Source organism: Streptomyces sp. NPDC043870, assembly GCF_056435785.1.
This window is the reverse complement of sequence record NZ_JBWKDT010000010.1, coordinates 113,691-171,361: the sequence shown is the minus strand read 5'-3', so window position 1 is coordinate 171,361 and position 57,671 is coordinate 113,691. Positions and strand designations below refer to the sequence as shown.

General features: G+C 71.8%; 34 protein-coding genes (2 of these 34 cut by a window edge). 6 read left to right on the top strand and 28 right to left on the bottom strand.

The features are described 5' to 3' along the window. Nucleotides 1-50 carry the 5' portion of a hypothetical protein gene (locus AC0699_RS15855; RefSeq protein WP_478660205.1) on the bottom strand. The gene continues 166 nt to the left of window position 1, outside the view, so only the first 50 of its 216 coding nucleotides appear in the window; its start codon is at nt 48-50; its stop codon lies beyond the left edge, outside the window. Between the two features lie 600 nt (nt 51-650). Here AC0699_RS15855 and AC0699_RS15850 point away from each other — a divergent pair. After that, nucleotides 651-3,689, top strand: coding sequence for an AfsR/SARP family transcriptional regulator (locus AC0699_RS15850; RefSeq protein ID WP_478660203.1), 3,039 nt, complete (start codon nt 651-653; stop codon nt 3,687-3,689). A 28-nt stretch (nt 3,690-3,717) separates the two neighbouring features. On the opposite strand, the gene AC0699_RS15845 is transcribed toward AC0699_RS15850, so the two are convergent. Beyond that, the gene (locus AC0699_RS15845) at nt 3,718-3,906 is read right to left on the bottom strand and encodes a hypothetical protein (RefSeq protein WP_478660201.1); all 189 of its coding nucleotides are present in this window, start codon (nt 3,904-3,906) and stop codon (nt 3,718-3,720) included. 215 nt (nt 3,907-4,121) lie between these two features. Here AC0699_RS15845 and AC0699_RS15840 point away from each other — a divergent pair, with 215 nt between their 5' ends. Next, the gene (locus AC0699_RS15840; RefSeq protein WP_478660199.1) at nt 4,122-6,023 is read left to right on the top strand and encodes an AfsR/SARP family transcriptional regulator; all 1,902 of its coding nucleotides are present in this window, start codon (nt 4,122-4,124) and stop codon (nt 6,021-6,023) included. 102 nt (nt 6,024-6,125) lie between these two features. Here the strand turns inward: AC0699_RS15840 and AC0699_RS15835 are convergent, their stop codons facing one another. The 16 genes from AC0699_RS15835 to AC0699_RS15760 all read right to left on the bottom strand — a co-directional run bounded on the left by AC0699_RS15835 (nt 6,126) and on the right by AC0699_RS15760 (nt 38,271). Beyond that, nucleotides 6,126-6,890, bottom strand: coding sequence for a thioesterase II family protein (locus tag AC0699_RS15835; RefSeq protein WP_478660197.1), 765 nt, complete (start codon nt 6,888-6,890; stop codon nt 6,126-6,128). Continuing rightward, entirely contained in the window at nt 6,880-8,046 is a 1,167-nt protein-coding gene (locus tag AC0699_RS15830; RefSeq protein WP_478660195.1) for a M20/M25/M40 family metallo-hydrolase, read from the bottom strand. The genes AC0699_RS15835 and AC0699_RS15830 overlap by 11 nt, the downstream gene beginning before the upstream one ends. Nucleotides 8,047-8,051: 5 nt before the next feature. Then, nucleotides 8,052-9,464: a condensation domain-containing protein gene (locus tag AC0699_RS15825; RefSeq protein WP_478660193.1), complete on the bottom strand. Its 1,413-nt coding sequence runs from the start codon at nt 9,462-9,464 to the stop codon at nt 8,052-8,054. Then, nucleotides 9,461-9,739, bottom strand: a complete 279-nt coding sequence (locus tag AC0699_RS15820; protein ID WP_478660191.1) for an acyl carrier protein — start codon at nt 9,737-9,739, stop codon at nt 9,461-9,463. The genes AC0699_RS15825 and AC0699_RS15820 overlap by 4 nt, the downstream gene beginning before the upstream one ends. A gap of 23 nt (nt 9,740-9,762) precedes the next feature. Continuing rightward, nucleotides 9,763-10,875, bottom strand: a complete 1,113-nt coding sequence (locus tag AC0699_RS15815) for a hypothetical protein (RefSeq protein WP_478660189.1) — start codon at nt 10,873-10,875, stop codon at nt 9,763-9,765. Continuing rightward, nucleotides 10,872-11,021, bottom strand: coding sequence for a hypothetical protein (locus tag AC0699_RS15810; RefSeq protein WP_478660187.1), 150 nt, complete (start codon nt 11,019-11,021; stop codon nt 10,872-10,874). Before AC0699_RS15810 ends, AC0699_RS15815 begins: the two co-directional genes overlap by 4 nt. Further along, a complete protein-coding gene (locus AC0699_RS15805) occupies nt 11,018-12,616 on the bottom strand; it encodes an acyl-CoA dehydrogenase family protein (RefSeq protein WP_478660185.1) in 1,599 nt (532 codons plus the stop codon). The genes AC0699_RS15810 and AC0699_RS15805 overlap by 4 nt, the downstream gene beginning before the upstream one ends. Further along, complete coding sequence (locus tag AC0699_RS15800; RefSeq protein ID WP_478660183.1) at nt 12,613-14,346, bottom strand: fatty acyl-AMP ligase; 1,734 nt, start codon at nt 14,344-14,346, stop codon at nt 12,613-12,615. The genes AC0699_RS15805 and AC0699_RS15800 overlap by 4 nt, the downstream gene beginning before the upstream one ends. Nucleotides 14,347-14,671: 325 nt before the next feature. Continuing rightward, complete coding sequence (locus AC0699_RS15795) at nt 14,672-15,412, bottom strand: DUF4097 family beta strand repeat-containing protein (RefSeq protein ID WP_478660181.1); 741 nt, start codon at nt 15,410-15,412, stop codon at nt 14,672-14,674. An 11-nt stretch (nt 15,413-15,423) separates the two neighbouring features. Beyond that, nucleotides 15,424-17,553 (bottom strand): MMPL family transporter, encoded by a 2,130-nt coding sequence (locus AC0699_RS15790; protein ID WP_478660179.1) that lies wholly within the window; start codon nt 17,551-17,553, stop codon nt 15,424-15,426. 108 nt (nt 17,554-17,661) lie between these two features. Continuing rightward, nucleotides 17,662-17,919 (bottom strand): hypothetical protein, encoded by a 258-nt coding sequence (locus AC0699_RS15785; RefSeq protein WP_478660177.1) that lies wholly within the window; start codon nt 17,917-17,919, stop codon nt 17,662-17,664. Nucleotides 17,920-17,922: 3 nt separating this feature from the next. Next, nucleotides 17,923-18,255 (bottom strand): ArsR/SmtB family transcription factor, encoded by a 333-nt coding sequence (locus AC0699_RS15780; RefSeq protein WP_478660175.1) that lies wholly within the window; start codon nt 18,253-18,255, stop codon nt 17,923-17,925. 142 nt (nt 18,256-18,397) lie between these two features. Then, on the bottom strand, nt 18,398-19,663 hold the full coding sequence (locus AC0699_RS15775; protein WP_478660173.1) for an MFS transporter: 1,266 nt from the start codon (nt 19,661-19,663) through the stop codon (nt 18,398-18,400). Beyond that, a complete protein-coding gene (locus AC0699_RS15770; protein ID WP_478660171.1) occupies nt 19,660-33,117 on the bottom strand; it encodes a non-ribosomal peptide synthetase in 13,458 nt (4,485 codons plus the stop codon). The genes AC0699_RS15775 and AC0699_RS15770 overlap by 4 nt, the downstream gene beginning before the upstream one ends. After that, entirely contained in the window at nt 33,114-38,033 is a 4,920-nt protein-coding gene (locus AC0699_RS15765) for an amino acid adenylation domain-containing protein (protein ID WP_478660169.1), read from the bottom strand. The genes AC0699_RS15770 and AC0699_RS15765 overlap by 4 nt, the downstream gene beginning before the upstream one ends. Nucleotides 38,034-38,052: 19 nt before the next feature. Further along, nucleotides 38,053-38,271: an MbtH family protein gene (locus tag AC0699_RS15760; protein WP_478660167.1), complete on the bottom strand. Its 219-nt coding sequence runs from the start codon at nt 38,269-38,271 to the stop codon at nt 38,053-38,055. 373 nt (nt 38,272-38,644) lie between these two features. On the opposite strand from AC0699_RS15760, the gene AC0699_RS15755 reads away from it, so the two are divergent. Both AC0699_RS15755 and AC0699_RS15750 read left to right on the top strand, forming a co-directional pair. After that, nucleotides 38,645-39,226 (top strand): LOG family protein, encoded by a 582-nt coding sequence (locus tag AC0699_RS15755; protein ID WP_478660165.1) that lies wholly within the window; start codon nt 38,645-38,647, stop codon nt 39,224-39,226. A 114-nt stretch (nt 39,227-39,340) separates the two neighbouring features. Then, a complete protein-coding gene (locus AC0699_RS15750; protein WP_478660163.1) occupies nt 39,341-40,945 on the top strand; it encodes a tryptophan halogenase family protein in 1,605 nt (534 codons plus the stop codon). Nucleotides 40,946-41,128: 183 nt separating this feature from the next. Here the strand turns inward: AC0699_RS15750 and AC0699_RS15745 are convergent, their stop codons facing one another. The 4 genes from AC0699_RS15745 to AC0699_RS15730 form a co-directional block, all read right to left on the bottom strand. Next, the gene (locus AC0699_RS15745; protein WP_478660162.1) at nt 41,129-42,574 is read right to left on the bottom strand and encodes an aldehyde dehydrogenase family protein; all 1,446 of its coding nucleotides are present in this window, start codon (nt 42,572-42,574) and stop codon (nt 41,129-41,131) included. Between the two features lie 129 nt (nt 42,575-42,703). After that, nucleotides 42,704-43,681 (bottom strand): EamA family transporter, encoded by a 978-nt coding sequence (locus tag AC0699_RS15740; protein WP_478660160.1) that lies wholly within the window; start codon nt 43,679-43,681, stop codon nt 42,704-42,706. A 237-nt stretch (nt 43,682-43,918) separates the two neighbouring features. Then, on the bottom strand, nt 43,919-45,514 hold the full coding sequence (locus AC0699_RS15735) for a PucR family transcriptional regulator (RefSeq protein ID WP_478660158.1): 1,596 nt from the start codon (nt 45,512-45,514) through the stop codon (nt 43,919-43,921). A 277-nt stretch (nt 45,515-45,791) separates the two neighbouring features. Further along, complete coding sequence (locus AC0699_RS15730) at nt 45,792-47,894, bottom strand: type IV secretory system conjugative DNA transfer family protein (RefSeq protein WP_478660156.1); 2,103 nt, start codon at nt 47,892-47,894, stop codon at nt 45,792-45,794. Nucleotides 47,895-48,286: 392 nt separating this feature from the next. Between AC0699_RS15730 and gabT the strand changes: the two genes are divergently transcribed. Beyond that, nucleotides 48,287-49,621, top strand: coding sequence for a 4-aminobutyrate--2-oxoglutarate transaminase (gabT, locus tag AC0699_RS15725; RefSeq protein WP_478660154.1), 1,335 nt, complete (start codon nt 48,287-48,289; stop codon nt 49,619-49,621). Nucleotides 49,622-49,744: 123 nt separating this feature from the next. Further along, nucleotides 49,745-50,563, top strand: coding sequence for a phosphatase PAP2 family protein (locus tag AC0699_RS15720; RefSeq protein WP_478660152.1), 819 nt, complete (start codon nt 49,745-49,747; stop codon nt 50,561-50,563). Here AC0699_RS15720 and AC0699_RS15715 read toward each other — a convergent pair. The 6 genes from AC0699_RS15715 to AC0699_RS15690 all read right to left on the bottom strand — a co-directional run. Continuing rightward, nucleotides 50,502-52,304 (bottom strand): chitinase, encoded by a 1,803-nt coding sequence (locus tag AC0699_RS15715; RefSeq protein ID WP_478660150.1) that lies wholly within the window; start codon nt 52,302-52,304, stop codon nt 50,502-50,504. The genes AC0699_RS15720 and AC0699_RS15715 overlap by 62 nt on opposite strands. A 281-nt stretch (nt 52,305-52,585) precedes the next feature. Continuing rightward, on the bottom strand, nt 52,586-54,001 hold the full coding sequence (locus AC0699_RS15710) for an NAD(P)/FAD-dependent oxidoreductase (RefSeq protein WP_478660148.1): 1,416 nt from the start codon (nt 53,999-54,001) through the stop codon (nt 52,586-52,588). 72 nt (nt 54,002-54,073) lie between these two features. Then, complete coding sequence (locus AC0699_RS15705) at nt 54,074-54,871, bottom strand: ABC transporter permease (protein WP_478660146.1); 798 nt, start codon at nt 54,869-54,871, stop codon at nt 54,074-54,076. Next, nucleotides 54,871-55,800, bottom strand: a complete 930-nt coding sequence (locus AC0699_RS15700) for an ABC transporter permease (RefSeq protein WP_478660144.1) — start codon at nt 55,798-55,800, stop codon at nt 54,871-54,873. The genes AC0699_RS15705 and AC0699_RS15700 overlap by 1 nt, the downstream gene beginning before the upstream one ends. Further along, nucleotides 55,797-56,960 (bottom strand): ABC transporter ATP-binding protein, encoded by a 1,164-nt coding sequence (locus AC0699_RS15695; protein WP_478660142.1) that lies wholly within the window; start codon nt 56,958-56,960, stop codon nt 55,797-55,799. Before AC0699_RS15695 ends, AC0699_RS15700 begins: the two co-directional genes overlap by 4 nt. Nucleotides 56,961-56,998: 38 nt before the next feature. Continuing rightward, nucleotides 56,999-57,671, bottom strand: the 3' portion of a protein-coding gene (locus AC0699_RS15690) for an ABC transporter substrate-binding protein (RefSeq protein WP_478660140.1). The gene runs 575 nt beyond the window's last position; the window shows 673 of its 1,248 coding nt (coding positions 576-1,248); its start codon lies beyond the right edge, outside the window; its stop codon occupies nt 56,999-57,001.

Sequence of the window (57,671 nt, the reverse complement as noted above, 5' to 3'; positions counted from 1 at the left end):
TCGATGCGACGACCGATGGAACCGCAGCGCCCGGCCAGATGCCTGATCATTACTTTTCGCGGGTCAGAGCCGCATCGGCCCGCTTCGCACCGGACCTCCGGTGTCCGGATCACCTCTCGTTGGCCTCGCGCCGCTTGCAGCACGAGGGCGAGGCGCGCCGCACTCGCCCTCGCTCTCGAAGTACACAGCGGCCGGCTCCAGTACGCGGTTGCGAAGTAGCCGTACCCTCGCCGGGCCCTGCGAGGCGCGTCCTGTGTCACGAGCACCCGCAGCAACAGGGGCGTAAGTGAGCGGCCGGGGCCTTGCATGACCGTGTGATGCCAGGTCGGCCAGGGTACGGCACGGCCGAATGACGTCGCTCGAACGACGCGCCGTTGTATTTGAGTTGAACGGCAGGACGACCGACTGCCAGCCTGCACGTGTGCAATGCAGCACACCACACTGACTGCACCTGCCGCTGGACAAGCGGACCACAGAGCCGCAGAGCAGCTCCGCGTGCCCCGGCACACGTGCGCCTGGGCGCCTCGCCTCGAGTCCGGCAAGAGCGGATTGGCTGAAACCCATCGGCGATTTGGGTCCTGTGCGCATGCCTGCACAGAATGGACGCCGTGATCATGGATCACGGTGAGGGGCGGGAGGAACACGGGGCTGTGAGCAAGATCGTATTCAGGCTGCTCGGAACGCTGGACGTCCAGATCGGTGGGCAGACCCTTACGCTCGGCAGCTCACGCCAACGGACCGTGCTGACCACACTGCTCCTCGCACGCAACCGAGTGGTTTCGGTGGACCGTCTCATCGCCACGGTCTGGCAGGGGCGCGAACCCGCCACCGCGCGCAACCAGATCGCCATCCTCGTCGGAGCGCTGCGCAAGCTCTTCAAGGACGCTGCGGGCGTCGACGACCTGATCGTCACCTCGCACCCGGGCTACATCATGATGCTCGGCCAACACCGCCTGGACATCGCCGAGTTCGAGGAGCGGGCGAGTCGGGCCCGGGACGCCGCGCGGCGCGGCCAGCTCGTTGAAGCGAGTCGGTACATCGAGGAGGCCGTGAGTCTGTGGCGGGGCCGGGTGCTGGAGGGCACAGCCGGCGAGCCGGCGGAAAGCGCCGCCACCCGTCTGGAAGGGCTGAGGCTCGACCTGCTGGAGGAGCGGGCCGGGCTGCAGCTGCAGCTCGGACGGCACCGCGCGCTGATCGGCGAACTGACCGCGCTGGTGCGCGAACATCCGCTGCGAGAGCAGGCGCGCAGCTGGCTGATGCTGGCGGAGTACCGCTCGGGACACCGGGCCCGCGCGCTGGAGATCTTCCGGGAAGGCCGCGAGATCCTGGTGGAGGAGCTCGGCTTGGAGCCGGGCCCGGTGCTGCAGTCGATGCACGATCTGGTGCTCCGGGACTCCCCGGACCTGGCGCCGCCACCCAGTCTTCCCGCTCCTGCCGTGATCACCACGGTTCCTGCGCAGCTGCCGGCCAACGTCGCGGCCTTCTCCGGTCGCGAGGAGGAGCTCTGCCGGCTCGACCGTCTGCTGGACGAGGGTTATGGCGCCCGGCCGCTGGCCGTGGGCTCCATCTCCGGTGTCAGCGGTGTCGGTAAGACGGCCCTCGCGGTGCATTGGGCCAACCAGGTCGCCTCCCGCTTCCCGGACGGCCAGCTCTTCATCGACCTGCGCGGCTACCACGAGACCGACGAACCGGTACTGCCCGGGGCGGCGCTGGACCGGCTGCTGCACTCGCTCGGGGTGCCGGGCGCGCGCATCCCGGCCGACCTCGACGAGCGGGCGGCCCTCTACCGCAGCGTCCTCAGCGCCAAGCGGATGCTGATCCTGCTGGACGACGCCCGGTCGTTCGAGCAGATACGCCTCCTGCTGCCCGGGGCCGGCCGGTGCTGCGTACTGATCACGAGCAGGGATCCGATCGATGACCTGACCGGAGACTTCGCCATGCGACGGATCGGCCTGCCGGTCCTGGAGCAGGACGCGGCCACCGCTCTGCTCGCCCAAGTGGCCGGGCCCGACCGGTTCACCGCCGATCCGGAGGCCGCGGCCCGTCTCAGCGAACTCTGCGACCGGCTCCCGCTCGCCCTGCGCATCGCGGGAGCCCGGCTGGCGGCACGCCCGCACTGGTCGCTGCGTTCCCTGGTGGAGCGACTGGAGTGCGAACGGCGCCGGCTCGACGAACTCAGCCCCGGCCAGGGCGGTATCCGGGCCGGGCTGCGGCTCAGCTACCGGGACCTGCCTCCTGCGGCGGCGCGGATGTTCCGCTGCCTGGGTCTGCTCAAGGTGCCGGACTTCGCCCCCTGGGTGGGCGCCGCTCTCCTGGACACCGAGCTGTGGGAGGCCGAGGACCTCATCGAGCAGCTCGTCGACGCGCAGCTGCTGGAGGTCGTCCAGGGACGGGCCGGTTCCGCGCCCCGGTACCGCTTCCACGACCTGCCCCGCCTGTACGCCTGTGAGCTGGCCCTCGCCGAGGACAGCGAGGACGAGCGCAACACCGCACTGGGCGGGGCCTTCGGTGGCTGGCTCGCGCTGGCCGACGAGGCCCACCGCCGGGCGGAGGGCGGAGGGAACGTGCCGCGCACCGGATTGGATGTCTGCAAGGAGCTGCCTGCGTCACTGGTGGATGACCTCCTGCGGGAGCCCATGGAGTGGTTCGAGACCGAGCGCCGCGCCATCGTCGCCGTTGTCGCGCAGGCGGCGCAGAGTGAGGCCGGCAGCGGCTTGGCGCTGTACAGCTGGTCGCTCACGGCGTGTGCTACGCCGGTCTTCGAGACCCGCCACTACCTGGATGACTGGCGCTGCTGCGCCGAACAGTCCCTCGTGGCCGCCCGGCGCGCGGGCGCCACCGCGGGCGAGGCGGCCATGCTTCGCTCGCTGGGCTCACTGGCCATCAACGAGCGCCGCTACGAACGCGCCCAGGACCGGCTGATGCCCGCACTGGAGCTGTTCCGGCAGGCAGGTGACGTGTACGGGGGCGCCCAGGTGCTCCGCTTGCTGGCGATCTGCGCGCACTTTCGCAGCGACCTCGCCCGTGCCGCAGCGTTTGTCGAGGAGGCCATGGAGGTCTTCCTCCACATCGGGGACGTGCGCGGTGCGGCGCACGCCATGGGCCTGTTCGCGCAGATCGAGGTGGAGCGCGGCAACCTTGCCAAAGGGATCGAGCTCAGCGAGCGCGCGGTGGCCACGAGCCGGGAGGGCCGTCTGTGGCGGGCCGAGGCGCAGAGTGTGCACTGGCTCGCGGAGGTGCTGCTGCGCAGCGGTCAGCCGCGCCGGGCGGCCGCCGCCAGCCGCCGGGTCGTGCGGCTGACTCAGGAGGGCGGGGACCGCGTGGGGGAGACCTACGCGCTGCGTGCCCTGGGCGACGCCCTGTGGCGGACTGGTGAGCTCGCGGAGGCGCGGTCTGTGCTGGACCGGGCCCGGGAGATCGCGGACGAACTCTCGGACGACTTCCTGTTCGCCCGGATCGAGGCGGACCTCGGGTGCCTGGACGCGGTGGCGGGTACGCCCGGCGGCGCGCAGCGGATCGGCGGGGCCCTGAAGACGTTCGCCGCGCTGGGGGCGAAGGTGTGGCAGGACCGTACGGAGCGCCTGCTCCGCGCCGTGGAGGCCGCGGAGCCGGGCGTTCCGGTACCGGCCGCGGCGCTGGCCGCCCTGCTGGAGGAGCCGGGGTGTCACAGCGCCCCACGGGGCGGATGACGCCTCGGCGCAGCGGCCGGTGCGGGAATCAGTTCCAGGGATAGTCGTCGTCGGATTTGGTGATGTCCGCCTGGGCCGACGCGGACAACACGACGGTCGCTGCCGGGGTGCCCTGCGACGCCGTCACGATCTGCGCGACGGCCGCGCCGAGGAACACGGCCATGCCGATGAAGAAACCGGTCATGGTGATCCCTGTGGTGCTGCTGCTTCCGCTCATCAGAATTCCCCCTCGTGCGTGGTGAGCCGTGGGCGGTGGTCAGTCCGCCGGCATCGGATCGCGTCCCGTCTGCTTGTGGAGGTGAGGTTAGGCAGCGGTTCTATGACGCCCCTATTTTTCTTTTCAGTCGATGAAATCGATACAAAATCAGTCGAACACAGGGATTGGTCAACATCGGTAGGTTGAGCAAGGACCATGAAGCTGAACGGGGAACCATGGATTTTCGCTTGCTTGGCCCGGTCGAGGTATGGCGCAACGACCTGCGCGTCGACCTCTCGGGCACGAAGATGCACACACTGCTGGCGGCGCTGCTGCTGGCCAGGGGGAAGGTGGTGCCGGACGCACGGCTCAGTGCGCTCCTTTGGGGGATGAACCCGCCGACCACCATGAAGGCGCAGATCTACACGCATGTCTCGCGCCTGCGCAAGTTGCTCGAACCGGAGACCTCCATCCACCGGCGGTCTCCCGGATATGTTCTGGAAACGGGCGAGTACCTCGTCGACATGGTGGAGTACGACCGACTCGACCGCCTCGGCAGACAGGCCCTTCGGGAGAGACGCTTCGAGGAGGCGGGAACGCTGCTGCGCAGCGCGCTGGAACTGTGGCGCGGGCCCGTGCTCGCCAATGTCACGGAATTCCTGGTGGCGGAGGAGGGACCGCTGTGGGACGAGGGGCGGGCAGCCACTCTGGAAAACCGGGTGGAGGCGGATCTCGCCCTGGGCAGACACCAGCAGGTCATCGCTGAACTCACCCGCTTAGTCGCCGATTTCCCGCTGCGTGAGCGGCTGCGCGCCCAGCTGATGACCGCGCTCTACCGGTGCGGCCGGCAGGCCGACGCCCTCCACGTCTTCCACGTCGGCCGTTCCGTGCTCGCCGAGGAGCTGGGGGTGGATCCGGGCAGCGAACTCACGCACACCCACCAGGCCGTGCTCCGCGGCAGCCTGGACTACCACGGTGCTGACGCCGAACGGGCGACCCCCGGTGCCGGCGAGCGCCCGACCGCGGCTGTCGCGCCGCCGTCGGGCCCCACGGCCTTCGGTACGGGCACGGGCGCCGCGCTGTTCGCGGCACCGGAGCAGGTGCCCGCGATGCTGCCGCCGGACACGGCCGCCTTCGTCGGCCGGGACCGTGAACTGGCGACGATGGCGGCGCTGCTGAAGACGGCGGACGGTTCCGGCGGTGCCCCCGCGGGCGGGCGCCGTCTGCTGATCACCGGCATGGCGGGCGTGGGCAAGACCGCTCTCGCCGTCCATGCCGCGCATGCCGTCCGGGAGCGGTTCCCCGACGGCCAGCTCTACGCGAACCTGGTGGGATCCGACGGCCGGCCCGAGCACCCGAGCGGGGTGCTCGTACGGCTGCTGAGGTCGCTCGGCCACGAGCCGCCCCCGACCGTCCGGCACGATCTCGACGAACTGGTCCGGCTCTACCGAACCCACACCGCCGGGCAGCGGCTGCTCGTCCTGCTGGACAACGGCGTGGACTGCGCTCAGCTGGCGCCGCTGCTGCCCGCCAGCCCGCACGCCGCCGTCCTGGTCACCGGGCACGCACATCTGGCCGTGGCCGTGGGCCCGGAGACCCTGGCGCTCGAGCCGATGTCCGACCGCGAGTCGCACGCCGTGCTCCGGACGGCAGTCGGTGCCGCACGGGTGGCGACCGAACCGCAGGCAGCCGCCGAGATCGTCGCCCACTGTGCCGGGCTGCCGCTCGCGCTGAGGATCGCGGGGGCACGGCTCGCGTCCCGACCGCACTGGTCGCTGGCGCAGCTGGCCCGGCGGTTCGCCGAGCCGGCCGGCGGGCTGCGCGAACTGCGCTTCGGCGACCTGGACCTGGAGCGTTCGCTGCGGACATGGCTGGCCCGTACCGGCGGCGAGAGCGAGGAGCTGCTGGCCCGTCTGTCCGTCCTGGGTGAGCGGCCGTTCACGGCGTCGGCGGCCGCCACGGTGCTGGGCCTGTCCACCGCGGACGTCGAGGACGTGCTGGAGGAACTGGCCGACGGCGCGCTGCTGGAGACGGTCGAGGCGGGCGAGTACCGCTTCCACCGGCTGGTTCTGCTGTACGCGCAGCGCCGGTCGGTGCACCGGCCGCAGCCCGTGATGCCCTCGCTCGTGGCGGCGTAGCCCTGCTGTACGCACACTGCGTGGCCCGACGGCTCACCACCGTCGGGCCCCGCTCGGCACGATGCCACCACTCCGCGCACGACCGCGCACGACCGCGGGCGGTCAGCGCGTCAGCGCCGCTGCCACCACGGAGAGCACGGCCTGCTGCCGCTCTCGCAGATAGAAGTGGCCGCCGTCGAACACCTCCACCGTGAACTCCTCGCCGCACACGTCCGCCCAGGCCTCCAGGTCCTCGGCCGGCACGGCCGCATCCTGCCGTCCGCCCAGGGCGGTGACTGGCACGGCCAGCCGCGGCCGGGGCCGGTACCGGTACGTCCCGCACAGTTCGAGATCCGCACGTATCACCGGCAGCAGGATCTCCAGCAGCTCCGGGTGGGCCAGCAGTTCGGCCTGCGTCCCCTCCAGTTCGGCGAGGAACTCCCGTAGGCCCGCGTCGTCGCGCAGATGGACCTCCCGGGTCCGCCGCGGCAGCTGAGGTGCGCGGTAGGACGAGACGAAGACGTGGACGGGCGGGCGGCCTCGCGCGATGAGCGCGTGCGCCAGCTCGAAGGCGAGCAGCGCACCCATGCTGTGTCCGAACAAGGCGTATTCGTCACGTACCCCGGAGTGCGCGGCCACTGCGTCGGCCAGCCGCGCGACGAGCGTCGCCGCCGACCGCACCGGCGGTTCCCCGAACCGGTCCTCGCGGCCCGGCAGCTGGACGGGCACGGCCCGGACGTACGGGGCGAGGGCGCCGGACCAGGTACGGTACGCCGTCGCCCCGCCGCCGGCGTGCGGCAGGCACAGCAGCGGGAGGCCGGCTGCGGGAGCGCCGGCCACCGCCGGGAACCACGGGTCGCCGTACGTCTCCGGCCGGTCAACGAGCATCGGCGTCCCGGTTCCCGTACTCGATCACCGACTGGAGCAGGGCCTGGCAGCCACGCACCAGTTGGGCGTCCGGGGTGTCCTCCTTGGGCGAGTGGCTGACGCCGCCCGTGCTCGGCACGAAGAGCATGGCCGTGGGCACGTGCTGGGCCAGCACGCTCGCGTCGTGGCCCGCGTAGCTGAGCAGCCTGCCCAGACGGCCGCCGGTGATACGGCAGGCCCGCTCAACGGTGTCGCAGAGTGCCGGGTCGAACTCGGTGATCTGCTTGGCCGAGATCCGCTCCACCGAGACGGTGCAGTTCTCGTCGGCGGCCGTCCAGCGGGCGAGAGTCTCCAGCTCGCGGGTGGCCTCGGCGAGCGCGTGGCGCGAGCCCGACCGCCACTCGACGACCAGGCGCGCCTCGCCGGGCACGACGTTGGGGGCACCCGGCACGAGCTCGATGAAGCCGATGTTCATGACCATGTCCTGGTCGATGCCCAGGACCACCGGCTGCACGCGGCTCGCGAACTTCATGGCGGCGCGGCCGGCGTCGGCGCGGTCGGCCATGGGCGTCGTACCGGCGTGGTTGGTCTCGCCGAGGAAGGTCACCGTGAAGCGCTGGACGCCCACGATGCCCTCGACCACGGCGAGTTCGGTGCCGGCAGCCTCCATGCGCGGACCCTGCTCGATGTGGAGTTCCAGGAACGCGGCGATGTCGCGGATGCCCTCGCCGGAGCAGAACGCGCTCGACCCGGTCAGGCCGCCGGTCGAGTCCGGGCGGGCGCCCTCCTCGTCGAAGAAGCCGACGATCTGCAGCGACCGCGCCGCTGGGTGCCCGGCCTCGTGCAGCGCCCGCAAGGTCTCCAGCGCGGCGACGGCACCGTACGCGCCGTCGAGCCGCCCACCCGCCGGGACGGTGTCGGTGTGCGAACCGATGAGCAGATACGGGCCGCTGCCGCCCGGTGCCGTACCGAAGACGTTCCCGATGGCGTCGACGCGCGGGACGAGGCCGGCATCGGCGATGCGCCGGGCGAACCAGGCCCGGCCCTCCGCGTCGGCCGCCGATCCCGCCACGCGGTCGACGCCGCCGTCCGGCCGGCCCCCGATCGAGGCGAAGTGCGCGAGATCGTCGAGGAAACGCTCCTCAACGACGATGACGGGTTCGAGGGTCGTGGGCATGGACATCAGCGAACACCCCCTTGGGGCGTGAGGACGGTTCCGGCACCGGAGCCGAGGGCCAGAAGCCGGGCCCGCTCGGCCGCGTCGACCATGGAGACGTCCGCGACGCGGCGTTCCGGGTCGGCGACCGCGGCCTCGGTGAACCGATGGAAGTGGCGGGCGAACCGCTCGACGGCGGTCCGCTCGAAGAGCCCGGTGTGATAGCGGAAGGAGATCCGCAACGACGCGGTGCTCTGGAGGAATTCGACCGACAGGTCGCACTGGCCCTCCTGCTGCGGCACGTCGAAGGCGCGGACGCGCAGCCCGCCGACCTCCAGCTCGCGCCCGGCAGCCTCACCCGCGGCCAGCAGGTCGGCCAGGGGATCGAGCCGGTTGGTCGTCACCATCGTGGCGGCGACCTGTGTGATCGGCGGCCGGCTCGGGTCGTGCGGCAGACCGAGCGCCTTGGGCAACAGCGCGAAGGGGTAGCCGACGCGGCCCATGCCCTGCCTGATCTGGTCGTCGAGCGAGCGGAACAGCCCGGAGAAGGTGGTCGACCGGTCGAAGTGCGCGGTCAGGGCGAGCGAGTTGACGAAGTAGCCGACCAGGTTGCGGGCCTTGTGACCGGCCCGGGTGGTCGTGGGCCAGCCGACGAGGAAGTCGTCCTGTCCGCTGTGCCGGTGCAGGGTGCACTGGAAGGCGGCCAGCAGCAGGACGAACGGCGTGACGCCCGCGCCGAAGGCGGCCTCGCGCAGCCGGGTGGTGAACTCGTCCGGCAGCCGCAGCTCGTACGTGGCGCCCTCGAAGGTCTGCCGGGGCGGCCGGGGCCGGTCCGTGGGCAGCTCCAGCACGTGGGGTGCCTGTGCGCACACGCGGCGCCAGTACTCCTCCAGTTCGGCCCGCCGTGGCGAGGCCAGCAGCTCACGCTCGGCGGCCACATGGTCGTTCCAGGTGAGCCGCAGCGGTCCGGCGGACGAGGTGCCGCCCGCACCGTACGCGTCGAGCACGTCGCGCAGGACGATGCCCTGCGAGTACGCGTCGGTCGCGATGTGGTGCGCGGTCAGCAGCAGGACTGCGTCGTCGTCGGTGCGCCGGACCAGGTCGGCCCGGAAGGCCGCCCGGTCCAGGTCGAACGGCTCCGTGCTGAGCGACCGTACGAGGGCGTGCAGCTCGGCGTCGTCGACCGGACCGGCCTCCCGCACGCGCAGGTCCGGCGCGGCGGAGGCGGTGACCACGCGCCGCAGCTCCCCGTCCTCCTCCCGGAACGACGAGCGCAGCATGTCGTGCCGCCCGGCCGTGGCGGCCAGGGCGCGCCGCAGGGTGCCGAGCTCCAGCGGCGTGCGGATCCGCACGGCCGCGGCCACGTTGTACGCCGAGCTGTCCGGCGCCATCCGGTGCAGGAACCAGAGCGCCTGCTGGCCGACCGACACGCCCGTCATCGGCGGCCCAGTACGTCGTGCAGGTGCGCGGTGAGCGCCGTGACGCTGGGATGGTCCCATGCGACGGTCGGCTCGACCTCCAGCTCGAAACGGTCCTCGATGTCGCCGCACATCGTCATGGCGTAGACCGAGTCCAGGCCCATATCGACGAACTTCATGTCGGGGGAAACGCTCTCGGCGGGCACTTCGAGGTAGAAGGCGACGCGCTCGATGAGCCAGTCGCGGATCTCGTCGTCGGTGGCGGTGGCGGTGGTGCTGCCGACGGTGTCTGTCATGGGTGGTGTGCTCCTCATCGTGCTCATGTACGGGGAAGCGCGGTGCAGGCCAGGTCGAACGTGAACCCGGCGTCCGCGCGGGCCAGCAGTTCGTCCAGGACCCGCCCGCGGGTGGTGTCGTCCAGCGGCTGCGGACGGTGGCCGAACCGGGTGCCCAGCCGCTGCCGCACCGCGTCCACGAGGCCGTCCGGCACGGGCAGTTCGCATGGCAGGCGCGTGGGAGCCGCGGTGTCCGGCAGGGAAGCAAGGTGGAGCAGCGCGGGCAGGTCCCGCAGCTGCTTCTGGAAGATGCCGTGCGGCCCCTCGCGCAGGTACGAGCGCGCGCCGAGCAGTACCGTCAGCTCGTGACCGGCCTGCCGGATGACGTCGTTGATCAGGCCGGAGACGCCGGGCAGGCCGGTGAGGCCGTCACAGATCAGCACGTCGAGGAAGACCCCGGCCAGCAGGTTCCCCGAGTGCGGGATGTCCACGACCCGGCGCCCGTAGAGCATCCGGTGACGGGCGAAGTCGAGCGCGACGCGCAACTGGCTGTCGAGCGCCCCCACGGCCATGCTGGACAGCAGCGAGGGGATCTCCGGTCCGTGACGGTCCAGGACCCCCGAGCCGGGCAGCGGGCAGCCGTGGAAGGTGTACTCCGCCACCGCGCAGCCTTCAAGGGCGATCAGTTCCCGCGCGGGACCGCGCTGTACGTGCGCGGAGGGCAGCGCGGTCAGGTCGAGCAGCAGCCGGGCGGGCGTGCCGTCCTCGGTCCGCAGCCCGAGCACCGCGTAGCCGTGCGGGTCCGGGCCGAGCACGTGGGCGCGCCCGCTGAGTGCGCCCCCGGCCAGGCGCAGCCCTGAGTCGGCCGCGACGGCGAACGGGGCGGCGTGCGGCGGACGCGGCAGACCGTGGGCCGCGGCGAGGCCGGGCACTCCCAGCCGGGCGGCGAGCGCCGTGTCCCGGCGGAAGACCGTGCGGCCGAGCGCCACCAGTTGGTCCCGGCCCGATCGCTCCCCCAGCAAGGGCCCGTGCAGGACGTCGTCCGCGGCCGTGAACGGTTCACGCCTCTCGTCCGCCGCCAGGATGGCGTCGAAGCCGAGCGGGTTGGCCGGATCGAGCGGATCGCCGAGGCGCTTCTCGGCGAGTACTGCGGTCATCGGGGTGCCTCCTCGGGCCGGTGGACGGGGAGCTGCTCGGTGGCTTCTTCCGGTGTGGCCGGCGGGAGCCCGAGACGGGCGAGCAGAGGTTCCGGATCCACCACCGGTCTCGTGATCAGGTGGGTCACGGCGGTCGTCGCGGTCATGGCGTCGCCTCTGCGCCGTCGCGGCGCCGCAGCAGCTCGGGCAGGAGCGAGTCCGTGCCCGGTGCCTCGACCGGGTGGCCGAGGCGGGCCAGCAGCCGGGCCAGACAGACCTCCAGCCAGCCGGTGTCGGGCCACCGGTCGCGGTTGTGCGTCCACAGCTGCGCGCACGCGCAGGCGGCGAACAGCACGGTGTAGCGCTCGGCGAGGTCGAAGGCCTCCGGCCTGGTGTCCCGGGCCGAGGGGCGGATCCGCACCATCTCCGCATGCACGTCCTCGGAGATTCGGCGCAGCTCCTCGACGTACGGCACCGCGTCGTCCAGTGGCGCCTGGGTGAGCGTGCAACCGCCGAGCGACATCAGGCTCAGCCGGTCCCGGTCGAAGGCCGGGGGCGCGGATCCGAGCGTGGTGGCCGCTGCCAGTCCGGCCGCGTCGAAGGCCCCGCGCCGCCGGCCGCGCACGAGCAGCGTGAACTGGTTGACCAGTGCCAGCAGGTTGACCACGGAGTTGCCGTCGAAGATGCCGACGATGCGGTGGTCGCGGGCCACCTTCTGGAAGGCGCCGTCGGCCGTGTAGGCCTCGGCCCCCACCACTGTGGCCAGGCGCTCGATCATCGCGTCCACGGTCGCGGGCAGGAAGTGCTTCACGGCGGCGGACACGACGCTCAGTTCACCGGTGAGGGCGTGCAGCGAGCGGGCCGCGACCAGCGACACCGCCTCGACGGTGAGGAGGTCGGCGTAGGCGTCGGCCAGGACCGCCGCCACCGCCGGGTCCTCCTCGGGCCCGCCCTTCCCCAGCGCGAGCTGCAATGCGTGGTCGGCCGAGCCGAGCGAGAGCGCGGCACAGAGCGTACGGGTGAGCTGGAGGCTCTTGAGTACGATCTCGGCGCCTTCGCCGGGAGCCCCGATCATGGCTCCGGCGGGCACGGACGCGCCGGTGAACGCGATGCCGCTGATGTCGGTGCCGCGGATGCCGTGGGTACGGACGGCGGGCAGCGTGCGGTAGGTGTCCTCGGGCAGGTCGCGCTTGTCGACGGTGAACAGGCTGAACCCGCGGCTGCCGCCACCGGCGTCGGTGCGGGCCAGCACGCACAGCCGGCGCCCCCGCGTCGCGTTGTTGATCAGCCATTTCTCACCGTCGAGCCGGTACCGGCCCGGTACGGGCGCGGCCGTCACCTCGCCCGCGAGGATGTCGCTGCCGTGGTCGCGCTCGGTCAGGCCGAAGGAGTGCACGGTCCCGGCCATGACCTCCTTGGCTGCGAGAGCGGCCTGATCCGGGGTGCCGGCCACCCAGGTGCACACCGCCCCGAGGTAGGTCGCGGCATGCCCGATGGCGGTGGTGAGGTCGCGGGCGGCGACGCGGCGCACGATCTGGAGCAGTTCCTCGTAGCTGCGCAGGCGTCCGCCGTACTCCTCGGGCACGTAGTGCGCGAGGAGCCCGTGTGCGTTGAGCTCGGCGACGATCTCGTCGGGGAACTCCTCGGCGCGGTCGAGCTCCAGGACGCGGGAGGCGCAGAAGAGGCGGTCCGGGTCGGCGGGGTCACCCAGAGCGCGCTCGAACGCGTCCGCCAGGGCGACCGGGTCGTAGGGGAGGGTCATGCCGCAGGCACCTCGGCGCGGTAGCGGTCGCGGACCGGACCGTCCAGCTCCTCGTGCCGGGACTCCAGCTCGCCGTCCATGAAGAGCTTGCGCATCAGGGAGCGCTGGATCTTGCCGCTGGTGGTCTTGCGGATCCTGCCCGGGCGCACGAGCACGACGTTGGCGACGCGTGTCTTCAAGTACTCGCCCACCAGGCCGCGCACCAGCGCGGCCAGTGCGGCCAGGTCCCCGTCCTTGGCCGCGCGGACCTCCTGGACCACGACCAGTTCCTCCTCCGGCGCGGGCACCGTGAACACGCTGGCCGCGAGGCCGGCGAACGCCTCGTGCCCCGCGGTGACCTCGCGCTCGACGTCGTGCGGGTACACATTGCGGCCGTTGAGGATGATCATTTCCTTGATGCGGCCGGTGATGTGGAGCTCGTCCCCGTGGAGCACGCCCAGGTCGCCGGTGCGCAGGAAGCCGTCCTCGCCCTCGGCGTTGCGGGCGTGGAAGATCCGCTCGGTCGCCTCGGCGTTGTTCCAGTAGCCGCGGGCGACGCTCTCGCCGCGCAGCCAGATCTCGCCGACGTGGCCGTCGGGCAGCGTCCGCATGCTCTCCGGGTCGACGATCCGTATGTCGAAGCCCGTCACCCGGCCGCTGCTGACCAGCCTCAGGCCGCCGGGGGCCGGCTCGAAGACGTGCTTCTCCAGGGCGGCCGGGTCGACGGAGGTGACGACGGGGGCACGTTCGACGGGCGTGCCGACCACGAACAGGGTGGTCTCCGCCATGCCGTAGCAGGGCAGCAGCGCCTCCCGCCTGAACCCGGCCGGCGCGAACCTCTCGGCGAACCGGTCCAGGGTGGCGGCGCTGACGGGCTCGGCGCCGTTGCAGGCCAACGTCCAGCGGGACAGGTCGAGCCCGGCGATCTGGGCGTCGGTGAGCCGGCGGGCGGCCAGGTCGTACGCGAAGTTGGGCGCGCTGCTGACCTGGACGCCGTGGTTGGAGATGGTCTGGAGCCACAGGTGCGGCCGCTTGAGGAATTCCATCGGTGACATCACGTACGCCGTGGTGCCCACGAACAGCGGCTCCAGCAGCAGCCCGATCAGCCCCATGTCGTGGTACATGGGCAGCCAACTGCACGTGCGGGTGGAGCTGTTCAGCCCCATCCGGTCCCGGATCAGGGTGAGGTTGGCCAGCAGCGCGGCGTGGGAGACCATCACGCCCTTGGGATCGCTGGTGGAGCCCGAGGTGTACTGGAGGAAGGCGAGCGCCTCCCCCTCCGGGCGGCACCAGGCGGCCAGTTCGGCCGGCTCGGCGGTGAGCGCGTCCGAGGCGAGCACGGTGGCGGTCAGGCCCTCCCGGTCACGCCACTCGGTGACGTCGGCCAGGGTGGCCGCGTCGGTCAGGACCGCCGTCGCCGCGGTGTCGAGGGCGACGCCGGTGGTACGGCTCCGGCGCCCACGCGTGCCCTCGGGCAGCGGGCAGGGAACGGCGACCACACCGGCGTACATGCAGCCCAGCAGCGCGGCGGCGAAGGCGGTGCCCGTCGGGTACAGCAGCAGGGCCCGGTCGCCGTGGGCGCAGTGCTCGGCGAGCCGCACCGCGACCGTGCGGGCCGCCGCGTCGAGTTCCGCGTAGGTCATTGCTTCCTCGACGAGCCCGCTGGCGCGGTACCGGATGTGCACCAGCGCCTCACGGTCGGGGACCGTGCGGGCGTGGCCTGCGAGGGTGTCGATGAAATCGGCGGGCATGGCTGGGGCGTCCTCTCTGCGGGGCTTGCTCCGCGCTTGCCACGGGGGCGTGCGGGATGGTCCCCTGTGCCGAGGAGGTACGTACGCACATCAGGCACGCCTGTCGGCGTGGTGGTACACCTCCGAGGGCCGCCGAGTGGCCGCTCGGCGGCCCCGAACTCTCCAGGGCCGGGGCTGATGGTGGATTGCCCCTCCATGCTGCGAGTGACTTCTATACGGCGCCCATGCCGTTCCTACGAAGAGCGTCCGGACATGCAGCCGCCCCGCACCGGGCGACGGGGGACACCAGGTGCGGGGCGGCGGTTCTTGGGGGGAGGCGCGTCGCTCAGGAGGCGGAGATCTCCACGTCGCCGGAGGAGGCCTTGGCCGTGAGCGTGGACTTCGCGGCCGGGTCGCTGGGGACCTTCACCTCGCGCTTGCCGGAGGTGGTGGTCACGTCGACCTTGTACGGGCCGCCCGGGACCTTCAGCGTCATGCTGCCGGAGCCGGTGTCCGTGGCGACCGAGGAGGGCGCCGTGGTGAAGTCCAGCCGGGTGCTGCCGGAGTCGGTGCGGACCTCGGCGCTGGGGCCGGCCAGCGCGGTGCCGGTGACGGCGCCGGAGGAGGTCTCGACCTTGAGCGGACCGGCGATCCTCTCGGCCTTCACCTCGCCGGAGCTGGTCGTGACCTCGGCGGCCGCGACACCGGTGACGCTGATCGTTCCGCTGCTGTTCTCCAGCTTGACCTTGGCGGAGGCCGGGACCTTCAGCTCGTAGTCGACGTAGCAGTTGTCGCAGCCGTTGGTGAAGGTCAGTACTCCTGCGGTGACCTGCTGCGTGGGCCTGGGCTCCGCGGCGTCGCGGTAGTGCACGGTGCGGTGGACGGTCACACCGGGGCCGGTGCCGGGCGTGATGCGGATGGATCCGCGCCGGGCATCGGTCACCTCGACCGAGGTGACGGCCTCGGAGACCGTGGCGTCGGCGGTGGTGCTCTTCATCTCGCCGTCCGTGTCGGAACATCCGGTCAGGAGGAGGCCGCCGGCGGAGAGGGCGGCGAGCAGCAGGGCGTGGCGTCGGTCGATGGTCATGGCGTTGCTCCTCATACTCGGACAGGGTCCCCCGCAGGAGCCTGCGCCTTGTCGCTATCGTTCTTATTTACGTGCAGGTCAGGGGCGTCGTCGCGGCGCCGGGCCAGCTTGTTGGGCCACCAGAAGCGGCGGCCGATGTCCGTGGCGAGGCCGGGCACGAGGACCGTGATCACCAGCAGGACCTCCAGCACGACGCCCAGGCCGACCATGACGCCGATCTCGGCCATCGCGACCAGCGGCAGCACCGCGAGGACGGCGAAGGTGGCGGCGAGGACGGTGCCGGCGCTGACGACGACGCCGCCGGTGGAGGAGAAGGCCCGCTGCACGCCCTCGCGCGGGGTGCCGTACGCGGCCTCCTCACGCATCCGGTCGACCAGGAAGATCGTGTAGTCGACGCCCAGGGCGACCAGGAAGATGAATCCGTAGAGGACCAGCGAGGTGTCCACGGCCGGCCAGTCGAAGACGTGGCGGAAGAGCAGCCAACTGGTGCCCAGGGTGGCGAAGTACGAGACCACGACGGCGCCGACCAGGATCAGCGGGGCCACCAGCGAGCGCAGCAGCACGATCAGGACCAGCACGGTGACCACCAGGGCCAGCGGGATGATGACCTTGCGGTCGTGGTCCTGGGCGCGGGCCACGTCGAGGGTCGCCGCGGTGTTGCCGCCCACCAGCACGTGGGCGTCGGGGATCTCGGCCGCGGCCCTGCGCATGCGGTCGATGGTGTGCTGCGCCTCGGGGCTGTTGGAGGCGTCCTTCAGGATCACGGAGAGGGAGGCGAGCTTTCCGTCGGTGGACAGGCGCGGCTTCTGGATCGCGGCCGTGCCCTCGACCCGGAGCACCTTCGCGGCGCCTGCGGCGTCCTCGGCGTCGACGATCACCCGTGCGGGCCGGGCCGCGCCGCCTGGGTAGTGCTCGGCGAGCAGTTCCTGGCCGGCCACGGAGCCGGTTTCGGTGCGGTAGATGTGCTTGAAGTCGAGGCCGGTCTGGACGCCCATGCTGCCCAGGCCCAGGGCGCCGAGCACCAGGAGCGCGGCGACCCAGGAGACGCGGGGGCGGGCGGTGACGCCGGCGCCGATGCGTGACCACAGGGTGGGCTTGGCGGCGAGGGGGGCGTTGTGGCGGGGTACGAGGGGCCAGAAGACCCAGCGGCCGAAGAGGACCAGCAGCGCGGGCAGCAGGGTGAGGGTGGCGAACAGGGCGCAGCTGATGCCGACGGCGGCGACCGGGCCCAGCGCACGGTTGGACTTGAGTTCGGCGGCGAGCAGGCACAGCAGGGCCAGGCAGACGGTCGCGGCGGAGGCCACGATGGTGGCGGACGACTTGCGCAGGGCCGCCTGCATGGCCTCGTGGCGGTCCTCGTGGGTGCGCAACTCCTCGCGGTAACGGGAGAGCAGCAGCAGCGCGTAGTCGGTGCCCGCGCCGAAGACGAGGACCAGGAGGATGGCGGCGCCCTGGCTGTTGACGACCATGCCGGCGTGGGCGGCCAGCAGGTAGACGACGGCCTTGGCGAGTTCGGCGGTCACACCGGCGACGATCAGGGGCAGGATCCACAGCACCGGGCTGCGGTAGATGATGAGCAGGAGCAGGGCGACGACGCCGGCGGCGACGTACAGAAGGGTCGTCTCGACACCGCCGAACGCGTCCGTGGAGTCGAGCTTGTCGCCGGCGGCGCCGGTCAGCCGGGCCTCCAGGCCGTCGGGGAGGTCCTCCTCTGCCTGGGCGCGGACCTCCTTGATCTCCTTGGGCTTCGCGTCACCGTCCATGATCACCGCGAGGCTGAGCGCCTTGCCGTCCTGCGCGGGGATCGGAGCGGGGACGGGGCGGCCGGTGAGCTCGGAGATCCGGGCCCGGTCCGCGTTCACCTTGGCGAGGTCGGGGCCGGTGAGCTTGGCGTCCCTGGCGTACACCACGACGCCCGAGAGGTCGTCACCGCCTTTGAAGCGATCGGCGAGTTCGGCGACGGCAGTGGACTGGGCCCCCGAAGGCAGGGCTTGGGTGAACTCGTTCTTCTGGGCGCCGGTCAGCTTGCCGGCCAGGGGCACGGCGACGGCGGCAAGGATGAGCCAGGCGGCGAGGACGAGCCATTTCGACCTGCGGCCGCACGGCATGAGCGCGGAGAGCACTCGTTCGCGAAGGGACACGGGAATCTCATTCCGTGGAGGGGATGACGCACATCAGGACTTCACTTGTGGCGCGGGGAGTGGTCCGTACCTCGGGTGGCCGCCCGGTGGTCCGGAACTCCCGTGCGGTCATTCGACTTCGCGCATCATCTTCTCCATGGAGTCGAGGCGGACCTTGATGTCGTTGATCTCGCCGACCAGCTGTCCCTGCCGCTCGCTGATCTGCTCCAGCAGCTCGCGGTAGCCGTCCTTGCTGGCGGCTGCGCGCGACTGGTAGATCTTCACGGCCGCGAGGGCCGCCGCGACGAGCACCACGGCGATCACGGTCAGCAGCGTCTTGTCGCCTGAGCCCGTCCAGGAGCTCGCTGCGTAACTCGTCGCGTACATCGTCTACTTACCAGCTTTCTCGTTGTCTTCGGTGAGGGTCGGAACGAGGGCGGCGATGGTCGCCGGACCCAGTTCGAAACCGAACGGCGCGACCTCGAAGTACTTCATCGCCTTGCCGTTCTCCGACACTTCCAGGGCTCCGGTGATCAGCCCTGCGGCCTCCAGACGCTGCAGATGCATGTGCAGGAGGGGCCTGCTCATGCCCATGTCGCGCGCCAGCTGACTGACGTAGTTCCGTCCGTCCGCCAGCGCCGCCACGATCCGCAGACGGTGCGGATTCGCAAGCGCCGAGAGCATCCTCAGCAGTTGGTCACCTGTCATTGTCTCGTGACTCATGGCCACATCCTCTAACACGTGTAAGAAGATTCTTACACGTGCCCGACTGATCGTCAACACAAAGGCCCGCACGACGCGTTGCGTCGTGCGGGCCTTCCTCGCCGCCGCGAGAACTACCTGCTCATCGCCTCTTCAAGGCTGCTCAGGAGAGCTTCAGACGGCGTACGGACGGACTCGCCGCCGCGGTCAGAGCCAGCAGACACATCGCCCCGCCCAGGCCCAGGACCGACCAGCGCGCCCCGAAGTGGTCGAGCAGGAAGCCCCCGCCCAGAGCGCCGATGGGCACCGTGCCGTACGCCACGAGCGTCGCCACGCTCAGCAGCCGGCCCTGCATCCCGTCCGGCGTGACCTTCTGCTGGTACACCGCCGCCGCCACGTTCCACAGCGCACCCGCGTAGCCCATGCCCGCGAACAGCACGCCGAGGACCACCGTGTCGCGTACGTAGGCGACTTGGGGCATCAGCAGCGCCCACGCCGCGTTGCAGCCGATGACCACGGCGGGCAGCGACAGCCTGCGCATCCACCAGGAGGCGGTAACCGCCCCGAGGGTGCCTCCGACCCCCGACAGGGCGAAGATCACTCCGATCGTGAAGCCGACCTCCCCGTCGGAGCCACCGCCCTCCCGCACGATGTACTGCAGGGCCAGGCTGAGCCCGGCGAACAGCATGTTGGTGCCCGCGATCAGTCCCGCGAGGACCCGTACGAAGGGCTGCCGCCAGGCCCACGCGAGGCCCTCCTTGAGCTCGGCGAAGAAGCCCTTGAGCCCGCCGGACGGCTTGGCTTCGCGCTCTTCCTGGAACGTGGTCCTGATCGCCAGCAACGTGCACAGCGACACCACGCTGGAGACGACCGTGCACACGAAGGGGGCCCAGCGGACCAGTCCGAACAGCAGGCTGCCGACCGGCTGCCCGAGCAGGCCCGCGGCGCGCTCGCGGGCCTCGTTCCGCGACAGCGCCGCGGACAGGTCCTCGGCCCGCACCACATGGCGTACGGCGGCCCGCTCCGAGATCCGGTAGAGGATCGTCAGGCTGGACTCGACGAAGGCCACGGCCGACACGTGTGCCAGCCAGAAGTGCCCGGTGAACAGCGCGGCGACCAGCGAGCCGATCGCCACCAGCCGGCCGATGTCGCAAGCGATCATCAGACGGCGCCGGTCCAGCCGGTCCACCAGCCCCCCGGCGACGAGCTGGAGGACGTACGGCAGGTTGGCGCAGAAGGCCACCACACCCGCGTCACGGGCCGAACCGGTATAGGCCAGCACCAGCATCGGATAGGCGATGACGCTGATCCGCGAGCCGATGAAGGAGATGCCCGCACCGGTCCAGAGCAACCGGAAATCCCGGTTCCCGCGCAGCGCCGGCGGCTGCGGGCGCTGCGCGGGTTCCTGCGTGGCCGTCTGGCCGCTCACCCTTCCATCACTTCCCGGACCAGCTCCGCGAGCCTGGCGGCGGCGGGCGCCCCGAGGACGTCCTCGTGGCTGCCCGGCACCCGCGTCACCCGCAGTCCGCCGCCCGCCAGTTCGCCCCAGCGGGCCAGGTACTTCTCGTACGGGTGTCCGCAGGAGACCGAGTGGGTCCCCGCCGCGCACTCGTCGGTCACCACCACGTGGACCGGCGAGACGGTCGGCGGATAGCGGTACTCGCCCGTCGCCCTGGTCAGCGCCCGCCACGTCTCCAGATGCCCGGCGAGGTCCGCGAGGGCCTCCTCGTCCAGCTGTCCGGGAAGCACCCGCGCCGCGTCCGGCGCCGGCTCCAGGTCGGCGAGCGGGTCGATCAGCAGCAGCCGCGGCACGGCCACCCCCCGCTCCGCCAGCAGCCGGGCCATCTCCCAGGCGAGCGTCGCCCCGGAGGACCAGCCCAGCAGCGTGAGCGGTCCCCCGGGCCGCACGGCGAGCAGTTCGGCGACGTAGCGCGCCGCCATCTCCCCTACGGTGCCTGTCCGGCGGCACTCGAAGGCCGCGACCGGCCGCTCGCCCTCCAGCGCCTCGGCCAACGGCAGGAACCAGTGCGCGCTGCCGCCCTCGGTGTGGGGCACGACCAACGGCATGCCTTCGGTAGTGGCGTTGAGCCACACCAGGGAGCGGTCCCCCTCGGCCGCGGGGGCCGTCTCCAGCCGTGCCGCGAGAGCCGCGACTGTACGGCACTCCAGGATGTCCGTCGGGGTGATCGAGAAGCCCTTCTTCCTGGCCAGCGCGACGATCCGCAGCATCAGCAGCGAGTGGCCGCCCAGGTCGTGGAAGTCATGCTCCACTCCGACCTCGGGCACTCCCAGCGCCGTCGCCCAGATCTCGGCCAGTTCCCGCTCGGCCGCGGTGCGCGGGGCGACGACCTCCCGCGCCGGACCGGCCTCGTCCGGCACGACCAACGCCTTGCGGTCGACCTTGCCGTTCTGGTTGAGCGGCACCTTCTCCAGGGCGACGAACACCGACGGGACCATGTACGCGGGCAGCCTGCGGGCGCAGTGCGCCGCGAGCTCCACCGCTTCGGGAAGCTCGCCGGCGACCGGCACGCACCAGGCCACCAGGGTGTCCCGGTGGACGCCGACGATCACGTCCCGGACCATCTCGTGGGCGGCGAGCACGGACTGGACCTCACCCGGTTCGATGCGGTAGCCGCGAATCTTGATCTGGTCGTCGGCCCGGCCCAGGAAGTCGACGTTGCCGTCCGGCAGCACCCGGCCGATGTCCCCGGTCCGGTAGAGCCGGGACCCGGGCGGACCGAACGGGTCGGGCACGAAGGACGTCGCCGTACGGGCCGGCAGCCCGGCGTACCCGCGGGCGAGCCCGTCGCCGCCGATGTAGATCTCGCCGTTGGCGCCCACGGGCAGCGGCTGCATGAACCGGTCCAGCACGTACATCGTGGTGTTGGGGACCGGGAGCCCGATCGGCACCACCTCGCCCGCACGTGGTCCGTCGATGTCGTACGTGCTGTTGGCGACCGAGATCTCCGTCGGCCCGTACTCGTTGAGCAGCAACGGTCCGGCGCCCTCGCCGACCAGGTCGTACCAGCGGTCGACGATCCGGCCGGGGAACGAATCCGCTCCCACGGCCAGCAGCGCCGCGAGCGAGCGAGCGGTGTCCGCGTCCAGCTGGTGGGCGAGCAGGTCGAGATGGCCCGGCGTCATCTTGATGAAGCTGAACGGGCCCGCCTGGGACAGGAGCCGGCCCAGATCCTCCATCGCGAAGCCCTCGGGCAGCAGTGTGACCGGCTCACCCTTCATCAGCGGCGCGTAGATGTTCGGCACCACCATGTCGAAGGCGATGGACGAGAACAGCGGGGCGCCGCCCGTGCCGTGAGCGCCGTACCCCTCAACGGCCCACCACAGGTAGGTGGCCAGACCCCGGTGCGGGATCTGCACGCCCTTGGGGCGGCCGGTGGAGCCGGACGTGTAGATGATGTAGGCCAGCGTCTCCGGGTCCGTCGGACGCCCGTCCGACGGAGCCGTGGAGGGTCTGCCCGCGCCGGCGGCGACCAGCGTCCGTCCGGTGAACCCCGCCGTGACGGCGGTGTGCTTCTGCTCGGTGAGCACCACCCGTGCACCCGAGTCGGCCAGCATGTAGCCGATCCGGTCGGCGGGCAGCGCCGGGTCCAGCGGCACGTACGCGCCGCCGGCCTTCCAGATGCCGAGGAACGCGGCGATGAGCTCCGGGCCCCGGTCGAGCAGCACGCCGACCGTGGATTCCGGGCCGACGCCCAGCTCCCGCAGGTGGTGTGCGATGCGGTTGGCCCACTCGTCCAGGTCGCGGAAGGACAATCGGTCCTCGCCACCCGAGGCGATCACGGCGATCGCGTCGGGGGACGTGCGGGCCCGCTCCTCGATCACCTCGTGGACGCAGCCGTCCGGGCGCTGGGCGGTGCGGCTGTTCCACTCCACCAGCTGCCGCTCGCGCTCACCGGCGGGCAGGTACGTGGCGCCCGCGTCCCCCTCGGGGTCGGCGGCCATGGCCTCCAGGACCGCACGGTACATCCCCCCGATCCGCTCGGCGTTGGCGCGGCTCAGGGCGGCGGTGTCGGTGGACAGGACGATGTGTGCGTCGGCCGTGGTGACGGTGAGCGCGGACTCGTTCGTGGACTCGCCGGTGATCTCGGCCATGTCCACCAGGCCCGTCTCCAGCTCCTGGAAGTCCAGGTAGTTGAAGAGCACGTCGATCATCCGGCCGCCGCCCAGGGCGCGCTGGATGGCGGGGAGCGGGTGCCGGCGGTGCGGCCACAGGTCGACCTCGCGGGCGAAGACCTGACCGACCAGCTCCGTCCACGTCCGCGCAGTGCGGTCGAAGGGGAAGGGCACCGAGTTCAGGTACATGCCGTAGACGCGCTCGGCGCCTGCGGACTCGGGCCGCGCGTCGCACACCAGGCCGCCGAAGAACGCTTCTTCGTCGGTGAGTTGGCTCATCACCTTCAGGTGCGCCGCGTGGAGCACGCTCTTGATCGACGCCCGCGCACCCGCGGCGAGGCTCCGCAGCCGCTCCTCCAGGTCCCGGTAGGCCACCCTCACCCGGAACGGGGTGTCCGGGCCGGCCTCCTCGCCCCAGCCGGCAGGCAGGGCGAGCTTGGGTAGGCCGGCCGCCGTCCGCTCCCAGTAGGCGCGGTCCTCTCCGTCCGCGAGCGACTCCTGTTCGGCCGCCACGAAGTCGGCGAAGCGGACGGCGGGGCGCTCGTACGGCAGGGGATCCAGGCCGTCGCGCAGCCGCTCGTACACGCCGATCAGCTCGGTGAGCAAAGAGTGGTGGCTCCAGCCCTCCAGGATGGCGTGGCAGTGGGTGGCGGTCAGCCACCAGTCGCCGTCGCCGCCGATGTGGACGGCCAGCCGCAGCAGCGGAGCCTTCGCCAGCTCGAACAGTTCCCGCCGCTCACGGGCCGTGAACTCCCGCACGGCGGCGACCCGGTCCGCCTCCGTGAGGCCGCGCAGGTCCTCCACGGTGACGGGCAGGACAGCGCTCTTGTGGACCAGTTGGAGCGGCACGGTGTACGCGTACAGGTCGATCGATGTCCGCAGCACGTCGTGCCGGGCCGTGAGGATCCGCGCGGCCTCCCGCAGGGCGTCCTCCGAGAAGGGCCTGCCGTCCCGGATCCGGAAGGAGCTGACGTTGTGGTAGTTCCGTTCGCCGCCCTCGCCCGAGAGCATCTCGACGAGCATGCCGAGCTGGATCTGGGACAGGGGGTAGGCGTCGGCGAGATCGCCGGGCAGCGCCGCCCGGTCCTCGGCGGGGACCAGGGCGAACGGCTCGGTGAACCGCTCGGCTCCGGCGGTTTCCGTCCGCCCCTCCAGGGAGGCCGCGAGACCGGCGACCGTGCGGTGCGCGAACACGTCCTGCACGGAGACGTCGAAGCCCTCCCGGCGCAGGGCGCCGACCAGCGAGACGGCCTTGATCGAGTCGCCGCCGAGGTCGAAGAAACCGTCCTCGGCCCCGACCCGCTCCAGACCGAGCACGTCGCCCCAGACTGCGGCGATCCGCTCCTCGGTGGCCGAGCGCGGAGTGATGTACTCCTCGTCCGCGGGGCCCCAGGACGGGGCGGGCAGCTGCGCCCGGTCGACCTTGCCGTTGGCGGTCAGCGGGATCCGGTCCAGCGTGACGGTCGCCGCGGGCAGCATGTACGAGGGCAGCCGCTCGGAGAGGTGCTCGCGCAGCTCGGCCGCGGCCGGGGCGGCTCCGGGGGCCGCCACCACATATCCGATCAGCTCCTTGCCGCCGCCCTCGGCCGCGCGGGCGACCACCACGGCCTGCCGGATCCGCGGGTGTGCGGTGAGCGCCGCCTCGATCTCGCCGGGCTCGATGCGGTAGCCGCGGACCTTGACCTGGTCGTCGGTGCGGCCCAGGAAGTCGACGCCGCCGTCAGGCAGTACCCGGGCCAGGTCGCCGGTGCGGTAGAGGCGCGAGCCCGGCGCACCGTACGGGTTGGGCGCGAAACGCTCGGCCGTCAGGCCTGGGCGGCCCAGGTAGCCGCGGGCCAGGCCGTCGCCGCCGATGTACAGCTCTCCGATGACGCCCGCCGGCACCGGCTCCATGAACCGGTCCAGCACGTGCAGCGTGGTGTTCGGGAGGGGCCGGCCGATGGGCAGTTGCTCACCGGTCTCGGAGCCGTCGGCGAAGTGCACCGCGTTGCCTACGGTGGCCTCGGTCGGCCCGTACTCGTTGACCAGCTTCACCGGGCGGCCACCGCGGCACAGCCGCCGCCAGCGGGAGGCGAGGGCCGTCGGGAAGGCCTCGCCGCCCACGACCGTCATCCCGGCGATCTCGGCCGCCTGGCGCGGGCCGAGCTGCTGCGTCAGCACGTCGAGCAGCGCGGGCGCCGCCTTGATGAAGCTGAACGGCCCGTTCTCCAGGAGCAGCAGACCCAGGTCCTCCACGGGGTAGTCCGCGGGGAACACCGTGACGGCCTGGCCCGTCATGAGCGGCGCCCACAGGATGGGGACGACCATGTCGAAGGCGGTGGAGGACAGCAGCGGGGCACCGCCGGTACCGCAGGCGGCGTACTCCTCGACCGCCCAGCACAGGTAGTTGGCCAGTCCCCGGTGGGTGATCTGGACGCCCTTGGGGCGCCCGGTGGAACCGGAGGTGTAGATGACGTACGCGATCAGGTCGGGGTCGGCGGCCCGCTCGGGCGCCGTGGCCGGCCGGGCCGCGACTGCCTCCGCGTCCCGGCCGAGCACGACGGTCCGCACATCGCGGGCCGCCACCCCGTCCTGGCGGTCGGTGATCACCACGGACGATCCGGAGTCGGTCAGCATGTAGCCGATCCGCTCGTCCGGCAGGGCCGGGTCCAGCGGGAGGTACGCGCCGCCCGCCTTCCACACGGCGAGGAACGACACCAGCAGTTCGGGCCCGCGTGCCAGGAGCACACCGACCGTCGAGTCCGGTCCGACTCCGAGCCCGCGCAGGTGGTGTGCGAGACGGTTGGCCCGTTCGTCCAGCTCCCGGTAGGAGAGCCGCGCGTCGCCCTCGGTGCCGATGACGGCGACGGCGTCGGGCGTCCGACGGGCCTGCCGCTCGATCGCCTCGACGACGGTGCCCTCCGGGCGGGTGACGGTCGCGCCGGCGGAGTGCGCCGACAGCAGCTCGTGCTCCGCCGCCGGCAGGTACGCCGCCGTGGCGTCGCCCTCCGGGTCGGTGGCCATGGCTTCCAGGACCAGGCGGTACATCCGGGCGATCCGCTCGGCATTGGCCCGGCTCAGGGTGCGGGTGGAGGTGGCGAGCGTGAAGCTGCCACCGGCCGTGGTGACCGCCAGGCCGAACTCCGTGCCGCCCTCGGCGAGGGCCTCGGTGGTGTCCACCAGCTCCGTCTCGAAGGCGTGGAAGTCCAGGTACGTGAAGTGGACGTCCACCAGGTGGGTCGTGCCCAGGGCCCGCTGGATGGCGGGCAGCGGGTGCCGGCGGTGCGGCCACAGCTCGATCTCACGGGCGAAGACCTGCTGCGCGAGCTCCGACCAGGTGTGGGCGGTGCGGTCGAACGCGAACGGGACGGTGTTGAGGTACATGCCGTAGACGCGGTCGGCGCCGAGTGCCTCTGGCCGGGCGTCGCACGCCAGACCCGTGAAGAAGCCGTCCTCCTCGGTGATCATGCTCATCACCTTCAGGTGGGCCGCGTGCAGCACGCTCTTGAACGAGGTGCGGGACCGGGCCGCAAGCGCCCGGAGCTCCTCCTCCAGGTCGCGGTAGGGCACCTCGACGCGGAACGGCGTGCCGGGCCCGTCGGAGTCCGCGCCTTCGCCCCACCCCTCGGGCAGGGTGAACTTGGGCCGGCCTGCCATGGCGCCCTTCCAGTACGCCCGGTCCTCATCGGAGAGCAACGACTTCTGCTCGGCCGCGATGAAGTCGGCGTAGCGGACCTCGGGACGCTCGTACGCCCCGGGCTCCGCGCCGTCGCGCAGCCGGCCGTACGCGCCGACCAGCTCGGTCAGCAGCCCGTGGTGGCTCCAGCCGTCCAGCACGGCGTGGCACTCGGCGACCGTCAGCCACCAGTTGTCGTCACCGGTGATGTGGACGGTCAGCCGCAGCAGCGGGGCCGTGTCGATGTCGATCGGCGACCGCCGTTCCTGCGCGGTGGACTCGGCGACGGCCGCGGTGACGGCGGCCTCGGACCATCCACGCAGATCGTGCACGGTCAGCGGGATCTCCGCAGTCGGGTGCACCAGCTGGAGCGGCACCGAGTAGGTCGTCAGGTCCAGCGAGGTGCGCACGATCTCGTGGCGTTCGGCGACGAGCCGCGCGGCCCCGCGCAGGGCGTCCGCCGAGAACGGGACCCCGTCGCGGATCCGGAGGGCCTCGACGTTGTGGTACACCCCCTCGCCTTCGCCGGTCAGCATCTCGACGACCATGCCGAGCTGGACCTGTGAGAGCGGATAGGCGTCGGTCAGCCCGGCCGGCAGCACCGCCCGGTCCGCCGGGGGCACCAGCGCGAACGGTTCGGTGGGCGCCTCGGGTTCGGCCGGGGCGGGCCGGCCGGTCAGGTGGGCGCTGAGCCCGGCGACCGTACGGTGCGCGAACACGTCGCGCGCCGAAACGTCGTAGCCGGCCGCGCGCAACGAGCCGACCAGCCCGATCGCCTTGATCGAGTCGCCGCCGAGATCGAAGAAGCCGTCCTCGGCCCCGACCCGCTCCACGCCGAGCAGCTCGGACCAGATCGCGGCGATGCGCTGCTCGTCGGCCGTCCGCGGGGCCACGTAGGCGCGCTCGGCGGGCCGGGCGGTGGGAGCGGGCAGCGCCCGGCGGTCCACCTTGCCCGCGGTGTTCAGCGGCAGGGCGTCCAGCTCCACGTACACGCCCGGGACCATGTAGGCGGGCAGGACCAGCCCGAGCCGCTGTGGGAGCGCCTCGGTGCTGCCGACGACGTAGGCGACGAGCGTACGGTCGCCGTCGCCCTCGTCGTGAGCGACGACCGCCGCGTCCCGTACCTGGTCCAGCGCGATCAGCTGGGACTCGATCTCGCCCAGTTCGATCCGGTGGCCGCGCACCTTGACCTGGTGGTCGGTGCGGCCCAGGAACTCCAGGTCGCCGTCCGGGCGGACCCGGACCAGGTCGCCGGTGCGGTAGAGCCGTTCGCCACCGGCCGCGGGGTGCGAGACGAACCGCTCAGCCGTCAGGTCCGGGCGGCCGAGGTAGCCGCGCGCCACACCGGCCCCGCCGATGGCGAGCTCGCCGACGACGCCGACGGGCACCCGCCGACCGCGGGCGTCGAGCACGTACACGCTCGTGTTGGCGATCGGCCGGCCGATCAGGACGTCGACGACGTCCCGGGGGACCTCCCAGGCCAGCGACCAGATGGTCGTCTCGGTCGGGCCGTACACGTTGACCAGGCGGTGCACCCTGGCGCGCAGGTCGCGGGCGAGCGACGCGGGCAGCGCCTCGCCGCCCGCGAGGGCGGTCACACCCCGCTCGTCGAAACCGGCCTCCAGGAGCATCTTCCAGCCTGAGGGGGTGGCTTGGACATGGCTCACGCGCTGGCCGCGGATGAGGGCCAGCAGCGCCTCGCCGTCCTTCGTCTCACTGTCGCCGGCCAGCACGACACGGGCGCCGGCGGTCAGCGGCAGGAACAGCTCCAGCCCCGAGATGTCGAAGGAGAGCGAGGTGGAGGCCAGCCAGGTTTCGGCGCCGACCAGCCCGTCCATCGCGGCGAGCAGGTTCGTCAGCGCACCGTGCGTGACGGCGACGCCCTTGGGACGGCCCGTGGAGCCCGACGTGTAGAGGACGTACGCCAGCCGGTTGGGGTCGGACGGCTCCGGCGCGAGCGCCGGTCCGGCGAGGGCGTCGGACAGCAGCACCGGCTGCGCCACCCGGCCCGCGTGCGCCGGCTCGGTGACGACCATGAGCGCACCGGCGTCGGCGAGGGCGTAGCCGATCCGCTCGTCCGGCAGGGACGGGTCGAGCGGGAGGTAGGCGGCGCCCGCCTTCCAGATGCCCAGCAGCACCGCGAGCAGATCCGGCGTGCGGGAGAGCAGGACGCCCACCACCGACTCCGGGCCCGCCCCGAGGCCGCGCAGGTGCCCGGCGACCCGGTCCGACCGCTCGTCCAGCTCCCGGTACGTCAGGGACGTGCCGGCGCCGGTGACCGCGACGGTCTCGGGTCGCAGCCGGGCCTGCACGCGCACCAGTTCGTGCGCGCCGGAGTCGTGGCGCTCGGCCGCCGTTTCGTTGAGCGTGTCGAGCAGCTCGCGTTCGCCGTCGAGGAGCGGCACCTGCGAGGCGTCGCCGTCCGGGTCGTCCAGCATGAGCTGCAGGACGGTGCGGTACAGCGCCGTCAGCCGGTCCGCGTTCGCCTTGCTGATCACGTGCGTGTTGACGGTGATCGAGAAGTGCTTCGCCTGGGTGGTGACCCGCAGCGAGAACTCGTTGGGGCTGATGTCGATCGTCTTGATGTAGTCGACCAGCTCGGTGTCGACCACGTGGAAGTCGATGAAGTTGAAGTAGACGTCGATCAGCCGCTCGCCGCCCGCCGCCCGCTGAATCGCCGGGATGGGGTGGCGCCGGTGCGGCCAGATCTCGATCTCCTGGGCGAAGACCTGCTGGACCAGCTCCGTCCACGTCCGCGCGCTGCGGTCGAAGGGGAACGGCACGGTGTTGAGGTACATGCCGTGGACGCGGTCGGCGCCCTGCGCCTCGGGCCGGGTGTCGCAGACCAGGCCCGAGAAGAACTCCTCCTCCTCGGTGATCATGCTCATCACCTTGAGGTGGACCGCGTGCAGCACGCTCTTGAGGGACACGCGTGCCTGTGCGGCGAACGCCTTGATCTCGTCGAGCACGTCGTAGAACGGGACGCCGGTGCGGTAGGTCTCGCGGGGCGCGGTCAGCTCCCCGTGCCAACCGGCGGGCAGTCGCAGCGCCGGCCGCCCGGAGACGATGCCCGACCAGTACTCCCGGTCCTCCTGCGAGGACAGCGACTTCTGCTCGGCGGCGATGAAGTCGGCGTACCGGACCGCCGGTTGCTCCACCGGCTCGGGCTGCTCGCCCTCGCGCAGCGTGCGGAAGAGGTGCAGCACCTCCATGAGCAACTGGTGGTAGCTCCAGCCCTCCAGGACCGGGTGGCACTCGGTGATCGAGAACCACCAGGTGCGGTCGTCGGTGAGGTGCGCGGTGAGGCGCAGCAGCGACGGCTTGGTGAGGTCGAACATCCGCTCGCGCTCCTCGGCCATCCACTGCCGGATCGCCGGGTCCTGCTCCTCCTCCGGGAGTCCGCGCAGGTCGTGGACGGCGGAGGGGACGTGGGCCGTGGCGTGCACCAGCTGGATCGGCTGCGAGTAGGCGGAGAGTTCGAAGGAGGTACGGAGGTTCTCGTGGCGCTCGGCGACGATCTGCGCGGCCCGGTGGAACGCGTCGGACGAGAACGCGGCATCGTCGGTGATCTTCATGGTGGTGACGTTGTGGTAGTTCCGCTCGCCGTTGTCGGCGAGCATCTCGACCACCATGCCCAGCTGCACACCCGACATCGGATACGCGTCGACGATGCCCTCCGGCAGCCGGGCCCGGTCACGCTCGGAGATCAGCGAGAACGGCTCGACCGGCGGCTCCTCGCCCACCAGGGCGGGCTGCCCGGACAGATGTGCGCACAGCGCCGCCACCGTCCGGAACTCGAAGATGTCACGGACCGCGACGTCGAACCCGGCCGCGCGCAGCGCACCGGTCAGCGCCACCGCGCGCACCGAGTCGCCGCCGAGGTCGAAGAAGCCGTCCTCGACACCCAGCTGCTCCAGGCCCAGCACATCGCGCCAGACGGCCGCCACGCGCTCCTCGTCCGCGGTGCGCGGTGCGACGAAGCGGGTGCCGACCGCGAGGGCGGAGCCGCCGGGCGCGGGCAGGGCGCGCTTGTCGAGCTTGCCGTTGACGGTCAGCGGCAGCCGCTCCAGGGCGACGAAGGCGGCGGGGACCATGTACGGAGGCAGGGTGCGACCGAGCTGGCCACGCAGGTGCGACGGATCCACGTCACGACCGTCGGCCGGGATGACGTACGCCACGAGGCGCTTGTCGCCGGGGGTGTCCTCGCGGACGACCACCACGCCGTCCTGGACACCGTCCGCGGCGATCAGCTGGTTCTCGATCTCGCCCAGCTCGATCCGGTAGCCGCGGATCTTGACCTGGTCGTCGATGCGGCCGACGAACTCCAACCGCCCGTCGGCCATCCGGCGCGCCGTGTCACCACTGCGGTACATGCGCGAGCCGGGCGGGCCGAACGGGTCCGGCACGAAGCGCTGCGCGGTCAGGTCCGGCCGGCCGAGGTAGCCGCGGGCCACACCCGGACCGGCCACGTGGATCTCGCCGGGCACGCCGGTGGGGGCCAGGTTGCCGTCCTGGTCGAGCAAGTAGATCCGCAGATCGCTCAGTGGTGCGCCGATCCGGTTGCCCGCCTCCGGGGCGAGGTCCGCCTCGGTGACCCGGTGGAAGGTCGAGTGCACCGTGGTCTCGGTGATGCCGTACATGTTCAGCAGCGCCGGCGGCTCCAGCCCCAGCCGGTCGGTCCACGGCCGCAGCTCGGGCGTCTCCAGCTTCTCGCCCGCGAACACGACCGCACGCAGCGCGAGCCGCTCCAGACGAGGATCGCCCTCGCCGGCCGCGGCGACCAGCGAACGGAACGCGGTCGGCGTCTGGTTGAGCACGGTCACCTGGTGCTCGACGAGCAGGTCCAGGAAGTCCTCCGGGGAGCGGGCGGTTTCGAAGGGCACCACGACGAGCTTGCCGCCGTACAGCAGGCACCCCCACATCTCCCACACGGAAACGTCGAAGGCGTAGGAGTGGAACAGCGGCCACACGTCGGTCTCCGCGAACCCGTAGTGCCGCTCGGCGGAGGCGAGCAGCCGGGCCACGTTGGCGTGACTGAGGACGACGCCCTTGGGGCGGCCGGTCGAGCCCGACGTGTAGATCGTGTAGATCAGGTTGTCGGGCGTGGCGAGCGGCTCCGGATCGCCCTCGGGGAAGACGCTCAGCTCCTCGCGGTCCAGGACGACCACCGTGCCCTCGTGGACCGCGGCGATCTTCTCCTCGTGGACGTCCTGGGTGAGGACGATCCGCGCGGAGGCGTCCTCGAGGACGAAGCCCAGCCGGTCGGCCGGTGCGGCCGGGTCGAGCGGCAGGTAGCCCGCACCGGACTTGAGGATGCCGAGGAGGGCGGGCACCAGGTGGGCCCCGCGCTCCAGGCAGAGCCCGACCAGGGCCTCGGGACCCGCGCCCAGGGCGCGCAACCGGTGCGCGATGCGGTTGGCGCGAGCGTTGAGCTCGGCGTAGGTCAGCTCGACGCCCTCGGCGACCACGGCGACCGCGTCCGGAGTGCGGCGGACCCGCGCTTCGAACAATTCGTGCACGGTGCGGTCGACACCGTGGTCGAAGAGGTCGCCGCGGACGACCGGTCCCGCGGGGGTCAGGGCCGCGGCCTCGGTCTCGTCGAGGACCTCCAGCGCGGAGAGGCGTGCTCCCGGCGACTCGGCCACCGAACACAGCAACCGGGCGAAGTGGCGGCCGAAACGCTCCACGGTCGGGGCGTCGAAGAGGGCTGTCGGGTAGAGGAACTCGCCGTCCAGCGAGCCGTCCGGACGCTCGGTCATCAGCAGGGTCAGGTCGAACCGGGACGACTTGACGCTGATGGGGAACTCGCTCATGGTCAGGCCGGGCAGCGTGGCCTCGAAGGAGCCGCTGCTGCGCAGCCCGAGCATCACCTGGAACAGCGGGCTGCGCGACAGGTCGCGCTCCGGCGCCACCTCCTTGACCAGGTGCTCGAACGGCACCTCCTGGTGGACCAGGGCGTCGGAGACCGTCTCCCGCACGGTGGCGAGCAGGTCACGGAAGACGGGGTCGCCCTCCCATCTGCTGCGCAGCACCAGCGTGTTGACGAAGAAGCCCACGAGGTTGGCGACCTCGGGGCGGCCGCGGCCCGCGACGGGCGAGCCGACGCTGATGTCGCGCTCGCCCGTGTAGCGGTGCAGCAGCACGTTGAACGCCGCGAGCAGTACGGCGTAGAGGGTCGCGTCCTGCTCCCGGCCGATCTGCCGCAGCTTCCCCGCGAGCTCCGCGTCCACCCGGAAGGGCAGCATCTCTCCGGACCAGTCCCGGTGCGCCGGGCGCGGCCGGTCGGTGGGCAGCTCCAGCGGGGCCACGCCTGTCAGCCGCTCGCGCCAGTGCGCCAGCGCGTCCTGGTAGCTGCGGCGCTCGGTGAGGGTGCCGCGCTCCCAGGCCGCGTAGTCGGCGTACTGGACGGCCAGCGGAGGCAGCGGGGAGGGACGGCCCTCGATCCGGGCCTGGTAGAGGCTGCGCAGCTCGCGCAGCAGCACGTCGATGGACCAGCCGTCGAGCGCGATGTGGTGGCAGGCGACGACCAGCACGTGGTCGTCGTCGGCCAGCTTCACCAGCCGCAGCCGGGCCGGCCAGTCGCGCTCCAGCGTGAACGGTCGAAGGGTCTCCTCGACCGCGAACGCGTGGGCCCTGGCCTCGCGGTCGGACTCGGGCACATCCGTGAGGTCGACCAGCTCGTAGTCGCCGGGGCCGGCCGGGTCGATGAGCTGAACGGGCTCGCCGCCGACCGTGCCGTACCGGGTGCGCAGCACCTCGTGCCGCTCCAGCACCTCGACCCAGGCAAGGCGCCACGCCTCCTCGTCCAGGGCGCCGCGCATGCGCAGCGCCAGCGGCACCAGGTACTCGGTGGTGTCCGGGTCGAGCCGGTCGAGAAGCCACAGCCGGCGCTGCCCGTACGACAGCTGCAGCGGCTTGTCGCGGTCGGCGCGCGGTATCCCGTTGCGGCGGCCGCGGCCACCGCCCGCCAGGCGCCGGCGCAGCAACTCCTCGCGGAGCGCGGCGACGTCCGCGGTGGCGCCGCCGGCCGGCTCCACGGCCCCTCCGCCGGCCGCCCCGGTTCCGGCAGGCGGGTTGGTCTGACCGGTGCTCATGACTCGTACCCCTTCAGCTGTGTCGCGTCCGCCACCAGTTCGGCGTCGGACATGGCGGCGATGTCGGCTCTGATCTGCTCCTCGACGGCGGCCGCCTGTTCGGCGACGGTCGGCCCCTGGAACACCGCGCGGACGGGCAGGTCCACGTCGAACTCGTCCTGGATGCGGGAGATGAGCCGGACCGCCAGGAGGGAATTGCCTCCCACCTGGAAGAAATTGGCGTGGATGCCGGCGTCGACGCCGAGCAGCGCCGTCCAGATCTCGTTGATCCGGGTCTCCACCGGATCGCGCGGGGCCTGGTGACCCGCGGCGACGACGGAGGACAGGTCGGGGGCGGGCAGGGCGCGCCGGTCGACCTTCCCGTTGCGGTTGAGCGGCACCGTGTCGATCGCCATGAACACCAGCGGCACCATGTAGTCCGGCAGCCGCTGCGCGCAGTGCGCGGCGAGCGCAGCGGCGGCCAGCGGCCCGCCCTCGGCCGGCACGCAGTACGCGACCAGGCGCTTGTCCCCCGCGGCGGACTCGTCGACGACGACGACCGCCTCCCGGACTCCCGGGTGCGCGACGAGGACCGCGGCGATCTCGCCGGTCTCGATGCGGTAGCCGCGGATCTTGACCTGTCCGTCGATGCGGCCGAGGAAGTCGACCGCGCCATCGGGCAGGAGCCGGGCCAGGTCACCGGTGCGGTAGAGCCGGGAGCCCGGCTCGCCGTACGGGTTGGGCACGAAGCGCTCCGCCGTCAGGGCCGGGCGGTCCACGTACCCGTGGGCCAGCCCCGCCCCGGCGACGTACAGCTCACCGGTGACGCCCACCGGCAGCTGGCGCAACTCCGCGTCCAGCACATGCGTGGTGACACCGGGCAGCGGGCGGCCGATCGGCACGATCTCACCGTGCTGTTCGCCGGTCACCGGATGGATGGTGGAGCCGACGGACGCCTCGGTCGGCCCGTACTCGTTGATCAGCCGTCCGTCGCCCAGGATCCCCCGCCAGTGCTCCGCGAGCCGCGTCGGAAGGCCCTCGCCCGCGACGACCAGCACGGAGGCCAGCGACGCGGCCTGCTCGGTGCTGAGCTGGTGGGTGAGGAGCTCCAGGTGGCCCGGCGTGAGCTTGATGAAGCTGAACGGCCCGGTCTCGGCCAGGGTCCGGCCAAGGTCGGTCACCGGCAGGTCGCGGGGCAGCAGGTGCACGGTCTGCCCGCACAGCAGTGGCGCGTAGAGGTTCGGCACCACCAGGTCGAAGGCGGTCGACGAGAACACCGGCGCGCCCGTCGAGCCGTGCGAGGCCAAGTCCCGCACCGCCCAGCGCAGATGCCCGGCCAGGCCGCGGTGCGGCACCTGGACACCCTTGGGACGCCCCGTCGAACCGGACGTGTAGATCACGTACGCGGTGGCGTCCGGGTCGGCCGTCACGTCCGGCGGCGCCGCGTCCTCCTCCGCCTCCTCGTGCGCGAGGACCAGCGGCCCCTGCCACACCTCACCGAGCACGGCCGCGAACGACGGCTCCGACACCACCGCCGCGGCCCCGGAGTCGGTGAGCATGTACGCGATCCGGTCGGACGGGAACTCCGGGTCGACCGGCACATAGGCCGCCCCCGCCTTCCAAGTGCCGAGGAACGCGGCGAGCACGTCGGGGCCGCGCCCCAGCAGCACGCCCACCGCGTCGCCCGGTCCGACCCCGAGAACCGACAGTCTGCGCGCGTAGCGTGCGGCCTGCTCGTCCAGCTCGCGATAGGTCGTGCGAAGCGCCCCGAAGGACACCGCGACCGCGTCGGGCGTCGCCGCCGCCTGTTCCTCGAACATGCGCAGGGTGTGGGAGACCGGCCAGTCGGCGTCGGTGACGTTCCACCGGGCCAGCTGTGCGCGCTCGGCCTGCGAGAGCAGCTCCAGCTCCCCGGTGCGGTGCTGCGGGTCGGCCCCGGCCTGGGCGAGGATGCGCACGAAGTGCTCGGCGAGCCGCTCCACGGTCGGCGCGTCGAACAGAGCCGTCGCGTATTCCAGGCCACCGGTGTACGAGCCGTCCTCGCGGCGCCGCAGGAACAGCGTCAGGTCGGTCTTGGCGACCCCCCAGGCCTCCCGCACGACCTCCGCCTCGGTACCGCCGGACAGCCCGCCGGTCAGCTCCTCGTCGTGCAGGTCGAACGCCGCCTGGTAGAGCGGTGTGCGCGACAGGTCGCGCTCCTGCTCCAGTGCCTGCACCACCCGCTCGAACGGGACGTCCTGGTGCGCGAAGGCGAACAGGCTCGCCGCCCGGGTGCGCGCCACGGCCTCGGCGAAGGTCTCCTGCGGACCGCCCTCGGCCCGCAGCACCAGGGAGTTGAGGAAGAAGCCCGCCACCTCGGCGGTCTCGGGACGCAGCCGTCCCGCCACCGGCGTGCCGATCGCCAGGTCCCACTGGCCCGAGTGCCGGGCGAGCAGCACGGAATACGCGGCCGCCAGCGTCATGAACGGGGTCGCGCCCTGCTCCCGGCCCGCGGCCAGCACCACGGTGGCCACCTCCGCGGGCACCGTGAAGGTGACCACGGCGCCCCGGCCGTCGCGCAGCGCGGGCCTCGGCCGGTCGGTCGGCAGCTGGAGCGGTTGGCAGCCGTCGAGTGCCGAGCGCCACGCGGCGAGGCCGGCGGCGAGCCGCTCATCGGTCAGCTCGCGACGCTGCCACACGGCGTGGTCGGCGTACTGGAGCGCCGGAGCGGGCAGTTCCTCACCCGCGTACAGGGCCCGGAAATCACGCTCCAGCACGACGGCCGACCAGCCGTCGCACGCCACGTGGTGCAGGGTCAGCAGCAGGACATCGCCGTCTTCGCCGCGGATCAGCAGCGCCCGCCACACCGGCCCCTCGGTCAGGTCGAAGCCCCGGCCGATCTCGGCCCGTGCCTCGGCCGCCAGATCATCGGTCGCCGCCTCGCGCAGCTCGCAGACGGCCTCTGCGGCGATCACCTGCCGCGGCTCGCCGCCGACCGCCGGGTAGCGGGTGCGCAGGATCTCGTGCCGGGCGGCGAGCGCCCGCAACGCGTCGCGGACGGCACCGAGGTCGGCCCGCCCGGGCAGCCGGACGAAGAGCGGCACGGTGAACTCGGCGCTTCCCGGCGACAGTCGGTCCAGGAACCACAGGCGCTCCTGGCCGAACGACAGCGGCAGCTCGCCCGTGCGGTCCGTCGGCGTGACCGGCGGCAGTGCGGTGCCTGCCGTGTCCAGCAGGCGTGCCTGCGCCTCGACCGTGGACGCGCCGTACAGGTCCTGGATGCGGATCGAGGCGGCACCGCCGGGCTCGGCGCCCAGCCGCTCGGCGAGCCGGACCAGCAGCAGCGAGTAGCCGCCGAGCTGGAAGAAGTCGTCGTGGGCGCCGACCCGTTCGAGGCCGAGCAGCTCGGCCCACACGCGCGCGACCGTCTCCTCGGCCGACGTGCGCGGGGCGACGTACGAGCCACCGTCCGCGTCGAACACCGGGGCCGGCAGCGCCGAGCGGTCGATCTTGCCGCTGGCGAGCAGCGGGAACGTGTCCACCGGCACGAAGACGGAGGGGACGAAGGGCGCCGGCAGCCGGTCGCGCAGATAGCTGCGCAGCTCCGCCGGGCCGGGGGTGCCGCGCACATGCGCGGCGAGCCGGACCGTGCCGTCCGAGCCGCGGACGGTCGAGACGACCGCACCCGACACCTCGGGGTGGGTGGTCAGGGCCGCCTCGACCTCGCCCGGCTCGATGCGCACCCCGTCGACCTTGACCTGCTGGTCCAGGCGGCCCAGGTACTCCAGTTGGCCGTCCTCGCGCCAGCGCACGCGGTCGCCGGTGCGGTACAGACGGCTCCCCGGCTCACCGTACGGGTCGGGGACGAAGCGCTCCGCGGTCTGGGCCGGGCGCCCGAGGTAGCCACGGGCGACGCCGGCCCCACCGATGTACAGCTCACCGGGTACACCGAACGGAGCCGGGTCCCCGGAGGCGTCCAGCACCAGCAGCCGCACGTTGTCGACGGGGCGGCCGATGGGCACCTGCCCCGCGCCGTACGCCGGGTCGTGGTGGCCGGCGGACGCCTCGACGGTGCACTCGGTCGGGCCGTAGGCGTTCCACACCTCGGCCTTCACCCGCTCCAGCAGCTCGGCGTGGAGCGGCTCGCCGCCGCACAGCAGCAGCCGCACCGAGTCGCAGGCCGCCCAGGCCGGCTCCTCGACCAGCAGCCGCAGCACGGACGGGACCAGTTGCAGGATGGTCACCCCGTGCTCGGCGACCGCGCCCGCGATTACCTTCGGGTCGCGCTCGGCGCCGGGCGGCGCCATCACGAGCGTGGCGCCCGAAGCCAGCGGGGCGAAGAACTCCCACACCGCCGCGTCGAAGCTGACCGGCGTGCGCTGCAGCACGCGGTCACCCTCGCCGATCCCGTGCAGGCGGATCTTCCAGTCGATGTGGTTGGCGATGCCCGCCTGCGTGACGACGACGCCTTTGGGCTCCCCGGTGGAGCCCGAGGTGAACAGCACGTACGCCGCGTGGGCGCCGTCGCCCGCCGGCGCGGGCCCGTCCTGCGACGGCGGGGCGGCCGGGCCCGCGAGGACCTCGGAGACGAGGAGCGGGCGCGCCCCGGTGCCGGCGAGCGTCGCGGCCGCCGCTGCGTCCGTGACCACGACGGAGGCGCCGGTGTCGGACAGCAGGCGACGCACACGGTCAGCCGGGTGGGTCGTGTCCAGCGGTACGTAGGCGGCTCCGGCCTTCCAGAGGCCGAGGAGCGCGACCACGAGGTCGAGTCCCCGGGGCAGCAGGACACCCACGAGCTGCTCCGGGCCGATGCCCTGGGTACGCAGGTGGCCGGCCAGCAGGCCGGCGCGCTCTTCCAGTTCTGCGTACGTGAGGTGCCGCTGACCGTCGATCACGGCGACGGCGCTCGGCGACTGGGCCGCCCGAAGCGCAATACGGTGGTGGAGAAGGGGACTCAACGCTGCTCCTCTAGCTGGGTCAGGAAGCGGTCTGCTCGGCCATCCGGCGGCGCAGGCTCAGGGGTCGCATGTCGGTCCACACCTCGGCGATGTGGGCCAGGCACGCCTCGTGCGTCCCCTCGAAGCCCTCGGGACGCCAGCCGGCCGGCAGCTCCCTGTCGGCCCACCAGAGCGAGTACTGCTCCTCGTCGTTGAGCACGACCCGGTGGGTGGTGACTGCGTCGTTCACTGCGCTCATCGGCGCTCCTCGTCGGCTGAGTCGGGTGTTTGGCACGGCTGCGCAAGGGGCACAGCCGTACCCGAAGGAATATTCGGCCGCCCCCTATACCCCGCCTATACGGCGTGAATGACGCGTCTCCGGATCGACCGGGACGGGGGCGAAGTTCCGCGTCCCCGGGCGCGGTCCCGCTGGGACCGAAGCTGTTTCCCCGCGCCCGCCCGGCCTGGTCCCCCCCCCGTGGTGGAGAAGCCGACTGGTTCGTCCGGCACCGCAGCGGAGGCCTCGATGCTGGTCGCTGCCGGGGTATGGGGCCGGTATAGGCCCCGCGGGCAGGGTCCCGCTCCGACACGCGGCCCCACCCGGGCCGACCGCCGGAGCAGTGGAGAGGTACATGTCCCACACCGTGCAACCCCCTCAGCGCGTCGCCGTGTTCTGCGGGGCCAGACCGGGCCATGCCGCCCACCACACCGAGCTCGCATACGCCTTCGGCACGGCGCTGGGCGCCCGCGGCCTGGGGTTGGTCTACGGCGCCGGCGGTGTCGGCGTCATGGGCGCCGTCGCCGACGGGGCCCTTGCCGCCGGGGCGCCCGTCACCGGCGTGATCCCGCACGACCTGCATGAACGCGAGCGCCCCGACCAGGCGCGCGGCGAGATCTTCGTGGTCCGCAGCATGCACGAGCGCAAGGCGCGGATGTACCGGCTCGCCGAGGGCTTCGCCGTCCTGCCCGGCGGTTACGGCACCCTGGACGAACTCATGGAGGTCGCCACCTGGAACCAGCTCGGCTTCCACGACAAGCCGATCGTCCTGGTCAATGCGCGGGGCTTCTTCGACCCTCTGCTCGCCCTGCTCGACCACCTCGTCGCCGAGGGCTTCATGTCGGCCCGCGACCGCTCTCTGATCCAGGCGAGTACGGACATCGAGGAATGCCTCGACCTGCTGAACCTGCGCAGCCCCGCGGTGGCCGCCGGCTGACGGACCCGCGCCGCCCGGGCCAGGTGGGGGCGGCCGGACCGCTTATAGGAGGGGTATAGAGCGCGGCCCCACGATACGGACCGGTCGCCCGCCCGCCGCCAGGAGTGCCCCCGCATGAACAGCTGTCCCATCCGCAGAGTCCTCGTCGTCGGAGGCGGTACGGAGGGCTGGATGACGGCTGCCTATCTGCGCCGGGCCCTGGAGGGCACCGTCGAGGTCACGGTGCTGGAGGATCCGGGCTCCGCGCTGCGTGTCCCCATCGGCGAGGGGACCCAGCCCCATCTGCACCAGCTCTTCTTCGACGTGCTCGGCGTCCACGAGGACGAGTGGATGCGCGAGTGCGGAGCGGGCTTCAAAATGGCGATACGGTTCGTCAACTGGCGTACCGAGGGCCCCGTGCAGGGCGAACCGCGCCTCCTGCCCGGAGGCGGCAGCGACCACTTCTACCATTCGTCCGGCCTGCTGCCCCACTGCGAAGGGCTCCCGCTCTCCCACTACTGGTACAGGAACAAGAACGCCGGCCTGACCGACGAGCCCTTCGACTACGCCTGCTACCGCGAACCACCGCTGATGGACGCGCGCCGCGCCCCGCGCTGGCCCGACGGGCGTCTGGCCACCCGCTACGCCTGGCACGTCGAGAGCGCCCGGCTGGCCGGCTATCTGCGCCGGCTGGCCACCGCGGCGGGCGTACGGCTGGTCGAGGGCCGGCCTGCTGGGGCCGAGCGGGACGAACGGGGCCTGCTGACCTCCGTCCACACGGCCTGCGGCCGCCGGCTGGAGGCCGATCTGTTCATCGACTGCTCGGGCTCCGCCGCCGCGCTGCTGGACGGGGTGCTGGGCGAGACCTTCCTGTCGCTGCGGGACGAGCTTCTCTGTGATCGGGTGGTCGTCGCCTGCGTACCCCACGACGACCGGCCCGACAACGTCGACCCGTACACCTCGGCGATCGCCCTCGAGTCGGGCTGGGCCTGGAAGGTCCCGCTGCGCGGCCGCTTCTCGACCGGGCACGTCCACCACAGCGCCCTGACGAGCACCGACGAGGCCGTGCAGGAGCTGTGCCGCTTGTGGGGTCTGGATCCCCAAAAGACCGACTTCGACATCGTTCCGCTGCGCACGGGCCGCGCCGGGCGCGCCTGGGTGGGCAACGTGGTGGCCGTCGGCCGGGCGTACGGCTCCCTCGGCCCGCTCCAGTCGACCGGCAGCCACTTCCTGCTGTCCGCGCTGCACCGGCTGGTGACCCACTGGCCCGACCGCGGATTCGAGCCGGTGCTGGCCGACGAGTACAACCTCTCCACCGAGGCGGTCTTCGAGGAGTCACGGGACTTCGTGCAGGCTCACTTCGTGCACGCACCGCGCAGGGACACACCGTACTGGCGCGCGGCGGGATCCCGCCCGCTCCCCGCGGGCCTGCGCCGCAAGACCGCCCTCTACCGGGCGGGACTCACCGTCAACCCGTGGCTGACCGACGAGGCCGCGTACTACGGCGCGTACGGGAACGCCGAGGCCGAACTGGGCAACATCTGGACCAACGGCGACTACTACAGCGTCCTGACCGGCCTGGGCACCGAGCCGGCGGCCCCGCTGCCGGCCCTGTACCACCGCCCGGACACGGTCACGGCCGCGGAACAGCTCTTCACGATGATCAAGCGCCAGCAGCGCACCCTCCTGGAAACCCTCCCGAGCGCGTACGACACCCTTCGGCGGCTCCACGGCGGATAGCCGGACGACGGCCGCGGCAGCCGACGCACGGCCCACCCGCCCCTCAACACCCCTCGGTGGACCAAGGCACGGGAGTCAGCCGAGACGCAACGCTTCTCCCAGGTCAGAGCGAGGATGCAAGAAGACGGCCGGAGCCCCCGCACAGTGGGCTCCGGCCGTCGGTCGGTGGCGTGCCAGTGGCGACTAGAGGGCCAGGCCGGTGAGGACCAGCACCCGCTCGTACGTGTAGTCGTCCATCGCGTACTTCACGCCCTCGCGGCCCACACCGGACTGCTTGGCGCCGCCGTACGGCATCTGGTCGGCGCGGTAGGACGGGACGTCGCCGACGACCACGCCGCCGACCTCGAGCGCGCGGTGGGCGCGGAAGGCGGTCTGCAGGTCGCGGGTGAACACACCCGCCTGGAGGCCGTACTTGGACGAGTTGACCGCGGCGAAGGCCTCGGCCTCGCCGTCCACGCTCTGCACGGTGAGGACCGGTCCGAAGACCTCCTCGCAGGCGAGGGTGGTGTTCGCGGGCACGCCGGTGAGGACGGTCGGCGCGTAGGAGGCGCCGTCGCGCTTGCCGCCGGTGAGCAGCTGGGCGCCGGCCCCGACGGCCTCGTCGACCCAGGACTCGACACGCTTGGCGGCGTCCTCGTTGACCAGCGGGCCGACGTCGGTGGCGGAGTCGGACGGGTCGCCGGTGACCTGGGCCTCGACGGCTGCGACGATCTTCGGCAGCAGCCGGTCGTACACGGAGGCGTCGGCGATCACGCGCTGCACGGAGATGCAGGACTGGCCGCCCTGGTAGTTGGAGAAGGTGGCGATACGGGTCGCCGCCCAGTCCAGGTCCTCCTCGGAGGCGAAGTCGGCGAGGACGACGGCCGCACCGTTGCCACCGAGCTCCAGGGTGCAGTGCTTGCGCGGCACCGAGTCCATGATCGCGTAGCCGACCTTGTCGGAGCCGGTGAACGAGATGACCGGGAGACGCTCGTCCTGGACGAGGGCGGGCATCTTGTCGTTCGGCACCGGCAGCACGGACCAGGAGCCGGCGGGCAGCTCGGTCTCGGCGAGCAGCTCACCGATGATCAGGCCGGACAGCGGAGTGGCGGGCGCCGGCTTGAGGATGATCGGCGCGCCGACGGCGATGGCCGGGGCGATCTTGTGGGCGCACAGGTTCAGCGGGAAGTTGAACGGTGCGATACCGAGGACGACGCCCTTCGGGAAGCAGCGGGTGAGGGCGAGACGGCCCTGGCCGCCGGCATCGGTGTCGAGGCGCTGGGCCTCGCCGCCGTTGAAGCGACGGGCCTCCTCGGCCGCGAAGCGGAACACGGAGACGGCACGGCCGACCTCGCCGCGGGCCCACTTGACGGGCTTGCCGTTCTCGGCGGAGATCAGCTGGGCGATCTCCTCGGTGCGCTCGACGAGACGCCTGGAGACGTGGTCGAGGGCCGCGGCGCGGACGTGGGCCGGGGTCGCCGCGAACTCGTCCACGACGGCGTGCGCGGCGGCCACGGCCTCCTCGACCTGAGCGTCGGTCGGGACGGCGACCGTGCCGACGAGACGGCCGTCCCAGGGGGAGGTCACGTCGAAGGTCGTCTCACCGGTGGCCTGGCGGCCGGCGAGCCAGAAGGCGTGGCTGGAAGTCATGTGCGGGTCCGGCCCTTCCGAAGTAGTGGGTTTCCTCTCTTCACACGGTAGGGCGGTGGACCGGAATCGTGATTTGTCCGCGCTGGAGTGGTTGGCGGGGCGGTCCTGCCGCTTTGGCGAGTGCGCAGGTCAGCGGCGGCGTTCCGTGCTGACGATGAGGCACACGCCCGCCACGACGACGGCGCCGCCGAGGGCGATCGGCCAGGTCAGCCGCTCGTTCAGGACCAGCGCGCCGAGGAGTACGGCGACGACCGGGTTGACGTAGGCGTACGTGGCGACGAGCGAGAGCGGCGCGGACTGCAGCAGCCAGGCGTACGCCGTGAACGCGATGAGCGAACCGAAGAGGACGAGATAGGCGAGGGCGGTCCAGGACCGGGCGGACACATCGGCGAGCACGAAGCCGTGCTGCTCGCCCCGGCCGAGGCCGACGAGCAGACAGCCGATGCCGCCGGCGACCATTTCGTACGCGCTCGCGGCGAACGGGTTGGCCGGCATGGGGATGCGCGAGGACGAGAAGGAGCCCACCGACCACATGAGGGTCGCGGCGATCACGGTGAGGACGCCCCACAGCTGTACGGCGCCGCTCAGGCCGGGAAGGGTCAGCACGGCCAGCCCGGCGAGACCGAGCAGGACGCCGCCGTACGCGCCGGCGCCCGGCCGTTCGCCGAAGGCCCTGCGCAGCACGACGACCCAGGCCGGGACGACGGCGATCAGCAGCGCGGCGAGTCCGGAGGGCACGGCGGTCTCGGCGAGGACGACGAGCCCGTTGCCGCCGAGGAGGAGCAGCAGGCCGACGACGGCTGCGGAGGCGAGCTGGGCGCGGGTGGCCCTGAGCGCCGACGGCCCCTGGCGCCAGGCGATGATCGCGGCGAGGAGCAGTCCCGCGGTGATGAAGCGGGCGCCTGCGGAAAGGAACGGCGGCATCGTCTCGACGACGATGCGGATCCCGAGATACGTCGACCCCCAGACGACGTACACGATGGCGAGCGCGGCCCATACGGCTCCGGATATCCGGCGGCCGGGCGCGGTGCCTGCGGCGGGTGTGTCGGCGGTGGTTTCGGCATAGGCAGCCGCGGTGGCGCCGGTGCGGGCATCGGGTTGCGTCATCGGTCCTTCTCGTCCTCGTCCGTGTGGACGGCAGCGTCATGGTGCACGGGCGGCGTCTTTGTGGGCAGGGGCGGGTGCCTCCCCGCCGTGCTGATCACGAGGCAGGACCCTAAGCAGTTCAGCAGTCAATTGCCATGTTTTCTGCCCGACTTCGGGCAGCGAACCGGAAAATTCTTCCGCATGCCGCATGCCGCATGCCGCGGCCGGGACGGGCGGGCGGGCGGGCGGGTCGGGCGCCTACTCCGGGACCGGCGACGGGCCGGGGCCCGGGCCTGGGGCCGTCGTCGTCCCTTCGGTCGCCTTGAGGGCGAGCCAGAGCTCCATGCGGACGTCCGGGTCGTCCAGGGAGCGACCGAGGATTTCCTCGACGCGCCGCATGCGGTAGCGCAGGGTGTGGCGGTGGACGCCGAGGTCGGCGGCTGCCGCGTCCCACTGGCCGTGGCGGGAGAGCCAGGCGCGCAGGGAGGCCACGAGGTCGCCGCGACCTGTCGCGTCGTGTTCGTACAGGGCACGCAGCATGCCGTCGGCGAAGGCGCGTACGGCGTCGTCGGCGAGGAGCGGCAGTACCGACCCCGCCGCGAGTTCCTCGTGCTCGACGAGGGCCCGGCCGCGCCGGCGGGCGACGGACAGGGCCTGTTCGGACTGCTTGTAGGCCGCGGCGGCGGCGATCGGGCCGGTCGGGGCGGACATGCCGACGACGACGCCCGCCTCCTCGGCCTCGCGTTCCGCGTACGACTCGCATTCGAGGACGACCGCTCCCCCGTCGGCGGCGAGGACGACGAGCCGGTCGTCGCCCTCGGGCGCGGTCAGCACCGCCTCGCCCGACCGGGAAGCGGCGGACTCCAGGGACTCGGCGAGCGCGTGCACGGGGTGCTCGGCGGCCGGGTCGGGCTCGCCGGCCGGTTCGGCGATCAGCAGCCGGAACGGCGCGTCCAGCAGCTCTCCGTACAGGTCCCCGGCGACCGCCCTGGCGTGGTCCGGCTGCCCGGACAGCATCATCCGCAGCACCGCCGCGCCCAGCCGCTGCTCGGCGGCCTGCAGCGAGCGGGAACGTTCCGTCGTCAGCGTCAGCAGGGCGATGGCGGAGTGCACGGCGTATCGCTCGGCCGTCCCGAGCGGCGCGCCCGTACCGACGGCGAGCGCTCCCCGCACCCGCCGCCCGGTACCCAGCGACTGCAGCTCGACCCGGTCGTCGGTGCCGCCGACGACCGCGCTGGCGGGTGCGGGCCGCTCACGCAGCCGCTCCACATCGGCGGTGAGCCGGGCAGCCCGGCGGGTGGCCCAGTCGGGTGCGGACGCGACGACCGCTCCGGACGCGTCGTAGAGCGCGGCCCAGCCGTCGACGTGCGCGGCGAGCCTGGCGAGCAGAGCCGCCGGGCCCTCGGCGAGCGCGGCACGGGTCAGTTCCCGCTGGGCCTCGAAGCCTGCGGTCACGGCCCGGTACTGGTCGGCGGCGATGGCGGCCGACACCGCCTTGCTGATGGCGAGGAACGGGGTGCGGCGCGGTACTTCGAGGAGCGGGAAGTCCTCCTCCTCGGCGGCTTCCAGCAGTGCGGCGGGGATGTCGTCGTAGTTGACGCCGACGGCGAAGCCGAGCCCGACGACACCCGCGCCGACCAGCCTCCGCACGTACCGTCGCATCGCGTCGTGGTCCGCGGCGTCCAGCGTCATCGCGGTGACGAGAAGCAGTTCGCCGCCCTCCATGTACGGCACGGGATCGGCCAGCTCGCTGACGTGCGCCCAGCGCACAGGAGTCCCGAGCCGGTCCTCCCCGGCGCGCACGGTCAGTTTGAGCGCGGAGTGCTGGACGAGTGAGGCAAGGGTGACCGGCATGGGACCGCGGACTTTCGGCAGAGGATGAGAGCTCCGGGCCTGGGGCTGCTGAGCGTCGGGCCTCGGGGCCGTGGACTTCTGAGCGTCGGGGCTGCTGAGCGGGGCTTCTGAGCTTTTTGCCGTCCCGTACGAACGGCATACCTCGATTCTGCCAGGTCGTACGGGTGCGCGGGTCGGGTCCGCCGGTCGGGTGTGCGGGTCGGGTCCGCGGATCAGGTGCGCGAGCCGGGTGCACGCATCAGGTGCGCGGATCAGCTGCGCAAGCCGGGTGCGCGGATCAGGTGCGCAGGTCCACCAGCAGCGGCGGCGCGTGCTCGCCGCGTACCGAGGTGAGCGAGAGCACGGCGTGCCCGGCGGGCACGGAGTGCGCCAGCTCGGAGGCCGACCAGCGCTCCCGCTCGACCTCACGGACCGTCACGGCCTCGGCGGTGGCCGCCTTGCCGGTCACCAGACGACGCATGAAGTGCAGCGCCTTGGTCAGCGGCTCGTCGGAGATGATCTGCCGGTTGGTGACGTCCCTGGTCTGCACCCATTCGGTGCCCCAGGTCTCGGCGAACCGCCCGCCGTCCCAGGGCGCGAGCCCCGCGAACGCCATCCGGCACCCGACCGCGCCCAGCAGCGGCCCACGCAACGTCTCGGGCACGTCCTCCAGGGTGCGCAGTGCCAGCACCACCCCCGCGTGGGCGGAGCGCAGCCTCTGCACGGCTCTCACCGAGTCGGCGGTGACGGTGTACGTCGCGTCGTCGAGGATCAGGCAGGCGAAGAGCGAGCGGTCGGAACGTGCGAGTGCGGCCTCGGTGAACTGGGCGAGTACGAGCCGGGCGATGATCCGGGAGGCTTCGGCGTGGCCGCGTTCGGGAAGGTCGACGCGTACCCGGAGGGGGTGCTCGATGGCCCGCAGCGAGAACTGCCGGCCCGGCTCCGTCGTACGGAAGAACTGCGCGAACGCGGGCCGGTCGAGAAACGCGATCCGCTCGGCGAGCAGCACACCGATGTCGTCCGCGCGCCCCGACTGGCGTGCGCGCGCGTCGAGTTCACGGAGCTGGGACGCCTCCCCGTGCTCCTCCAGGGCGGTGCGCAGCTCGTCCAGCGCACCGGGCGCACCACCGACGAGCTCACGCAGCTCCGGCACGGCCGGGAAGTGGCCGTGGACGCTCCGGTACGGCCCGATGAGCTGGGCGAGCGCGGTGGCGGCCCGGCGGCTGTCGACCGTCAGGTCCCCGACCAGCGCCTCGGCGAGGATGCGGGCGGCCTCGTCGGGGTCGTCGGTACCGCCGTACAGATCGAGGTCGTGCGTGGACTCGGGCCGGCCGAGGGCGATGACGAGGTCGAACGCGTCGTCGGGGGCCGGAGCGGTGCCGTGCGCGGTGACGGCGACGACGGCGGCCCGGTTGGCGAGCGCCTGCAGGCACATCGCCTCCACGACGGGCCGCACGAGCCGCACGGTCTTCCCGGACCCCGAGGGCCCGACGGCGAGCAGCGAGGTGCCGAGGAGGGCGGGCTCGAGGGCGACGCCGGTGGTGCGGCGGGCGTAGGGGTTGCGGGGGTGGTCGACGGCGGTGCCGATCTTCACCTGTCCGGTGGCGAGGTCGTGGGCGGCGGTGCGGACGGGCAGGTCCCGTGCGCCTGAGGGGTGGGCGCAGGCAGCGGCGCCGTCGGCACGGACGGTGTCGGTGAAGGCGGGCAGCCGCTCGGGCCGGGTGCGTACGCCCTGCCAGGCACGGCGGATCCGGGCGTAGTCGACATCGCCGAGCGTGCCTCGCTTCGTCGCCTCGGCGAGGGTGTGCGCCACCTCGTCGAGCCCGGCGGCACGCAGCTCGGGCCAGTCGGCGGGGTCCTCCTTGGGCGGGCGCGGCGGGGCGGGGGCCTCCTGCCTGCGTGCGTACCGGCGCCAGATGTCCGGCACGTGACCGATGCGGGCGAAGAAGACGAGCAGGCCGCCGCCGACGAGCGCGTAGTAGACGTAGCTGGCCGTGGCCCACAGGGGCGGGTCGGCGCGCCAGGACTCCGGGGTGAGGACGAGCAACGGCCAGAGCCAGTAGCGGCCGAGGTAGCCGTTCCACAGCAGGGACCAGAGCAGCCAGCCGGTGAGCAGGGCGATCAGCGCGCCGGCGAAGAGCCGCCGGGCCGGAATCACCTCCGGCTCCTGCTCCGGCCGCGGCCGGTGCCCCAGCCGCCAGATACCGGGGTCGGCCTGGGGCCTGGGTGTACGCAGCCAGGCCGCGACGGACGCCCCGGTGGAGGGGGCGGGCGCGTGCGAGGGAGCCGGGGGGACGGCGGGAGGCACCGGCGGGGGTCCGGCGGGGCGCGGAACGGGGTGGGCGCTCCCGGCGCTGCCCGCCCGCGTGCCGCGTGCGTCGTACGTGCCTTCGGTGTCCATGAAACCCTGCCCCCTGACCAGCCAGGACCGTGTCTGTGCCACCGTCAATCTAGTGCCCATCGGCGGGGAGTTCAGCGAGTACGCCGTGCGCGAGCCGCTGCGGCGCGACGGTGATCCGTTCCGGGGCCTCGGCGGCAACGTCCTCGCCCGGCTCACCGGGCCCGGGTGCCCCGGAGTGCCCCGGGCCCGCCCGACCACGCCCCGGCCCGCCCCTCCCCCGGCCGGGGTCCGGGGCTCGTCCCCCGGAACGGGACAGCTCGGCTGCTCTATGTCCGTGACGGACAAACGACACGCGCCCACCACTACCGAACGGAGCATGCCGGACCCCCTGACGCGGACCTAGCCTGCGAAGAAAGAAGAAGTGCGTCCGAAAAGACACCCCAGGAGCCCTCATGACCGCAATTCCGCAGGAGCGCCGCGTCGTCACCGCCATTCCCGGCCCGAAGTCGCAGGAGCTTCAGGCCCGCCGTCTCTCCGCGGTCGCGGGCGGCGTGGGCTCCGTGCTGCCGGTGTTCACCACCCGCGCCGGCGGCGGCATCATCGAGGACGTCGACGGCAACCGCCTCATCGACTTCGGCTCCGGTATCGCCGTGACCTCCGTGGGCGCCTCCGCCGAGGCCGTCGTACGCCGCGCCTCCGCGCAGCTGCAGGACTTCACCCACACCTGTTTCATGGTCACGCCGTACGAGGGCTACGTCGAGGTCTGTGAGCAGCTCGCCGAGCTGACCCCGGGCGACCACGCCAAGAAGTCCGCGCTGTTCAACTCCGGCGCCGAGGCCGTCGAGAACGCCGTCAAGATCGCCCGCGCGTACACCAAGCGCCAGGCCGTCGTCGTCTTCGACCACGGCTACCACGGCCGTACGAACCTGACGATGGCGCTGACCGCCAAGAACATGCCGTACAAGCACGGCTTCGGCCCGTTCGCCCCCGAGGTCTACCGCGTCCCGGTCGCCTACGGCTACCGCTGGCCGACCGGCCCGGAGAACTGCGGCCCCGAGGCCGCCGCCCAGGCCATCGACATGATCACCAAGCAGGTCGGCCCGGACAACGTCGCCGCGATCATCATCGAGCCGGTCCTCGGCGAGGGCGGCTTCATCGAGCCGGCCAAGGGCTTCCTCCCGGCGATCGTGAAGTTCGCCAACGACAACGGCATCGTCTTCGTCGCGGACGAGATCCAGTCCGGCTTCTGCCGCACCGGCCAGTGGTTCGCCTGCGAGGACGAGGGCATCGTCCCGGACCTGATCACCACCGCCAAGGGCATCGCGGGCGGCCTGCCGCTCGCCGCCGTCACCGGCCGCGCCGAGATCATGGACGCCGCTCACGCGGGCGGCCTGGGTGGCACCTACGGCGGCAACCCGGTGGCCTGCGCCGGTGCGCTCGGCGCCATCGAGACCATGCGCGAGCAGGACCTCAACGGCAAGGCCAAGCGCATCGAGGAGGTCATGAAGGGCCGCCTGACCGCGATGGCCGAGAAGTACGACATCATCGGCGACATCCGCGGCCGCGGCGCCATGATCGCCATCGAACTGGTCAAGGACCGCGCCACCAAGGAGCCCAGCCCGGAGGCCGCCGGCGCGCTCGCCAAGGCCTGCCACGCCGAGGGCGTGCTCGTCCTCACCTGCGGTACCTACGGCAACGTGCTCCGTTTCCTGCCCCCGCTGGTCATCGGCGAGGACCTGCTGAGCGAGGGCCTGGACGTCATCGAGGCGGCGCTCGCCGCCGTCTGAGCCCCCGGTCCGTGGGGTAACCCCCAGTAATCGCGCGCTCTCTGTGAAGAACATGTGGGGGGCCAATGGCGGGATGGAATTCCGGCTGTTGGTCCCCCTCCCGCTGCCGTACGGTTTCTGCAGATGAGAGAAACACCCCGCCCGCAGGGGACTGCGGGCGACTCCATTGCGGAGCTTCCCCAGCCCCGCTCTGGCCGTGCCCTCGCGCACACCACCGGGGCCTCTGGCGCCGGAACTCCTCACCGATCGGATGGCCGCCCGCCCCAAACCCCCCGGGGCGCGCGGCAAACCGGTCCTTACGGCCGCCCCGGAACCACCCCCCCTGTTCCGGGGCGGCCGACTCCTTCCCTCATTTCCCTGGTGCTGGGCACTCTTCTCTTCGCGCTGATCACCTGGCAGATCGCCACTGACGGTCCGCTGCGCGCACTGGACGAGCGTCTTGACCGCGCCGTCGTCGGCCTCGGCCCGGCCGGACTCACCGAGTTCCTCGCCGACCTCGGCAATGCGCAGGTCGCCCTGCCGGTCCTCGCCGTCTGCGTCGTGTACGCCCTGTACCGGCGCCGTCGCGCCGACGTCCTGGCCGCCGTGCTCGCCATGGCCCTCGTCCCGGCACTGGTCGCGCCGCTCAAGGAACTGACGGACCGTCCGGGTCCGCTGACGGCGGAGACCGGCTACTACCCGTCGGGTCATGCGGCGACGGCGATGGTGGCGTACGCCGGCGCGGCGCTGCTGCTGGCTCCGTACGTACGCACACGATGGCCGATGCCCGTCGCTGTGCTGCTGACGGTGGCGACGGGCATCGGCCTTGTGCTGCGCGGCTACCACTGGCCCCTTGACGTGCTGGGCAGTTGGTGCCTGTGCGCCGGTCTGCTGTTGCTGATCACCAGGTGTACGCGTCGAAGTTCCTGGAGAACTCCCCGCCGCCGAACCGGTCCCAGTTGATCGACCACGTCATCAGCCCGCGCAGCGCGGGCCAGGTGCCGTGGGTCTGGTACGAGCCACAGGTCGTACCCGCCTTCTTCGTCAGGCAGTCCAGCGCCTTGTTGACCTCGGCGGGCGGTGTGTGGCCGTTGCCGGCGTTCGTCGTGGCCGGCAGGCCGATGGCGACCTGCTCGGGGCGCAGCGCCGGAAAGAACCTTTCGGAGTTGCCGGCGACCGGGAAGCCGGTGAGCAGCATGTCGGTCATGGAGACATGGAAGTCGGCGTTCCCCATGGTGTGGTACTGGTTGTCGAGCCCCATGATCGGACCCGAGTTGTAGTGCTGGACATGGAGCAGCGTGAGGTCGTCGCGCAGGGCGTGGATGACCGGCAGGTACGCCCCGCAGCGCGGGTCCTGGCCGCCGAACGGCCCGGAGCCGTAGTACTGGTATCCGAGCTGCACGAAGAACGTCTCCGGGGCCATGGTCAGCACGAAGTCGTCGCCGTACTTGGCCTTGAGGGTCTTGAGCGCCGAGATCAGATTGACGACCACCGGGGTCGTGGGATTGCGGAAGTCGGTGTCGCCCGCGTTCAGGGACAGGGAGTGGCCCTCGAAGTCGATGTCGAGGCCGTCGAGGCCGTACTCGTCGATGATCTTCGACACGGAGGAGACGAAGGTGTCGCGGGCGGCTGTGGTGGAGAGCTGGACCTGGCCGTTCTGGCCGCCGATGGAGATCAGGACCTTCTTGCCCGCGGCCTGCTTGGCCTTGATGGCGGCCTTGAAGTCGGCGGCGGACTCGACGTTCGGGCATTCGCTCGCCGGGCAGAGGCTGAAGCGGATGTCTCCGGAGGTCACCGATGTGGGTTCGCCGAACGCGAGGTTGATGACGTCCCAGGAGTCGGGCACGTCGGCCATGCGTGCGTAGCCGGAGCCGTTGGCGAAGCTCGCGTGGAGATAGCCGACGAGGGCGTGGGCGGGCAGGCCCGGGCCGGAACCGCCGCCCGCCGTCGTCGTCGCGGTGACGGCCGTGGACTTCGGCGATTCACCCGCGCTGTTGGTGGCGGTGACCTGGAAGGTGTACGAGGTGGTCGCGGCCAGTCCCGTCACGGTGGCCGAAGTCCCGGTCACCGACAGGATTTTGCTGCCGTTCCGGTAGACGTTGTAGCCGGTCGCGCCGGACACGGGTGACCAGGAGAGCGGAACGGTGGAGGACGTGGGGGTGCCGGCGGTGAGCGCCCCGGGCGCTGCCGGGATCTCGACCGGCGCGCCACCGGGACCGATGAGCGACAGATCGTCGGCCTGGTAGGCGCCGGTGCCATACCAGCCGTGCGTGTGGATCGTCACGGAGGTCGTACCGGCCCCCGTTCTGAACGTCGTCGTCAGCTTCTGCCAGTCGGGGGCCGACTGGGTCCAGGTCGAGACGTCGCCGGTACCGGTACCCGACGCGCCGAGGTAGACATAGCTGCCGCGCACCCAACCGCTGAGCGTGTACGAGGAGTTGGGCTGCACGGTGACCGTCTGGGAGCACTTGGCGTTGTCGCTGCCGGCCGGGGTCGCCTGCAGCGCCTTGGTGCCGCTGCGCACGGGCGAGGAGACGACGGCGCCGCTGCCCGCCGTACAACTCCAGCCGTCCAGGCCGGACTCGAAGCCGCCGTTGTGTGCCAGTTCGATGTCGGCGGCCTGGGCGCTCGGGGCCGAGGCGACGAGCCCGCTCGCCGCGAGCAGGGCCGCCACGGCGACGGCGAGAGGTCTGGTGCGGTCCACAAATGCCTCCGGGGGTGGGGGGATTCAAGGCGGAGCCCGGCACAAGATGGTCCAGACCAATCAGGTTGTCAAGACCTCTGGCATCGCACTGCTGCGCTCCCCCTCGCCCTCCCCGGCCATCGCGTCCGATGGTGAAGTGGGGCACAACAAGATCGCCGGTTGTACTCCCTGGGGCCCCGCGCCCCGGGGCGTAGGGGGAGTACAACCGGCGATCTCACAAGGACAGCGGTCTCACCAGGACGGCCGTGTCACCGAGAAAGCGGTCTCACCAGGACATCGGCTCAGCTGTCGAAGCCCAGGCCGAGGCGGTCCATCATCTTCAGCCACAGGTTCCGCCGGCCTCCGTTGGCGTCCGCGCGGGCCAGCGACCACTTGGTGATGCCGATCCCCGCCCAGGCCACCGGCTCCGGCGGGAACGGCAGCGGCTTCGTCCGCACCATCTTCAGCTCCGTGCGCTCGGTGTGCTCGCCCGCGAGCAGATCGAGCATCACATCGGCACCGAAGCGTGTCGCACCGACGCCGAGACCGGTGTACCCGGCGGCGTATGCGACCTTCCCGCCGTGCGCCGTGCCGAAGAAGGCGGAGAAACGCGAACAGGTGTCGATCGCGCCGCCCCAGGCGTGGCTGAAGCGCAGCCCCTCCAGCTGCGGGAAGCACTCGAAGAACTGGCCCGCCAGCTTGAGGTACGTCTCGGGCCGGTGATCCATCTCGGCGGTGACCTTCCCGCCGTACGGATAGATCGCGTCGTAGCCGCCCCACAGGATGCGGTTGTCGGCGGTGATCCGGAAGTAGTGGAACTGGTTGGCGCTGTCGCCGAGCCCCTGCCGCTTCCGCCAGCCGATCGAGGCCAGCTGGTCCGCCGACAGCGGCTCCGTCACCAGCGCGTAGTCGTACACCGGGACGGTGTACGAGCGGACCCGCTTGACCAGCGACGGGAAGACGTTCGTCCCGAGCGCGACACGCCGGGCGAAGACCCGGCCGTACGAGGTGCGGACGGCCATCCCGGCGCCGGACGCCGCCAGTTCGACGGCCCGGGTGTTCTCGTAGATCCGCACACCGAGGTCGAGGCACGCCTGCTTGAGCCCCCAGGCGAGCTTCGCGGGGTGCAGCATGGCGACGCCGTCGCGGTCCCACAGCCCGCCGAGGAAGGTCGGTGAGTCGACCTCGGCGCGCACCGCGTCCCGGTCGAGCAGCTCCAGTCCGTCGGTGAAGCCGAGCCGCTCGGCCACCTGGTACATCTCGTGCAGCTCTTCGAGCTGATGCGGTTCGGTGGCGACGTCGATCTCGCCTGAGCGCTCGAAGTCGCAGTCGATGCCGTAGCCGGCGACGGCGGCCTCGATGGCGTCGAGGTTCCGCGCGCCGAGCTCCTCCAGCTTCGCCATGTCGTCCGGCCAGCGGGCGAGCCCGTTGCCGAGGCCATGGGTGAGCGATGCGGCGCAGAAGCCGCCGTTGCGGCCCGAGGCGGCCCAGCCCACCTCGCGGCCTTCGATCAGTACGACATCCCGCTCGGGGTCGCGCTCCTTGGCGAGGAGCGCGGTCCACAGTCCGCTGTAGCCGCCGCCGACGACGAGGAGGTCGGTCTTCTCGTCACCGGTGAGGGCGGGCAGGGCGTCGGGCTTGCCGGGGTCTTCCAGCCAGAAGGGGACGGGCTGGGCGTCGGAGAGTGATGAGGCAAAGGTCATGGCAGCTGGGGCCATGGTTTCCACTCCTTCAGGGCCTGTTGAGCTACTGGCCTACTGGGCTACTGCTTGAGCTACTGGCCCACTGGGCTACTGGGCTACTGCGGATTTCTTCCGCCGGTTGCTGATCGTCTGGCCGGCGAGGACGACGATGACGGCGATGGCGAACATGGCCGTACCGATGACGTTGATCTGGACGGGCGTACCGCGCTGGGCCGAGCCCCAGACGAACATGGGGAAGGTGACGGTGTTGCCCGAGTTGAAGTTGGTGATGATGAAGTCGTCGAACGAGAGCGCGAAGGACAGCAGCGCGCCCGCCGCGATACCGGGGGCCGCGATCGGCAGCGTGACCCGGAGGAAGGTCTGCACGGGACCGGCGTAGAGATCACGCGCGGCCTCCTCAAGACGCGGGTCCATCGACAGCACGCGCGCCTTGACCGCGGCGACGACGAAGCTGAGGCAGAACATGACGTGGGCGATGAGGATCGTCCAGAAGCCCAGCTCGATGCCCATGTTGAGGAACAGCGCCAGCAGCGATGCGGCCATCACGATCTCGGGCATCGCCATCGGCAGGAAGATCAGCGAGTTGATCGTGCCACGCGCCCGGAAGCGGTAGCGGACCAGAGCGAAGGCGATCATCGTGCCGAGGACGGTCGCGCCGAGGGTGGCCCAGGCCGCGATCTGGAGGGAGAGCGAGAGCGAGCCGCACATGTCGGCGACCCCGCACGGGTCCTTCCAGGCGTCCAGGGAGAACTCCTGCCAGGCGTAGTTGAAGCGACCCTTGGGGTTGTTGAACGAGAACACCGTCACGACGACGTTCGGCACGATCAGATAGGCGAGCGTCACGAGGCCCGCGATGACGACGAGGTTGCGTCGAAGCCACTGCATCAGACCAGATCCTCCGTTCCGGCCCGCCGGATGTAGACCGTGACCATGATCAGTACGACGGCCATCAGGATGAAGGACAGCGCGGCCGCTGTCGGGTAGTCCAGGATCCGCAGGTACTGCGACTGGATGACATTGCCGATCATGCGGGTGTCCGTGGAGCCCAGCAGCTCGGCATTGACGTAGTCACCGCTCGCCGGGATGAAGGTGAGCAGCGTCCCGGAGACGACGCCGGGCATCGACAGCGGGAAGGTGACCTTGCGGAAGGTCGTGGCGGGCGTGGCGTAGAGGTCGCCCGCCGCCTCGTGCAGCCGGGTGTCGATCCGCTCCAGCGAGGTGTAGAGCGGAAGGATCATGAACGGCAGGAAGTTGTACGTCAGACCGCAGACGACCGCGAGCGGGGTGGCCAGCACCCTGTCCCCCTCGGTCATGCCGAGCAGGCTGGTGATGTCCAGGATGTGCAGCGCGTTCAGCGTCTCCACGACCGGTCCGCCGTCCGCGAGGATCGTCTTCCAGGCGAGCGTGCGGATCAGGAAGCTGGTGAAGAACGGCGCGATGACCAGGATCAGCAGCAGATTGCGCCAGCGGCCCGCCTTGAAGGCGATGAGGTACGCGAGCGGGTAGCCGAGCAGCAGACACAGCACGGTGGCGGTGCCGGCGTACAGCAGCGAGCGCAGGAACTGCGGGTAGTACTCCTGGAAGGCCTCCCAGTAGGTCTGGAAGTGCCAGGTGACCTCGAAGCCCTTTTCGAGCGAGCCGGTCTGCACCGAGGTCGAGGCCTGGTACACCATCGGCAGCACGAAGAAGACCAGCAGCCACAGGATGCCGGGCAGCAGCAGCCAGTACGGGACCAGCTTGCGGCGCACCGAGGGCTTGTGGACGGGTGGTTCGGCGGCGGCGGCCACCGGGGGCGGCGCTTCGGTGACGGTCATGCGCTCTCCTCGACCGTCTCGACACCCGCGTCGATGTCCTGGGAGGCATCGAGTCCGAAGGTGTGCTCCGGGTTCCAGTGCAGCACGACCTCGGCGCCGGGCACGAGGCGGGAGTCCCGCTCGATGTTCTGTACGTACACCTCCAGCTCGGGGCAGACCGGGCTGTCGACGACGTACTGCGTGGAGACGCCGATGAAGCTGGAGTCGGCGATCTTTCCGGTGATCCGGTTGCGGCCCCCGGCGATCTCTCCCGCGTCGTCGGCGTGCGCGAGCGATATCTTCTCGGGACGGACGCCGACCAGCAGCTTCCCGCCGCTGCGGGGCTGGGTGGCGCAACGCTGGGCGGGGATCCGCAGCTTGGCGTCGGCGGCCGACACGAGGATGTCGCTGCCGCCGGTCTCGGCGACCTCGGCCTCGATGAGGTTGGAGCTGCCGAGGAAGTTGGCGACGAAGGTCGTCTGCGGGTTCTCGTAGAGCTCGGCGGGCGCGCCCAGCTGCTCGACCCTGCCGCCGTTCATGACCGCGACCGTGTCGGCCATGGTCATGGCCTCCTCCTGGTCGTGGGTGACATGCACGAAGGTGATGCCGACCTCGGTCTGGATGCGCTTGAGCTCCAGCTGCATCTGGCGGCGCAGCTTGAGGTCGAGGGCGCCGAGCGGCTCGTCGAGGAGGAGCACCTGGGGGTGGTTGATGAGCGCGCGGGCGACGGCGACGCGCTGCTGCTGGCCGCCGGAGAGCTGGTGCGGCTTGCGGTGCGCGAAGTCCCCGAGCTGGACCAGGTCGAGCATGTCGTCGACCTGCTTCTTGACCGACTTGATGCCGCGGCGGCGCAGTCCGAAGGCGATGTTCTCGGTGATGTTCAGGTGCGGGAAGAGCGCATAGCTCTGGAAGACGGTGTTGACCGGGCGCTTGTGCGGCGGCAGGGCGGTGACGTCCTTGTCGCCGAGGAAGACGGTGCCGGTGCTGGGGTCCTCCAGTCCGGCGATCATCCGCAGAGTGGTGGTCTTGCCGCAGCCGGAGGCGCCGAGCAGGGCGAAGAACGAGCCCGCGGGGATGGTCAGGTCGAGCGGGTGCACGGCGGTGAAGGAGCCGTAGGTCTTGCTGATCCCGGAGAGCCGGACATCGCCGCCCTCGGTCTTCGAGGTCTTCGAATCAGTCATGGGTCGCGTTCCCAGTGGTGTCGGTGGGCAGGGGGAGGTCAGGCGCCGATGAGCTTGGCGAACTTCTCTTCGTACGCCGTCTCTTCCTTGCTGCTGAGCGAGCGGAAGGCGTGGGACTTGGCGGCCATGGCCTTGTCCGGGAGGATCAGCGTGTTCGAGGCCAGGGCGGGGTCGATCTTCGCCAGCTCGTTCTTCACCCCGTCGACCGGGCAGACGTAGTTGATGTACGCGGCCAGCTGCGCGGCGACCGGAAGCTCGAAGTAGTAGTCGATGAGCTTCTCGGCGTTGGTCTTGTGCCGGGCGTTGGCCGGGACCAGCAGGTTGTCGCTGGAGGTGATGTAACCGGCCGACGGGATCGCGAACTTGATGTCCGGGTTGTCCGCCTGGAGCTGGATGACGTCACCGGCCCAGGCGAGACAGGCGGCGAGGTCGCCCTTGTCCAGGTCCGAGGTGTAGTCGTTGCCGGTGAAGCGGCGGATCTGCTTCTTGTCGACGCCCTTCTGGAGCCGGCCGATCGCGGCGTCGTAGTCGGCGTCGGTGAACTTCCCGGGGTCCTTGCCCATGTCGAGCAGGGTCATGCCGACCGAGTCGCGCATCTCGGTGAGGAAGCCGACCCGGCCCTTGAGCTTGGGGTCGTCGAGCAGCTGGGTGACCGAGTCCACCTTGCGGCCGCCGGTCGCCTTGGAGTTGTACGCGATGACCGTGGAGATA

What these genes read in the sequence shown, in the direction of transcription:
- AC0699_RS15845 (WP_478660201.1), bottom strand. Translation starts at nt 3,906, where the DNA reads ATGAGCGGAAGCAGCAGCACCACAGGGATCACCATGACCGGTTTCTTC.
- AC0699_RS15840 (WP_478660199.1), top strand. Translation starts at nt 4,122, where the DNA reads ATGGATTTTCGCTTGCTTGGCCCGGTCGAGGTATGGCGCAACGACCTG.
- AC0699_RS15835 (WP_478660197.1), bottom strand. Translation starts at nt 6,890, where the DNA reads ATGCTCGTTGACCGGCCGGAGACGTACGGCGACCCGTGGTTCCCGGCG.
- AC0699_RS15830 (WP_478660195.1), bottom strand. Translation starts at nt 8,046, where the DNA reads ATGCCCACGACCCTCGAACCCGTCATCGTCGTTGAGGAGCGTTTCCTC.
- AC0699_RS15825 (WP_478660193.1), bottom strand. Translation starts at nt 9,464, where the DNA reads ATGACGGGCGTGTCGGTCGGCCAGCAGGCGCTCTGGTTCCTGCACCGG.
- AC0699_RS15820 (WP_478660191.1), bottom strand. Translation starts at nt 9,739, where the DNA reads ATGACAGACACCGTCGGCAGCACCACCGCCACCGCCACCGACGACGAG.
- AC0699_RS15815 (WP_478660189.1), bottom strand. Translation starts at nt 10,875, where the DNA reads ATGACCGCAGTACTCGCCGAGAAGCGCCTCGGCGATCCGCTCGATCCG.
- AC0699_RS15810 (WP_478660187.1), bottom strand. Translation starts at nt 11,021, where the DNA reads ATGACCGCGACGACCGCCGTGACCCACCTGATCACGAGACCGGTGGTG.
- AC0699_RS15805 (WP_478660185.1), bottom strand. Translation starts at nt 12,616, where the DNA reads ATGACCCTCCCCTACGACCCGGTCGCCCTGGCGGACGCGTTCGAGCGC.
- AC0699_RS15800 (WP_478660183.1), bottom strand. Translation starts at nt 14,346, where the DNA reads ATGCCCGCCGATTTCATCGACACCCTCGCAGGCCACGCCCGCACGGTC.
- AC0699_RS15795 (WP_478660181.1), bottom strand. Translation starts at nt 15,412, where the DNA reads ATGACCATCGACCGACGCCACGCCCTGCTGCTCGCCGCCCTCTCCGCC.
- AC0699_RS15785 (WP_478660177.1), bottom strand. Translation starts at nt 17,919, where the DNA reads ATGTACGCGACGAGTTACGCAGCGAGCTCCTGGACGGGCTCAGGCGAC.
- AC0699_RS15780 (WP_478660175.1), bottom strand. Translation starts at nt 18,255, where the DNA reads ATGAGTCACGAGACAATGACAGGTGACCAACTGCTGAGGATGCTCTCG.
- AC0699_RS15770 (WP_478660171.1), bottom strand. Translation starts at nt 33,117, where the DNA reads ATGAGCACCGGTCAGACCAACCCGCCTGCCGGAACCGGGGCGGCCGGC.
- AC0699_RS15760 (WP_478660167.1), bottom strand. Translation starts at nt 38,271, where the DNA reads ATGAGCGCAGTGAACGACGCAGTCACCACCCACCGGGTCGTGCTCAAC.
- AC0699_RS15755 (WP_478660165.1), top strand. Translation starts at nt 38,645, where the DNA reads ATGTCCCACACCGTGCAACCCCCTCAGCGCGTCGCCGTGTTCTGCGGG.
- AC0699_RS15750 (WP_478660163.1), top strand. Translation starts at nt 39,341, where the DNA reads ATGAACAGCTGTCCCATCCGCAGAGTCCTCGTCGTCGGAGGCGGTACG.
- AC0699_RS15745 (WP_478660162.1), bottom strand. Translation starts at nt 42,574, where the DNA reads ATGACTTCCAGCCACGCCTTCTGGCTCGCCGGCCGCCAGGCCACCGGT.
- AC0699_RS15740 (WP_478660160.1), bottom strand. Translation starts at nt 43,681, where the DNA reads ATGACGCAACCCGATGCCCGCACCGGCGCCACCGCGGCTGCCTATGCC.
- AC0699_RS15735 (WP_478660158.1), bottom strand. Translation starts at nt 45,514, where the DNA reads ATGCCGGTCACCCTTGCCTCACTCGTCCAGCACTCCGCGCTCAAACTG.
- AC0699_RS15730 (WP_478660156.1), bottom strand. Translation starts at nt 47,894, where the DNA reads ATGGACACCGAAGGCACGTACGACGCACGCGGCACGCGGGCGGGCAGC.
- gabT (WP_478660154.1), top strand. Translation starts at nt 48,287, where the DNA reads ATGACCGCAATTCCGCAGGAGCGCCGCGTCGTCACCGCCATTCCCGGC.
- AC0699_RS15720 (WP_478660152.1), top strand. Translation starts at nt 49,745, where the DNA reads ATGAGAGAAACACCCCGCCCGCAGGGGACTGCGGGCGACTCCATTGCG.
- AC0699_RS15710 (WP_478660148.1), bottom strand. Translation starts at nt 54,001, where the DNA reads ATGGCCCCAGCTGCCATGACCTTTGCCTCATCACTCTCCGACGCCCAG.
- AC0699_RS15705 (WP_478660146.1), bottom strand. Translation starts at nt 54,871, where the DNA reads ATGCAGTGGCTTCGACGCAACCTCGTCGTCATCGCGGGCCTCGTGACG.
- AC0699_RS15700 (WP_478660144.1), bottom strand. Translation starts at nt 55,800, where the DNA reads ATGACCGTCACCGAAGCGCCGCCCCCGGTGGCCGCCGCCGCCGAACCA.
- AC0699_RS15695 (WP_478660142.1), bottom strand. Translation starts at nt 56,960, where the DNA reads ATGACTGATTCGAAGACCTCGAAGACCGAGGGCGGCGATGTCCGGCTC.